Genomic DNA, 55,238 nt, shown 5'->3' with positions numbered 1-55,238 from the left:
GATCTCGGCACACCGCACGCCCGCGCGGGCGCGGCCGGCGGCCTGCTCCTGCTGGAGGACGTGGGTGAGCCCGCGTACCGCGTCGACCGCGCGCTGACCCAGTTGCTGCGCGCCGGATGGCTGTCCGGCGTCGCGGGCGTCGTCCTCGGCTCCTGGGCCCGCTGCGGCCCGTACGAGGAGATCCGCGCGGTGCTGCTGGACCGCCTCGGGCCCCTCGGCGTCCCGGTGGCGGAGGAGTTCGGCTTCGGGCACGGCGACTCGGCGCTCACCATGCCGCTGGGCGTACGGGCGGAACTGGACGCGACGGCCGGCACCCTCACGTACGACGTACCGGCGCTGCGCGAACGCTCCTGAGGCCACATCCACCCGGACGAGCGACACGGCCTTGCCGCCGCGTTCCCGGGGCCGACCCCGTACGGGTGGTCCGCCGGAGCCCGGCCCCGGCGTTCGTGCAGCCCAACGGGTGGTACGGGCGGAGCCTTTCGGATGGACCTGGCGTGGCTCGGGAGACAATCCCCGGTGCGAGCGTCGACACCTTTGTTACTCGTGTCACGACATGAGCCGGCCGTCACCGACCGCGTGGTGCGGCGTGCCTTTGTGGAGGTCTGCGTGCCCAGCGTGTCCAGAGCCCTGCCCCGTGCCGCGGCCCGGCCCGTCCGGCGCGCGGCGCGGTCCCGGCACGTCCGGCTGCCGGTCTCCGCCTCGGTGTGCCTCGCGGCGTGCGCGGCGCTCATCGGGCCGGTGAGCGCCGCCGGGGCGGCCGGCGCGGCGGGGAACCGGCACCCCGGATACTCCGTCACCGCCCTGAAGCTGCCGGTGCGGGCCGGCGGCCGGGACTGCGCGCTCGACGCCGACCTGTACCGCCCCACGGGAGTGGACGCCGCGCACCCGGCACCCGCCGTCCTGACCACCAACGGGTTCGGCGGCAGCAAGTCGGACGGCTCCACCGACGCCGTCGCCCGCGCCTTCGCCGCCCGCGGCTATGTCGCGCTGGCCTACTCCGGCCTCGGCTTCGGCCGTACCGGCTGCCCGATCTCCCTCGACGACCCGCGCATCGACGGGCGGGCGGCGAGTCAGCTCCTCGACTTCCTCGCCGGGCAGCGGACGGCGCGGGACGGGACGCGGATCGACTTCGTCACCAAGGACGGCCCCCGCGACCCGAGGGTGGGCATGTTCGGCGGCTCGTACGGCGGCGCCATCCAACTGGCCACCGCCTCCGTCGACGGGCGACTGGACGCCCTGGTCCCGCTGATCACCTGGCACGACCTCGGGTACGCCATGGCCCCGAACCACGCCGACCGCACCTCCGGCGTGACGGGCCCGGGGCCGGGCGCGTACAAGTACCAGTGGACCAACGGCTTCTACCTCATCGGCGAGGCGCAGGGACTGCTGCGGCCGCGCCTGGACCCCTCGCGCGGCGGCGGCTCGGGCTGCGTGCACTTCGTCGCGCAGGCGTGCGAGACCAAGAAGCTGCTGAACTCCGGCCGCTACCCGGCCGCCCGCACGGAAGCCGTGCTCCGCTACGCGCGCAGCGTCTCCCCGGCCTCTTACCTCGGCTCGGTCCGCACACCGACCCTGCTCGTGCAGGGGCAGGCGGACACCCTCTTCACTCTCAACGAGGCGGCCGCGACGTTCGAGACGCTGCGGGCACAGGGCACCGACACCGCGATGATCTGGCAGTCCTGGGGACACAGCGGCGGGATGGCCGACCCCGCGAAGGGTGAACTGGACCTGTCCAAGGGGAACTTCGAGAGCAGCTACGTCGGGCGGCGGGTCCTGGCGTGGTTCGGCCGTTATCTGCGGCACGAGTGGGACACCGACACGGGACCGGCTTTCGCGTACTACCGGGACTGGGTGCGTCACGGCCCGGTGTACGGCACCTCGGAGGTCTTCCCCGAGGGCGTCCCGCACCGGCTGTACCTCTCCGGCGACGGCAGGCTGGTGGGCAGCCGCGCCGACGTGGTGCCCGGCAGCCGCTCGTACCGTAACTGGCGGGTCTCCTCCAGCCACTCGGAGAGTTCGCTGGCCGAACTGCTGAGGCTGCCCAACCCCAAGCCGTACGACACCCGGGGCACCTACCTGGACTGGACGTCCGAGCCGGTCCGGGGGCGGCCCGTGGACGTGGTCGGCGCGCCGCGGGCCACCCTGCGGGTGCGGTCGCCCGAGGCCGAGCGGGTGCAGCACTCCGGCGACGCGGCCGACCGGCTGGTCCTGTTCGCCAAGCTCTACGACGTGGCGCCGAACGGCGCCAAGACCCTCGTCCACCGGCTGGTGGCGCCGGTCCGGGTGCCGGACGTGACCAAGGAGTTCACCGTCGGCCTGCCCGCGATCGTGCACCGCTTCGAGCCGGGGCACCGGCTGCGGTTCGTGGTGGCCGCCAGCGACAACGCGTACTTCGGCAACCGCGGCAGCAAGCAGGTGACCGTACGCAGTTCCCCCGAGCACACCGGCACGCTCGAACTGCCGGTGGTCATGGAGATGCCGGACGAGGGCGAGGAGCCGGCGGCGACGGGGGCGCTGAACGGCTGAGCGCGTGCGGCCCCGGGCCCCGGGCCCGGCGGAACCGGAGCGCCGCCGGGCCCGGACGCGGGGAGGCCGTCCGGTCAGGTCTCCGTGACGGAGATGGCCTGGACCGGGCAGGCGCGGGCGGCCTCCCGCACCAGCGGGTCGCCCGCGCCGTCCTCGCGGCCCGGCAGCAGGGCGCTGAACCCCTCGTCGTCCTGGGTGAACACCTCCGGCGCGGTCAGCGCGCACTGACCGGAGCCGATGCACACGGACGTATCGATGTCGATCTTCATGGCGGCTCTCTTCCGTTCGTCGGCGGGCACACGGGACACGGCCGGCCGCCCGCTCACCAGGTGACGGGCAGTTCGACCAGACCTTGCAGGGTGTGGCCGGGCTTGTGGGGGACCTCGGCGGCGGGCACCGCCAGCCGCAGGCCGGGGAGACGGGCGAAGAGCGTCCCGAAGGCGATCTCCATCTCCGCGCGGGCCAGATTCTGGCCCAGGCACTGGTGGACGCCGAAACCGAAGGCCACGTGGTGGCGGGCGGAGCGCTGCCAGTCCAGGGTGTCCGGCGCGGCGTAGGCGGCGTCGTCCCGGTTGACGACCGAGGTGGAGAAGATCACGCCGTCGTCCGCCCGGATCGTCTCGCCACCCACCTCGATGTCCTCGGTCGCCACCCGCACCATCCCGTCGGCGATCGACAGGAACCGCAGCAACTCCTCCACCGCGTCCGGGAGCAGCGACGGGTCGGCGCGCAGCGCGGCGTACTGCTCCGGGTGTTCCAGCAGCGTGAAGGTGCCCAGCGAGAGCATGTTGGAGGTGGTCTCGTGGCCGGCCACCAGCAGCAGCAAGGCCATGCGCACCAGCTCGCGGTGGCCCACCTCGCCGGTTTCCAGGCGCTCGGCGATCAGCTCGTCCAACAGTCCCTCGCCCGGCTGTTCGCGCTTGCGGGCCACCAGGCCGGTGAAGTAGTCCTCCAGCCGGTCGCGGGACTCGGTGATCTCCCGCGGGTCGACGCTCTGCAGGAGGGTGCGGGACAGCTCCTCGAAGAGTTCGTGGTCGGCGTACGGGACACCCAGCAGCGAGCAGATCACCATGGACGGCACGGGCAGCGCGAAGGCGGACACCAGCTCCGCCGGGGGCCCCTGCTCCTCCATGGCGTCCAGCAGCCGGTCGACGATCTGCTGGATGCGGGGGCGCAGCGCGGCGACGCGCTTGAGGCTGAAGCTCGGGATCAGCATCCGGCGCTGCGCGTTGTGCTCGGGGTCGTCGACTCCCAGCAGCGGGGTCCGCACGGCGCGCAGCGACTCGAAGCGGGGCGCGGGGGAGGGGAACGCCGGATTCTGCCGGTCGGCGGACAGGCGCGGGTCGGTGAGCAGCGCCCGGGTCTCGGCGTGGCCGGTCACCACCCAGGCGGTGCGGCCGTTGTAGAGCCGCACGCGGGACAGCGGCCGGGCGTCGCGCAACGGCTGGTAGCCGACCGGCGGCTGGTACGGACACGTGCGGTCCTGCGGGAAGGGCAGAGCCTCGGTCATGAGACCTCCTGGCAGAAGGCTGGGTGGGCGACGGGGTCGATGGGCTCCTGTGACAAGGCTGGCGGACGGCGGGTCGGGGGGAGATAAGGGCGGGAGACGGACCGGGCGGAGCCGGGGCGGAGGTGGTCCGGTCCGGACCACCCTCCACTCCATGCCCTATGCACGTAATACGTCCATGCGCAGACCGGCCAATTCCGGCCGCGCCGCGATGTGCCGCACGGCGCCGGACGGTCCCGGTGGCTGTCGGTGGCTGTCGGTGGCCACGGGCCGCTACCGGTCGTGTTCAGCGGCGCCCGGTCGCTCCCGGTCCTTCCCGGCAGAGCAGGGTGTCGATCACCGAGTCCAGGTAACGGTCGCGGTCCGCCTCGCCGGGCAGGCTCTCCGGGACGGCGTGCCCCAGTTGCGTGTTGCCGAGATACGCCGTGTACGCGAGCAGGCCCCGGAGGCGCGCCTCGGCCGCCGGGAAGCCCAGCGCGGCGAACAGGCCCGTGACATAGCCGATCCGGCGGTCCGTCACCCGGCGCAGGGCCGCCGCGACGCGCGGCTCCGCCGCCGTCGCCAGCAGGGAGACCTCCAGCGGGTCCGCGGCCGACGCGGCGGACGCGTGCGCGAACAGGACGCGCAGCCGCCGCTCCGGGTCGGGTTCCGCCTCCGCGGTGGCGATGACGGCTTCGGTGTGCAGCTGCTCCCAGCGCTCCAGCGCGGCGTCGACCAGGGCGTCCCGATTGGCGAAGTGCCAGTAGAAGCTGCCCTTCGTGGTGCCGAGGCGGGCGGCGATCGGTTCGACGGCCACCGCCGACAGGCCGCCTTCGCCGATGGCCGAGAGGGCGGCTTCGGCCCAGTCGTCGGCCGTCAGGCGGCGGCCGCCGCCGGCCTTCCCGTCGCGACGGGGTCCGTCCGAGGGGGTGCCGTGGGTGTCCCGGGGGTCGTCCGTGCTCCGTCGCGCCATGACCATACGCTACCGTACGGTCAAACATACGCCACCGTATGGAGGTGCCCGATGCGCTCGGTCCGCGATGTCCACACCCGCACCGTCCAGGCCCCCGCCGCCACGGTCGGAGCCCTGCTCGACCGGCTGGCCGGCGACGACGACGACCCGCTCTTCCCGGTGCCCGTCTGGCCCGCCATGCGCTTCGACCGCCCGCTGGGCGTCGGCGCGACCGGCGGCCACGGTTTCGTCCGCTACCGCGTCACCGCCTACGAGCCGGGCCGCCACATCCGGTTCGACTTCCCGGAAGGTGGCCACCACGCCGTCGAGGTGACCCCGCTCGGCGCCGGCAACTGCCGGGTGACCCACGTCCTGGAGGACCGGCTCAAGGGCGTGAAGCTGGTGGCGTGGCTGCTCGCGGTGCGCTGGATGCACGCCACCGTCGTCGAGGAGGTGCTCGACAACGTCGAACGCGCCGCCACCGGCACGGTCCGCTCCCCGGTCCGCCGCTCGCGGTGGGTACGGCTGCTGAACCGGCTCCTGTGGGAACGCCCCGCCGCCGTACCCGTTCCGCCCGCCGCCCGGCTGGCCCGTACCGCCTTCGCGCGTACGGACTTCCAGGACGCCTGGCAACTGCCGCTGCCGCCTGGTATGCCGCGCGACCCGGTGGCCTGGAAGGGCGTGCTGCGCGGCGCGTTCCCCGAGAAGGGCCGCGCCACGACCGCGGACGGCGGGGAGATTCTGCTCGGCCGGGACGCCCGGCACCTGGACTTCCGGGCGTCGCTCCTGGTCGAGAGCCCGGCCGCGGGGGCGGACGGGCGCACCGCGGGCCACGGCGGCCGGGTGACGCTCAGCACGGTCGTGCGCGCCCACCACACGGGCGGGCGGCTCTACTTCGCGGTCGTCCGGCGCGTGCATCCCGTCCTCGCGCGGGCGATGCTCCGCCGTACGCACCGCAGGCTGGCGCTGGCCGCACCGAGCGCGGGGGAGCGGGAGTCGGCGGCACGCGCCCCGCGCGCCGGGTACGGTCACCGGACACGGCCGTAACGGCTCCCGGCACCCGCACCGCGCCGGACCGCCCGCACGTGCCGCCGACGGACGGACGGACCGGATGACTCCGGGCGGCCGCGCAGGACGACGACGAGGGAGTGCGACCGATGACCACGGGCGACATCTGGGCCCCGAGTGAGGAGAGCGGTGCCGTGCGGCCCGCCCTGACCCCCGAGGTGTACGACGCGTCCGCGCTGCCGGGCCCGCTGCCGGCGGACGGCGCCCCGAAGGTGTCGCTGTGGCTGGTCCGCAGCGTGCCCGAGGCCGGGCTGCACGACACGGCGGTGCTGGACGCGGCCGAGCGCAAGAGGACCGCCGCGTTCGTCCGGCCCGGCGACCGCGACACCTACGCCACCTCGCACAGCGCGCTGCGCCGCCTGCTCGGTGCGTACCTGGACCGTGACCCGGCCGGCATACGGTTCGTGCGCGAGCCCTGCCCCTGCTGCGACGAGCCGCACGGCCGGCCGGCGCTGGCGGGGGCCGGGGCGCCGCTGCACTTCTCGCTCTCCCACACCGGTGACATGGCGCTGATCGGCTTCGCCCGTACGCCCGTCGGCGTGGACATCGAGAAGCCCGCCTCGCCACGGACCGTGGCGGAGGTGTCGGGCATGCTGCACCCGCGCGAGCGCGCGACGCTGGACGCCCTGCCCGAGGGCGGGCGGCCGGCCGCGTTCGCCCGCTGCTGGACCCGCAAGGAGGCGTACCTGAAGGGCACGGGCAGCGGTCTGGCGGGCGATCTGATGACCACGACGCTGGTCGGCGCCGGGCCGGAGCCGGTCACGGTACCGGGGTGGGAGATGGCGGACGTGGCGGTGCCGGAGGGGTACGCGGCGGCCTGCGCGATCCGCGCGGCGACAGTCCCGCACTGACGGGTTCCGGCCGGAGCGGCCCGGACCCGGACAGCGGAACCAGGGCTTCCGCCGGGCCGCCGGGGTGACAACTCGCGCACACGATCGATATACCTGGCGGTCCGGCCCGCCGCTTCGTACGATCGGACGATGGCTGACGATCACTACCTCGCCACCGGCTCGCGGGTCGGGCTCCGGCACTTCACGGCGGAGGACCGGGCGGAGTTCACGGCGCGGGCCCGGGAGAGCGTGCGGCTGCAGCGGCCGTGGCTCTCCTCGCCGACCACCGACGCGGCCTACGACCGGTACTTCGCCAAGCTCCAGGAGCCGTCGCGCGAAGGGTTCCTGATCTGTGAGCTGGACAGCGGCCGGATCGCCGGCTTCCTGACCGTCAACAACATCGTGCACGCCGCGTTCCGCTGCGGGGCGGTCGGGTACGGCGCCTTCGCGCACGCCGCCGGGCGGGGGCTGATGAGCGAGGGGCTGCGGCTCGCCATGGGACACGCCTTCGGCGAGCTGGGGCTGCACCGCCTGGAGATCAACATCCAGCCGGCCAACGAACGTTCGATCGCCCTGGTCAAGCGCGCGGGCTGCCGCCTGGAGGGCTACTCGCCCGACTTCCTGTTCATCGACGGCGCCTGGCGGGACCACGAACGCTGGGCCATCACCAGTGACATGTTCGAAAGGACCTGATGTCCGAGATCACCTTCCGGCACCCCGTTCCGGTGCTGCGCGTCTTCGACGTGGCCAAGGCGCACGCGTTCTACCTCGGCTACCTGGGCTGCGCCGTCGACTGGGAGCACCGCTTCGCCCCGGACCTGCCGCTCTACACCCAGGTGTCCCGCGGCGGACTGGTGCTGCACCTGTCCGAGCACCACGGGGACGGGACACCGGGATCGGTGGTGTACGCCGAGCTGAGCGGCGTACGGGCGCTGCACGCCGAACTGGCGGCGAAGGACTACCCGTTCCAGCGGCCCGGCCTGGAGGAGGACGGTGAGATCGGACTGACGCTGACCGTCACCGACCCGTTCGGCAACCAGCTGCGGTTCAACGAGCCGCCGGCGGAGTGAGGGACCGCCGGAAGGCCGCCCGGCCGGCGTCCGCCCGCCCTTCGTCCGGCCGGCCCGGGCCCGCCCGGCGCCCGGTTCAGCGTCCCTTGCGGTTGACCTTCATGGTGTCCATGTCGGTGGCGGACGAGCGCAGGTCCCGGTAGCCGTACCCGGCCGCCGTCAGCGCCGCCTCCGCCTTCTCCTCGGCGAGGGCGGCCGCCAGCTCCTCGCCGTCCGCCGCGTCCGAGACGATCACGTACCGGTACGTGAACGACCGCAGCGCCGTGTCGTAGGCGAGCGATCCCTCGGGCGTGAAACGCAGCCGTGCCAGGCCGTGGTCGTCCGCCTCGGCCAGCAGCCGCGCCCTGGCCTCGTCCGTCAACCCGTCCCACCGGCCCCGCACGATCACCCGGTAGGTGTGGTCCGTCGCCATCGCCTTCCCTCGTCTCCGTCGCCGGTACGGCGGCCCTCGCCGTACCGATGCGGTTGCAACGGTACGGCATGCCGGGCTGCGGCGCGGCAGCCGCCCGGCCCCTGTCGCGCACCACCGAAACCCGGTTGAAGTCCGCGGGCCGGTGCGGTGGGATGGCCGGATGCGCCGCATCGTGCTCCTCGACGCCCCCTCCAACCTCGGGCTGCGTCCCCCCGCGCCGGGCACCGTGCCCGGCTGCTACAAGCTGGCGGGCGCCCTGCGCGAACAGGGGCTGCTGCGGCGGCTGAGCGCCCTGGAGGGCGGCGTCGTGACACCGCCCCGCTACGACCTCGGCGGCTGGCGGGAAGGCGAGGGCGACTTCAACGCCGCCGCCATCGCGGACTGCACCCGCCGACTCGCCGCCCGTGTCGAAGCGCACGTGCGCGCGGGCGAGTTCCCGGTCCTGCTGGGCGGTGACTGCTCCATCCTGCTCGGTGCCGTCCTGGGCTTGCGCCGCGCCGGCCGGTACGGTGTCGCCTACCTCGACGGGCACGGCGACTTCCGGCACCCCGGCAACACCGACCGCACCGGCCCCGTCGGGGCGGCGGCCGGCGAGGGGGCCGCGCAGATCACCGGCCGCGGACAGGCCGACCTCACCGGCATCGACGGCCTGGGGCCGTACGTACGCGACAGTGACCTGCATGTTCTCGGCATCCGTGACGACGACGAGGACCGCGCCGAACTGACCTCGCTGGGCATCTCCCACCGCACGGCCGGGGAGATCCGGCGGCAGGGCCCGGAGGCCGTCGCCCGCGCGGCCCTGCGCGGCCTCCAGGACACGGCACCGGACGGCTTCTGGATCCATCTGGACGCGGACGTGCTCGACCCGTCCGTGATGCCCGCCGTCGACAGCCCCGACCCCGGCGGCCTGTCCATCGGGGAACTGCGCGAACTGCTCGCCCCGTTGGCGGCCTCACCGCGCTGTGCGGGGCTCGACCTCACCATCTACGACCCGGACCTCGATCCGGAAGGAACCGGGGCGGCTCTGCTCGCCGGTCTTCTGGAAAGCGCCCTCGCGCAGTCCTGACCGCCCCGAGTGTCTCCGGCTGCCTCCGACTGCCTCTGGCCGTCTCCGATCGATGTGCGGCCGGTAGCTGACGGCGAGAGCCGGAACACATGGCCTCAACAGGCCCTTTTCAGGCACGCGCGGACAGGGTTCCATGGTCAACAGGCGGCCACCGCTCCCGAGGTGGCCCGGTACAACCCTGCGAGGCAGCCGTGGCCACTGGCGTACGACGCACGACCCTGACCCTTCCCGCGGCACCCGTGGGCCCGGCCAGTCCGCTGCCCGCCGTCCGCGCACCGGGCGACGTGCACCGCGTCGAGCTGCCCGAGGGGCCGGACCTGCCGCCCGACATGGCCCGTCAGCTCCGCTACGCTCCACTGGACTCGCTGCTTCCCGTGGCCATCCACGACGATTACGGCCGCACGCGCGCCGAAACCACCCTCGACGCCCTCGTCATCGAGAACGACCGGCTGCGCGCCACCGTCCTGCCGGGCCTGGGCGGCCGCGTGCACTCCCTTTACCACAAGCCCACCGACCGCGAACTGCTCTACCGCAACCCCGTCCTGCAACCCGCCAACTTCGCCCTCAACGGCGCCTGGTGCTCCGGCGGCATCGAGTGGAACACCGGCGCCACCGGACACACCGCCCTGTCCTGCGCCCCGGTGCACGCCGCGACCGTACCGGCGCCCGACGGCGGCGAGATGCTGCGCCTGTGGGAGTGGGAGCGGCTGCGCGACCTGCCCTTCCAGGTGGACCTCTGGCTTCCGGAAGGCTCCGACTTCCTCCTCGTCGGCGTCCGCGTCCGTAACCCGCACCTGAACGCGGCGCCCGCCTACTGGTGGTCCAACATCGCCGTCCCCGAGGACGAACGCACCCGCGTCCTCGTCCCGGCGGACGAGGCGTGGCACTTCGGGTACGAGCACACGCTGCGCCGCGTCCCCGTACCGGAGTCCGGCGGCACCGACCGTACGTACCCGCTGCGCAGCGAGCACCCCGCCGACTACTTCTACGAGATCCCGGACGGCGGCCGCCGCTGGATCGCCTCGCTCGACGGCACCGGCCACGGCCTCGTCCACACCTCCACCGACACGCTGCGCGGCCGCAAGCTGTTCCTGTGGGGTGCCGGACGCGCCGGGCGCCGCTGGCAGCGGTGGCTCACCGAGCCCGGCACCGGCGGCTACGCGGAGATTCAGGCGGGACTGGCCCGCACCCAGTTGGAGCACGTACGCCTCGAAGGCGGCGCGGAGTTCGCCTGGCTGGAGGCGTACGGGCCGCTCGCCGCCGATCCGGCCGTGGTGCACGGCACCGACTGGGCCGCGGCCCGCCGCGCGACCGGTGACCGGCTCGAAGCGGTACTGCCGCGCGCACAGGTCGACGCGGCCTTCGCCGCCTGGCGGCCGTACGCCGACGCCGAACCCAAGGAGGCGCTGGCCACCGGCTCCGGCTGGGGAGCCCTGGAACGGGCCCGCACCGGCCACGACCTGCCCGGCACCCCCTTCGCCGAGTCGACCGTCGGCCCCGACCAGCAGCCCTGGCTGACGCTGCTGCACACCGGCGACTTCCCACGCGGCGGCGTGCCCGCGGCGCCCCTGGTCGCGGCGCCGTGGCGCGACCTGCTGGAGTCCGCCCCGCCCGGACCCGGCACCGACTACCACCTCGGCATCGCGCAGTGGCACGCGGGCGACCGGGCCCAGGCCGTCCGCAGTTGGGAACGGGCCCTGGCCCACGGTGCGGACTGCCGGCCGCTGTACTGCCTCGCTGTCGCCGAGGAGAGCGAAGGGGAGACGGCGCGTGCGGCGCAACGCTACGCGGAGGCGCTGGACTGCGTACCCGAAGACGAACCGGCGGACGGCACGGAACACATCGGGCCTCTCCTCCCCGCCCTGGTACGCGCCGCGGTCCCCGCACTGCTCGCCGCCGACCGCGCCGACGAAGCCGCGGCCGCCCTCGCCCGCCTGCCCGAGGCCACCCGTACCGACGGCCGTCTCGCCCTGCTGACCGCCCAGGTGGCCCTGGCGCAGGGGGACGCTGCCGCGGCCCGCGCCGTCTTCGACCGCGGCTTCGAAGTCCCCGACCTGCGGGAGGGCGACGAAACCCTCAGCGACACCTGGTACGCCGTCGCCGAAGCCCTGATCGCGGGGACCCGGCCCGTCACCCCCGACGTCCGGGCCCGGGCGCGCGCGGAACACCCCCTTCCGGACCGTTACGAATTCCGGATGCGGACGGTGTGAAGCGAACAAAACCAGCTGAAGGTGCATAGGGTGCGGACAGCGGTGTGCTGTGCGGTGTGCGCTGTTCGCGCACACCGCCCGGCCCCGGCCCCACCCCCCACCCGCCCCGCAGTGCCACCGCGCCGCCCCGAAAGAGCACCGCCATGCCGATCCGTGCCGACAGCCGACTCCACACCGTCTCTCTGCGGCACGTCCTCGGCGGGCTGCGCGAGGGCGGACCGCTGGCACTGATGGAACGCACCGGACGGCAGGCACAGGGCGCGCTGACCCGGCTCGACCTGGGCACCTTCCGGCCCTTCCTGGTCACCCACCCCGACCATCTGCGGCACGTACTGCGCGACCACGGCGGCAACTACCGCCGGGGCACGGCGATGTGGCAGGCGATGGGCCGGCTCACGGGACAGGGGATCACGGGCGAGGGGCCTCGATGGCGGGCCAGCCGGGACCTGTGGTGCAAGGGCCTGTCGGGCGGCGCGCCCGCGCACGCCGACGGCACGGCCGTCTCGGTCGAGGGCGCGGTGGCGGAGCTGGAGCGGCGCGTGGCGGGCGGGGCGACGGTGGACGCGCTGGCGGAGATGACCCGCGTCGTGCTCCGGGTCGTCAACCCGGCGTTCTTCGGTTCCCGTATCCCGCAGCACCGGTGCGACCGACTCGCCGCCGCGGTCGCCGTCGCGTTCGACTCGCTGCTGTGGCGGATGGCGCTGCCGTTTGTGCCGCTCGCGGTACCGGTGCCCGGCGACCGCGCCTTCGGGCGTGCCACCCGTACGGTCAACGAGATCCTGCTGCCGCTGATCCGGCGGGCGCGGCACGAGCGGCACACCGGCACCGACCTGATGAGCGTGCTGCTCGCGGGGGCGGACGCCGACGGCCGCGCGCTGAGCGACGAGCATGTCGCCCAGGACGTCGTGGCCCTGTTCGTGGCCGGCTCGGAGTCCAGCGCCCTGACGCTGACCTGGACCTGGGTCGCACTCGCGGCACATCCGCACCTCGCGGCGGAGGTACGCGCCGAGGCCGACGCCGTACTGTGCGGCGGCCCTGCCCGGCCGGAGCACGCCCGCCGACTGGTGTCCACCCGCCGGTTCCTGGCCGAGGTGTGCCGCCTGTACGCGATGGCGTGGGCGGTGCCGCGGACGGCCGTCACCGCGGACGTCATCGACGGGGTGACCGTCCCGGCGGGCGCCACGCTGGTGCTCTCCCCCTACCTGACGCACCGGCTGCCGCAGTTCTGGGAACAGCCGCTGCGCTTCGACCCCGGCCGTTTCGCCGCAGAGCGCGTCCGGGGCCGGCACCCGCTGGCGTACCTGCCCTTCGGCGACGGGCCGCACCAGTGCGTGGGCCAGGCGTTCTTCTTCCAGCAGGCGGTCCTCGTCGTGGCCTCGATGATCAGCCGGTTCGACTTCGCGGTGCCGGGCCGGGCCGAGCCCAGAGCCGCGGTGGCGCTCCGGCCGCGGGGCCGTGTCGACCTGGTGCTCGCCCCGCGCCGCTGACGCGCCTCGGGCGCACGGACCAGCCTCCGACCGCCTTCCGCTCCCATCGGCGCCGGGTCCTCAGAACCGGTCCCACCACCAGGCGATGGACGGAAGCGGCGGCGGTGCGTCGGCCCGTGGCGCGGTCCGGGTGAAGGAGCCGGTGGTGGTGACCGCGCCGGGATGCCGGCCGTCGGGGTTGGTGTACCGGCCGGCGCGCAGCCCCCATTCGATGTTCCCCCGGATCAGGTGGGAGAGGTGGTCGAGGTGCAGCCGCAGCGGCGCGCAGGCCGTGGGCAGCACACGGTCGCGCAGTTGGACGAAGCGCAGGGTCAGCCGGTCGCACAGGTCGACGGCGGCGGCCAGCGCCGCTTCGAGACCCAGGCCGTGTTCGGCGGCCAGGATGTCGACGAGGTTGAGCCGGCAGCGCGAGGCGTGCGGGCTGCGGGCGGCCAGCCAGCGTTCCTTGCCGTACGAGAACAGGTCGTCGTCGAACGCCGCGGTCGTGAAGGCCAGTTCGTTCAGCGCGCGCACCGCCGGTGAGTCCATCACCGCGCCGGGGACCTCCGTACCGTCGATGATCTCCGTCCAGCTCATGGTGGCCGTGCCCGCCGCGGTGTGCTGGCGCAGGTGGGCGTAGTCGTCGAGGGACGGCGTACAGTCGCGCAGCCGACAGCCGAACTCCCACAGGACCCCCAGGAACCAGGCCCGGTGCCCGTCCACCATGCGCCGGACCTGCACCGGCGTACCCGCGGCACGGCAGCGTGCGGCCAGGTCGTCCGCCGCCGCGAGGAAGGGGTCGGCGGCCCCGCCCCGTACGGTTCCCGGCGCTTCCAGTACGCGCAGCAGACGGGTGGCGAAGCCGGTGAAGTCCTCGGCGCGCAGGCTGGCCGGGCCCTCGTCGCAGTGCAGGTCGTCGAAGGTGAACATCAGCACGCACCAGTCCACCGCGAGCTGGAGCCGGCCGGCCGGCGCGGCGGGCATGATGCGGCCGTAGAAGCCTCCGCAGTCGTTGCCGGCCATCCGTACGCGCTGTGGGCCGTTCCGGCACAGCCCGTACCCCTGGATCCAGTCCGCCGCGAGCGCGTTCAGCCGGTCGGCCGCCGGGTGCTCCGCACTGGGCAGGGGGCAGTAGCGCGGCGGGATCGTGACGCGGATCGGGGCCGCGGCGGTGTCCTCACGCACCTCGGCGGCCACCGGAGCCAGTACGCCGTCCCTCATGGCAGGTCCCTCATGGCGTGTCCCCCCACGGCGTTACGGCAGCAGGGCACGGGAAAGCGCCTGCGCCGCCTCGGCCACGCTGCCGGAGGCCGTGGCGTCGAACACCGTGCCCCGGGCGGGCAGCGGGCTGGTGCCGAGAGCGTTCTTCAGCGCGTCGTACCCGCCGGCGCCCAGGCTCAGGGCCGCGGCACCCCGCCCGGTGCCCTTGGTGACGTCGACCCGGGTCTTGTCCATCGCGAAGGCGAAGGCGAACAGGTCCACCGACGCCGGCTGCCGCCTCCGGCGGGCCTCGGCGCCCTCGGCGGCGGCCGTCCCTTCGGCCTTGTGGGAGCCGAAGTCGAAGGACATGTCCGTGAAGGACACCGCCCCGCCCCCGGCCTTCCTGAAGGTCAGGCCGCCGTCGGCCGGAACGGTGCCCTTGCTGAGGTCCAGCGCGAACTCACCCCGCGTCATCGGCAGCCGCACACACCGGCGGCCGTCGACGTCGACCACCCGCCCCGGGCTCCGCGCCTCCAGCGACACCCCCTGGTCTGCCAGCGCCTTGGCGACGGCCGGTACCGGACACAGGTCCATCTCGGCCTTGCTCACCTTCACCTGGGGAGCGGGCAGCACGCTCGGGGTCACCCCGGCCGCCGCGCCGGCCCAGGACAGGACGCAGCCCCCGGCGGCCACCGCACCGACCGGCACGACGAGGCGGCACCAGCGTGGCAAAGACATGACGACTCCCGTCGACGGCACTCAGGGACCAGCGGCCGCTCCGCTGCACCGGCCCGCCGCCCCGTGCGGGTCGCCCACCCTCTACGCGAACACACCGTGCGCCCCCGGACGACCGCGCACGGGCCGCTCGGGTGACGGGTCGGGTGACGGGGAGGAGCGGCGGGACGGCGTCCCGGATCGCCGGCGGACGTCTTCCAAGCGGGTGATCCGGGGCCGAATCCGTGCGTGTGTGCGCCCTTGTCTGGTGTGCGAGGGGGAAAACGCGGGGACAGGCACCGCGCAGACCGGGCCACCCCCGTCGGCCGACCACCGGGAGACACGATCATGAAGGCAGTCATCGCCCACCGCTACGGCGACCCCGACCAGCTCGGCTGGACCGACCAGCCGGACCCCAAGGTGGGGCCGGACTCGGTGCTGGTGCGGGTGAAGGCGGTCGGGGTCAATCCCGTCGACTGGAAGGTCCTGGCCGGCTATCTCGATCCGCTGATGAACGTGCACTTCCCGCTGATCCCCGGCTGGGACGTGGCCGGGGTGGTCGAGCGGACCGGCCTGGACGCGACCGAGTTCGCCGTCGGTGACGAGGTCGTCGGCTATGTGCGCAAGGACGAGGTCCAGCACGGCACCTTCGCCGAACTGGTCGCCGCCCCGGTGCGGACCCTGGCGCGCAAGCCCGCCGCCCTGAGCTGGCAACAGGCCGCCGGGCTGCCGCTCGCCGGTCTCACCGCCCTCCAGGTGCTGGACCGGGTCGGCGTGACCAAGGGCGAGACGGTCCTGGTGCACGCCGCGTCGGGCGGCGTCGGGTCGCTCGGGGTGCAGATCGCGGCGGCCCGCGGCGCCCGCGTCATCGGTACGGCCAGCGAGCGCAACCACGACTTCCTGCGCTCCCTGGGCGCCGAGCCGGTGACGTACGGCGACGGCCTGGCCGGCCGGGTGCGTGCGCTGGCGCCCGACGGGGTGGACGCGGCCGTGGACTTCGTCGGCAACGGCGTCATCGACGTCTCGCAGGAACTGCTGCGCGACACCTCGCGGGTCGCCTCCGTCGCCGACAACGACGTGCTGGAGAAGGGCGGGCACATGGTGTGGGTGCGTCCGGACGGCGCGGGCCTGGCCGCGCTGGGCGACCTCGCCGACGCCGGGAAGCTCACCGTGCACGTCGACACGGTGCTGCCGCTGTCGCAGGCGGCCGAGGCGTTCCGCCGCAGCCAGGAGGGCCGCACGCGCGGCAAGATCGTGCTGGAGGTCTCCTGACGGGCGGACGGCGGGCGAAGCCCGGAGCGTGACGGCTGGTCAGGCTCCGCCCGGCCAGGCGGGGGAGCGGCCGAGGAGGGCCAGGACCCGGTCCAGGACGGGCACCGGGCCGGCGCCGGCGGCGGGAGCCTCCCGTACGGGCCCGAAGGCGGCGCCCGGCTCCTCCCGCGCCGCGCCGCCGGGCACGGCGCGGGCGATCTCCAGGGCGGGCGTCAGGACCTCCGCGGGGAAGGTGACCGTCGTCCCGAGGGACCTGGCCACGTCCCAGGCGTGCACGACGGTGTCCACGAAGTGGAAGCCGATGCCCCGATGCGCCCGGACCGTGACGCCCGGCCCCAGCTCGGGCAGCGCGAACCGGCGCTGCGGCACGCCGGGTTCGGCGAACGCGGCGACCACCTCGCGTGCCGAGGCCGCGAACGCGGCCCCGGGCGCGTCGCCCGCCGGACGGGGCGCGAAGTCGGCGGCCGAGGTGACCTGTCCGCGTGCGGCGGCGGCGAAACCGAGGTTCTGACCCGTCATGTGGGCGACCAGCCGGCCGAGGTCCCAGGCGGCGCACGGCGTGGGCAGCCCGAAGTGCTCGGGACGTACCCGCCACACCAGTTCGGTGGCGGTGTCCAGCACGGCGCGGTGCAGGGGGCGTAAGTCGGCCGCCGGTGCCGGGGCGCCGGACATCAGGCCGCTCTCCGGTCGACGTATTCGAAGACCGACCCGTCCGGGTGGCGGGCGACGAGGTTGCGGCCGATCGGCGTCGGCAGCGGGCCCGCGATGATCTGTGCGCCGACCGCCGTCAGGTCGGCCACCGCGTCGTCCACGTCCTGGACCGCGAGCGTCGCGGTGATCTTGCTGAGCACCGACAGCTGCGCCTCCGGGCCGCTCATCAGGAAGAAGCAGCCGACGGCGGCGACCGAGACGCCGCCGTGCTCGAAGCGCATCGCCTCGGCGCCGGTCAGCCGTTCGTAGACACCGATCGCCGCGTCGAGGTCGGCCACGCACACCCGCAAAGAGGTCCCCAGAATGTCCATGGAACGAGCGTAGTTGGGGTGCCCCGCCGTACGCGATCAGTTGGGTGATTCCGTGGGGAATCGGGGTGCGGCCCTGTCGGTCCGGTCGGTCCGGCCAGTCTGGTCGGTCCCGTCGATTCTGCCGGTCCTGTCGGCCCGCCGGACGGTCAACCGGTCATCGACAGGCCGTCGTCGGCGCCGCCGCGGGAGAGGACCACCTCGCGTACGGCGTCCCGGGCCCGCGCGTGCGCCGGTCCGCCGGGCGCGCCGCCGGTCAGCGGGACGACGCGGAACGCCTGTTCCACATCGGTGAGTTGCGGGGTGAACTCCGCCTTGGTCACCGTCCAGCGCCGGCCCGCCGCGTCCGGCGGCGCGAAGGTGAAGCGGGCCATCGAGCTCTGGTTGCCGCGGGGGTCGACCGCGCCCTGCGGGTTGTACATGTAGCCGGCGAGCTGGTCGCCCATGCCGTACACGACCCAGGTGCCGTTGACCTTCTCGTACGCCTGCGGGACGTGGGCGTGGGTGCCGAGGAGGAGATCGATGTCGGGGCGGCCGCCGGTGCGGGCGGCGGTGAGGGCGTGGGCGAGCGTCTGCTGCTGCTCGTCGGGTTCCTGCTGCCACTCGGTGCCCCAGTGGAGGCTGACCACGACCACGTCGGCGCCCGCGCGCCGGGCGGCCCGCGCGTCGGCGAGCATCCGGTCCCGGTCGATGAGGTTGACCGACCAGGGCTGTCCTTCGGGGACGGCGATGCCGTTGGTGCCGTACGTGTACGCGAGCTGGGCGACCTTCGCCCGCCCGGCCTCGAGGAGAGTGGGCCGGCCGGCCTCGTCGGCGGTACGGGCCGAGCCGGCGTGCCGTACCCCCGCCGCGTCCAGGGCGTCGAGGGTGCGGCGGATTCCGGCGGGGCCGTCGTCCAGGGTGTGGTTGGAGGCGGTGGAGCAGGAGTCGTAACCGGTGGCCTTGAGCGCGGCGGCGACCTGGGGCGGCGACTTGAACGCGGGGTAGCCGGTGAACGGGCCGCCGTCCTCGCCGTACACCGTCTCCATGTGGCAGATCGCGAGGTCGGCACCGGAGACCAGGGGCCGGACACCGGCGAGCATCGGGCCGAAGTCGTGGCCGCGGCCGTGTGCGTCCTTGCGGGCCTGCTCGATGATCTCGGTGTGCGGGAGCACGTCGCCGGTGGCCAGGAGGGTGAAACCGCCGGACGCCGCGGCCCGCGCGGGCTGCCCGGAGGTCGCGCCGTGGCGTCCCGCGGCGGGCTGCTGGGGACCGCAGCCCGCCGCCAGGAGTGCCAGTACGGCCAGGGCGGCCGGTCCGTGCGTTCTTGTCACGGATTCTTCATACCGGGGGGAACCGGGGAGTTCGCGCTGGTTGTGGCGGTCGGGTCACGCCCCGTACGGAGGCATGCCCGGCGGGCGCCTCACACCCGGCAGAGGATCTCGCCGTTCAGTACGCTGAACCAGGCGTCCTCCCGCGCGCCCCACTCCCGCCACGCGCCGGAGATCCGGTCCAGCGCGGCCTCCGTGGCGTGGCCGCCCTCCACTGCGCGCCGGGCGTACGCGGAGGCCACGGTCCGGTCCGCCCACAGGCCGCTCCACCAGGAGCGTTCCTCCGCTGTCGCATAGCACCACGCGCTCGCCGTCGAGGTGATCGCGGCGTCGGCGAAGCCGGCCTCCCGGGCCCAGGCGCGCAGGCGCCGCCCCGCGTCCGGCTCGCCGCCGTTGGCGCGGGCGACCCTGCGGTACAGGTCCAGCCAGTCGTCCATGCCCTCGGTCGCCGGATACCAGGTCATGGCCGCGTAGTCGGCGTCCCGTACGGCGACCACGCCGCCCGGCCTGGTGACGCGCCGCATCTCGCGCAGCGCCTGGACCGGGTCGCCCACGTGCTGGAGGACCTGGTGGGCGTGGGTGACGCAGAAGGAACCGTCCGGGAAGTCCAGGGCGTGGACGTCGCCGGTCACGAAGCGGACGTTGTCCAGGCCGCGTCCCTCGGCGGTGGCCCGCGCCTGCTCCAGTACGTCCGGTGCGTGCTCCAGCCCGGTGACCCGGCCGTCCGGCACCAGCGCGGCCAGGTCGGCCGTGATGGTGCCGGGGCCGCAGCCGATGTCCAGGATCTCCATGTGCGGCTCGATCGCGTCCAGCAGGTACGCCGCCGAGTTGGCGGCGGTGCGCCAGGTGTGCGAGCGCAGGACGGATTCGTGGTGCCCGTGGGTGTACACGGCGGTCTCGCGGTGGCCCGGGGGACGAGCGGCGGACCCGCGGGGCTCCTGGGTGTGGACGGCGGACTCGTGCGGCATGGCGGACGGCTCCTTCGCGCTCCCGGTCTGCAGGTGTGAGCACCGTACGCCGGGCAACCGCATGATGAGAACACCGTCTCGTCATTCGGGCAGCAGGCGGTAGACGGTCAGCGCCTCGTTCTCCTTGCAGATCGTCAACTCACGGGGGGCGGGCGCCACTTCACCGTCGTACGCCAGCACGCTGCCCTCCGTCAGGCCGCCCAGGCGGACCGACCGCATCCGGGACTCGCTGAGCACGGGGGAGTGGCGCAGCGCACCCGTCAGGGCCGCGGTCAGCAGCCGCGTACGGGCCAGCCGCCCGCCGTGCACCACCCGTACGTCCAGCACGCCGTCCGCCAGGTCGTGCCGGCGCACCGGCGCCAGCCCCAGCCCGCGGTACGCGCAGTTGCCCGCGAACAGCAGCCACAGCTCCCGCCGTTTCCCGTTCACCTCCACCGTCACCGGGTCGGCCGTCCGCAGCACCTTCCAGGCGGCCAGCACCCCGGCCGGCCAGGCGCCGATCCGGCTCGCCCACTCCTCCCGTACACGCACCAGCTCCGGGTACGCGCCGACGGAGAAGGTGTTGAGGAAATAGGTGGGGTCCTCGCCCGGCGCGGTGCGGAACCCGGCCAGGTCCACCGCGACCGCCTCACCGCTCTCCACCGCCCGGGCGGCATCCGTCAGCGTCTCGATGCCCAGGTCGTACGCGAAGTGGTTGCGGGTGCCGCCGGGCAGCACCGCCAGCGGCAGGCCGTGCCGCACGGCGACCGCCGCCGCGGCGCAGACGGTGCCGTCCCCGCCCAGCACGCCCAGCGCGCCGCCGGCCCGCGCGGCCTGTTCGGCGGCCTCCTCCAGCGCCTTGTCCATCGGCGGGGACTCCGGGTCGCCGCACAGCACCACCTCGGCCTCCGGCAGTACGCCCCGCACCTCCTGCACCCGGTCGGGCCGCTGCCCGGTGCGCTGCCCGGACGCGTGGTTGGCCACCACGAACAGCCCGCGGCCGCCCGGCAGCGAGGGCGCGTCGGCCGCCGGGCGCGCCGGGGGCGCCAGCTGCGCCCGGGTCGGCGCGAGCCCGCGCACCGCGAGGGCGGCACCCACACCGAGCGCGGTTCCCGCCAGGACGTCACCGGGATAGTGGACGCCCGTGTAGACGCGGGAGAACGCGACGGAGGCGGCGACCGGCGCCAGCGCCAGGCCCCACCACTTGTTCTCGAACGCGACGCCCGTGGCGAAGGCGGCGGCGGACGCCGCGTGGCCGGAGGGGAAGGAGGTGGTGAAGGGCTGCCGGTTCAGCTGCCGTATGACGGGTACCGCGTCCAGCAGCGGCCGGTGGCGCCGCACCGAGCGCTTGCCCAGGGTGTTGACCGTCGCCGACGCCGCGGCCAGCGAGGCCACCCCGCGCAGCGCGGCCCTGCGCATCGGCCGGCCGCCCAGGGCGGCCGCGCCCGCCGCGATCCCCATCCACAGCAGCCCGTGGTCGGCGGTGCGCGTCAGCCGTGGCAGCACGCGCTGCGCGCCCGGCCAGTGCCGTGACGCGACACTGTCGAAGATCTCGCGGTCCCAGGTACTCAGCAGCTTTCGCATGGGCCACCTGTACCCCGAAGAAGGGGGCACATACAGCAGCCCCACCGTTCCCCGCGTCGTCCGTTTCATCGGCAGCCGCTCCCGTCGGTCGGATCGGTGGTACTCGGGTGGGCCCCCGTGGGCCCTGGTCGGTTCCGGTGCGCTGTGGTCGGGCCCGGTCAGCTCCGGTGGGCCCTGGTCGGCTCCGGTGGGCCCGGTGGCCTGGGTGGCCTGGGTGGGCCCGGTGGCCGCGGTGGACTGTGAGCCCGGTGGCCGTGACGGGCCCGGCGGCCCCGGACGGCGGGGCCGTGACCGCGCGGCCCGGCTACGGCTCGGCCGGCTCAGCCCACCCAGCCAGGCCCGGCCCAGCCCGCCCGACCCGCCCGGCCCGGCCCGGCTCGCCGCCCGGTCTCAGGCGAGCCCCGGCCCTCCGTTCCCGGTGTCCGGCCAACTGTCCGGGGCGGCCCTGCTGATGTCCGCTAGCGCCGAGTCCGGGTCCTGGGCACGGGCCAGGTCGCCGATGCTGACCACCCCCACCGGCGTCCCGTTCTCGACCACCGGCAGCCGCCGCACCGCGTTGGTGCGCATCAGCGTGACCGCCTCGCTGATCCGGTCGTCGGGGCCGACGCAGACCGGCTCGGGGGTGCACACCGAGCGGCAGGACACGGCGAGCGGGTCGACCCCGTCGGCCACCGCGCGCAGCGTGATGTCCCGGTCGGTCACCACCCCCAGCAGCACGCCGTCCTGCGTCACCAGGACGTCCCCGATGTCCTGGGCGCGCATCAGCTGCGCCGCCTCGACGAGCGAGGCGTCCGGCAGGACCGCCGCGACGTCCGGGGTCATGACGTCCCTTACGAACTGTGCCATGGCTGTTCGCCTTCTCTCGGTCGGGCCGGCGGGCGGCAGGAGGGGCCGCGGCGGCCGGGGCGGGCCCGGGGTACGGGAGCGCCCCGGGAACCGTCACCCCGGGGCGTCGTGCGGGAGCACGCAGACGGCGCCGTACCCGCCGTGGCGGCGCCGGTCGCCGCGCCGGGCCGGAGCGGTCCTCGTACGATCGAAGGAGGCGACCGGACGGACCGGATGGTCCGAGGTACCGGAACGGCCCGCGGGGCCGGGGCCCGGCCTGGTAGTGAGTGGGGTGAGGAATCCGAGTTCCATGCCTGCCTCCGGGGCTCGCTCCGAGCCTGCCGCCGGACGTGTCCGGGTGGTTGTGCGAGCGGGTACCCGAAGGGACGCACCCGACACGGAGGGAGAAACCCCGATGCCGTCCCACGACATGCCCACGGACCCCCCGCGGCCCGCGGAGACGAAGGCTGCCGCACCGGGCACCGCGACCCTGGGAGTCCCGCCCGCCCGGCTCGACGAACAGCAGCTGCTGCGCGAGCTGGAGACCATCCACCGCACCCGCCACGACACTCTCCTGCACGGTTCCACCGACGCCCTGACCACCCACAACGCGCGCATGGCGGAGCTGGAGGGCGAGTACCTGCGCCGCCATCCGCGCCGCTGGGTCGCCTCCGGCCGCACCCGTTCCGGTGCCCGTGCCCGTACCGGCTGACCACCCCGTGACACCGCCCCTCGGCCCCGTCCGGTGACATCGGGACGTTTGACCGGGGCACCGGGCAGGTACCCGGTCACCGGCCGAGCGGCCACGGAGAAGGCCCCGGGAGCCAGGGCGACGGGGCAGTGGGAAAGAGCGCCCGGGTGCGGAATGTGGGGTTCCGTGCCCGGGCCTCTTTCGTGCTCCGTGCACCGGACCCCACCCCGTCCGGCCGGTTCGCCGCCATGCCGTGGTCCAATGCGGTGACCGGCCGCCGGCCGGCGGCTGTCAGGGAGGGACACATGGCGGACATCTGGCACACCACGGCAGGCGCCACGCCACAGGAACCGGGCGCGCCCGCACGGTTCAAGGACCTGGCTCTGGACGCCCGCGACCACCACGCTCTCGCCGACTGGTGGTGCGCGGCCATGGGCTACGTCCGCCGCCCGCCCGCGACGGACGAGGAGCAGCCGCGCGCCTGGCCGGTCCCGATCGTCGATCCCGCCGGCACCGGCCCGCTGATCTGGATCAACCCGGTCACCGAGCCCAAGTCCGTCAAGAACCGGATGCACCTGGACGTCTGGGGCGACACCGACCGCCTGCTGCGGCTGGGCGCGACCCTGGTACGCAAACGTGACGAGGACATCGCCTGGGACATCCTCGCCGACCCGGAGGGCAACGAGTTCTGCGTCTTCGCGCCTCCGGAGGCCACCAGCGGGCCCGCCGACGGGAGTTGACGGACGGACATCGGCGCGTCCGCCCGGGCACCCGCCCGCCCCTCACAGCACCCGGTACGGCGTAGCTTCCTCGTGGCGGAACTGGAGGCCGTGGCCCGGCAGTTGTTTCGTGCCGGGGCGGACTGTGCCGCCGGACGGGTCGAGGACGCCGTCGAAGAACATCGACTCGATGCGTACGTGGTCGTGGAACCACTCGATGTGCCGCAGGTTGGGTACGCAGGCGGCCGGGTGGGCGTGGACGTGTGGTGCGCAGTGGGCGGAGACCTCCAGGCCGTGGGCCTCGGCGAGGGCCGCGGCGCGCAGCCAGACCGTCAGGCCGCCGCACCGGGTTGCGTCGATCTGGAGGCAGTCCACGACCGGGGCCAGGCGCGCGAAGTACGGCAGGTCGTAGCCGTACTCGCCGGCTGTCACGTCGCACACGACCAGGTCACGGACGACCCGCAGGCCCTCCAGGTCGTCGGAGGAGACCGGTTCCTCGAACCAGCCGACGCCCTGGTCGGCGAGTGCCCGGCCGACCCGTACGGCCTGCTTGCGGGTGTACGCGCCGTTGGCGTCCACGTACAGCTCGGCGCGCGGTCCGATGGCCGTACGGGCGTTGCGTACGCGGGACAGATCGCGCTCGACGGCGCGGCCCCACTCCTCACCGATCTTGATTTTGACCCGTTCGATGCCCTGCCCGTGCACCCATCCGTTCAACTGCGTCGCCAGGTGGGTGTCGTGGTACGTGGTGAACCCGCCCGACCCGTAGACCGGCACCGCACTGCGTACGGCGCCGATCAGATGCAGCAGCGGCAGTTCCAGCAGCCGCGCCTTGAGGTCCCACAGGGCGATGTCCACCGCGGACAGCGCGCAGGCGACCAGCCCGGGCCGGCCGGCGTTGCGCACCGTCCGGCTCATGGCCTCGTAGGTGCCCTGGACGTCCAGCACGCAGCGGCCGAGGACCGGACGGGTGAGCAGGTCGCGGACGACCGAGCCGGTGTCGGCGGCGGCGTAGGTCCAGCCCAGCCCGGTGGTCGTCCCGGAGCGGGCCTCGACGACGATGACGGTGGTGGTGTCCCAGGCGAGGGTGCCGTCGGCTTCCGGCGCGTCGGTGGGGACGGTGTAGGCGGTGACGTCCAGCCGCTCGACTTTCATTGACGGAGGGCTCCTCTTCGGTCTCGGTGCGGGCCCGGGACCGGCCCTCGTTCCTGCCGCTCCGGCCGCTCGCAGGGGGTTCCGCCGGTACGCGTACACCGTCGGCCGGCCCGGCCGCCCGGCCGGTGACCGGGGGCAGCAGGCCGTCCCGCACGGGTTACCTGACCCGCGGGCCGGAAACCTCCCGTGCCGGTGTGTGCCGCGGCCGATTCGGCCCGCGAGGCGTTTACCGGCACCGGCTCCGGGCACGCGATCCGTGTGCTTCGGACCGGAGGCACGCCCGTGGGAGCGAACCTGCTCTCCGAGCGTGCACTCCGGCTGCGCTCCCGCGGAGGACCCCAGTCCACCGATCAGGGAGCCGGGACCATGCCCTCTGTACGCACACATCATCTCGCGAGTACCCAGCGCGGCCGGCCCACCGACCGCCCGCCGGGCCCGCGCCGCACCCAGAAGAAGCACCCGCACGACGACGCGCCGGACACCGGCGCCGACTTCCGCAAGCTGACGGCGCTGCCCGACGGGCCGGAGCGGGACGCGCTGCGCCAGAGCATCGTCTGTGCCTGGCTGCCGATGGCCGAACGTCTCGCGCGGCAGTTCCGCAACCGCGGCGAGACCACCGAGGACCTGACCCAGGTCGCCTCGCTCGGCCTGGTCAAGGCCGTGGACCGGTACGACCCGGACCGCGGCTGCGCGTTCGAGAGCTTCGCCGTGCCGACCATCGTCGGCGAGGTCAAGCGGCACTTCCGCGACCACATGTGGGGCCTGCACGTGCCCCGGCGTGTCCAGGAACTGCGCAACCGCGTCCGTACGGCCACGCTGGAGCTCACCCACGCGCCCGACGACCACCGCCCCGCCGCCGGGGACATCGCCCGTCACACCGGTATGACGCTGGAGGAGGTACTGCTCGGCATGGAGGCGCTGGAGAGCTACTCGACGCTCTCGCTGGACGCCGAACTGCCCGGCGCGGACGACGGGTACGCCATCGTGGACACCCTCGGCGGCCCGGAGCCCGGCTTCGACCTCGTCGTGGACCGCGAGGCGGTCAGGCCCAAGCTGCAGATGCTCCCCGAGCGCGAGCGGCAGATCCTCTACCTGCGCTTCTTCTGCGACATGACGCAGAGCCGGATCGCCGACCGACTCGGCATCTCGCAGATGCACGTCTCCCGCCTCATCAACCGCACCTGCACCCGGCTGTGCGACCAGGTGGGCGAACGGGAAGCGGCCTGAGGCCAGGGCCCGGGGCTCATCGACAGCCCAGGGTTCAGGGGTGCAGCGCGCGCCCCAGGTGGCGGGCCAGCCGGTCGACGGCGCCCGCCTCCGCCAGGCTGAACGCCCGCCGTCCGCCCGTGCGCAACAGGGTCAGGACACCGCGCACCGGCCCCGTCCTCGCCCGCAGCGGCACGCACAGCAGCGAGGTCACCTCGGCGCGGGCCAGGATCGGCGCCCCCGCGGGGTCGTGACCGAACGCCCCGAGATCCTCCGGACGCACCTGGAGGGTGGCGTTGCCCGCGCGGGCCGCCTCGACCACGACCGGGCAGTCCCCGGGGAGCTGCGCGGCCAGGACGGCCGCGAGGTCGTCCGGGGAATGCGGACCGCCGGTGCCGCGCGGGCCCGTCGCGCCGTCCGCCGCCGGGCCGTACGCCTCGTCCCCGGCGTACGGCCCGGGTCTCTCCGGCCCGTGCGCCGCCACCCGCACCAACGGCCCCCCGCCGCGGGTCACCAGATCGGCCGTCACCCAGTCGGCGAAGCGCCCGCGCAGCACCCGGCAGGCCCGGTCGAGCACGGCGGTGGGCTCCCGCGGCGCATCCAGGAGGGCCGTGGTCATGTCGTCGAGGAGGTCCATCAGTTCGGTGTTGCGGGTCACCTCGGACAGGCCGGGCCGCGACGTTCCCGTGCGGCCTGCTTCCCCCGTACGGCCTGCTTCCGTCGCGTGGTCCGGGTTCCCCGTGCGGTCCTCTTCCGTCGCGTGGTCCGGGTCCCCGGTACGTCCCGTTTCCGCCGTGCGGTCCGGGTCCCCCGTACGCTCCGCCTCCGCCGCGCGGTCCGGGGCCTCCGTACGCTCCGCGGTTCCGGGCCGCTCCGCCGCCACCGGCTCCGGGCCGGTGAGGAAGACGGTGAGGACGGACGTGCCCGGCTCGCCCTGGGGCCGCAGCGCCGTCATGGTGGCCCGCAACGACTCGTCCGCGCGCCGGACACCGTCCGGCGGCGGCAGCAGCCGTACGACCAGGCTGCGGTCGCCCTCGTTGCGGGCGACCGCAGCCACCTGGGAGCGGAAGGCGGCCCGTTCCTCGGGGACGAGCGAGGCGGTCAGCGGGCGGCCCGCGGCATAGCCGGCGCGCATGCCGAACAGCCGGGTGCCGGCGAAGTTCAGCCGCCGTATCACCGCGTCCGGGTCCAGCAGCACCACCGCGAACGGCATCCGCTGGAACAGCGCGCGCAGCAACTGCTGTTCCTCGGCGGCCCGCCGGGCGCCGTTGTCCCGGTCCGCCGGCAGGCTCCGTTCGAGGCGGGGCAGCATCACGTCGACGACGTGCTGGAGTTCGAAGAGAGCGGCGTCCAGGACGGACAGCCGCTCGGTGGAAGGCAAGGCGCGTGCGGCGCGCAGCTCTTCGACCCGTCTGCGGAAGTCCGCGAGTTCCGCAGCGACGCGCTCGACCTCGGCCATGCCCTCAACCTAACCGGTGCGCCACCGGACCGTACCCCGCCGGCGCCAAGCCGACCGGGGACCGGGCCCGGATACCCGAACTCGACGGGAAACAGGTGTTTTTGTCCGCCCGCACCGGGCAGCCGATCCAGTGCGGGGTCCATGACTTCCCGTCTACGGACCCGAAAGGACTGACCACACAGTGGACGCGACAACGCCGACCCGTACCCGCTTCGAGACCGGGACGCCGGACCTCGCCGAGGGGCCCTCCGCCCGCAGTCTCGCCCACCTCGCCGAGCAGGCCGCCCTGTGCACCCCGGACAGCTGCGGCGCCGCCGCGACGGTGAGTTCCGCCGACGGCACCGCCGAAGGGCCGACCGCGGTGACCCACCCCGACCTGTCCGCCCTGGTCAGTGTGCAGTGGGAGTCCGGTGAGGGGCCCATCCCCGCGGCGCTGGACACCGGCCGGGCCACCGGCACCGACGACCTGCTGCACGAGAGCCGCTGGCCCGAGTACCGCACCAAGGCACTGGAGGCCGGAGTACGCTCCAGCGCCACCCTCCCGTACCGCCGGGACGGCATCACCCTCACCCTCACCGTCTACGGCTTCCGGCCGGGCCTGAAGGTCGAGAAGGGCTGTACGGCGACGGACGTGCTGGGTGAGCTGGCCGCGACCGGACTGGCGCGGGAACGCCGCTACCGTGAGGCGCTCGTCGAGGTGGACCAGCTCGACACCGCCCTGCGCACCCGGCCGGTGGTCGACCAGGCATGCGGCATCCTCATGTACGTGCTGGGGTGCGACGTGGACACGGCCTTCGACACGCTGCGCCGACTGTCCCAGCGGACCAACCGCAAGCTGTCCGACCTCGCCGGCGCCCTGGTCCGTACCCGAGGACACGGGCTGGAGGCCGAGCTGCGGTGCCTCGGCGAGAAGGGCCGGCACCTCCACCGCGCGGCCGCCCGGGGCAAGCGCGCGGACTCCGCCGACACCGAAGCGCCGGACGACGGCCCCACACCGTAGCGGCGGCCGGAACCGCTGTCTCCGAAGGCCCCGCGCCCGGCCACCTCGGACGGAACCGCTGCCACGCGTGCCCGCCTCCCGCCGCGCCCGGACACCGGCACTCGGCCGACCGGTGACGTGTCGCCCCGCCTCCCTGCCCCCGCGATCTGCAAAGGTGGTCGGGGCCCGCACTCATGTGATGGGCCCACGATCGACCTGCCGTGGAGTGTGGAGGTACGGATGCAGCGGACGGCCCTGGATCCGGATCCGGCCCCGGAGCCGGATCCGCCGGCGGGGCTGCCGGTCCTCCCGGAACTCGCCGCACACCTCGCCGCCGCCGCGGACCGCACGGAACCCGAGCCGCCCGGCGGCTCCCGGCCCCTGCGCGCCGCCGCCTGTGACTACTGGGCGCGCCGCGGCCTGGAGACCGCGACGGAACGGGTGCTCGCCGCGCCGGGCGCGCCCGCCCTGCTCCTCGCGCTGCTCGCGGCCGCGGGCGGCGACGTGCTGCTGCCACGGCCCTGCGCCCAGTGGTACGCGCCGGCCGCCGGACTGCTCGGCCGGACGGTGCACCGCGTCCCCGTACCGGCCGAATCCGGTGGCGTACCGGACGCGTTCGCCCTGCTGGAAGCCGTACGCCGGGCCCGGCTGACCGGAGCGGGGCCACGGGTCCTGCTCGTCTCCGTGGCCGACGACCCCAGCGGCACCTGCCCACCGCCCGAGCTGGTGCACGAGGTGTGCGAGGCGGCAGCGGCGGACGGACTGTGGGTCGTCAGCGACGAGACCGGCCGCGACCTGCTGCACGATCCCCACGACACGGTGGTGCTGAGCCCGGCCGAGATGCTGCCGGACGACGTCGTCGTCCTGGCCGACCTGCGGGCCACCCTGGTACCGGCCTCCTGGCCCGCCGCACTGGCCCGCTTCCCGGACACCGGTCGCGGCGCCGCACTGCGCGCCGCGACCCTGGAACGGCTGGAAGCGCTGCGTACCCCGACGGCCGGGCCGGTCGCCGCCGCCGTCACCCACGCACTCACCGAACCGGAGCCCGTACGGGTCCGCACCGCCGCCGCTGCCCGGGTGCACGGCACGCTCGCCGGAACGCTGCACCGCATCCTCACGGAGGCGGGCGCCGTCTGCCGCCCGCCGCACGCGGGCAGTCACCTGTACGCCGACTTCGACCCGTTGCGCCCGGCCCTCGCCGCCCGGGGCATCACCGGTCCGGCCCCTCTGGAAGGCGCTCTCGCGCCCTGGGCGGCGCGCGGCGGGCACCGCTTCGGCGACGATCCGCGCGCGCTGCGTGTACGGCTGAGCACCGAAGTGCTGCTCGGGCCCGACGCCGACCACCGGCGCCGGGTCCTCGAAGCCCCCGACCCCTTGAGTCTTCCCCATGTAGCCGAGGCGCTGAGCGCTCTGTCCGCCACTCTTGCCGCGCTCGTGGACACCGGCTCCTCGTAGCCCGCCGGTCGTGCCGCCGCCGCGCGCCCTTCCGGCCCTCGTCCCCCCCGCCCCTCCTTCCCTCCGGTTCTCGCCCCTCCGGCCTTCGTCCCCTCCGGTACTCCTCCCCTCCGGCCTTCGTCCCCGGCCTCCGCCCGTACCCCGGTGGCCGTCCCGACCGGCAGCACGGCCGGTCATGCCCCACCGAATGGAGCCCCTCGATGACCGAACAGACCGAACGTTCCCTCACCGAGCCTCTCCCGCCGCCCGCCGGCCCGCACCCGGCCGGCGCCGCGCCCGCGCCGGTCCGCCCGCCGGGCGAGGTCCGCACCTGGCCCCGTGACTTCACCGACCGGCTCACCGCGCCGCTGCCCGGCGTACGCGCCCTGGCCCGCATCGCCCGCGAGGGCAAGCTGCGGCCGTCCGCCCAGGCCCTCCTGGACATCCCCGACCTGCCCTTCGAGCCCGGTCCGCTGCCGGAGCCCGGCCCCCGGGACATCGCCGTCACCTGGGCGGGCCACGCAAGCTGGGTGCTGCGCATCGGCGGCCTGACGGTGCTGACCGACCCCGTGTGGTCCCGCAAGATCCTGGGCACCCCGCCCCGCGTCACCCCGGTCGGCGTCCGCTGGCAGGACCTGCCGCCCGTCGACGCCGTCGTGATCAGCCACAACCACTACGACCACCTCGACGCCCCCACCCTCAAACGGCTTCCGCCCGACACCCCGCTCCTGGTGCCCGCCGGACTCGCCCGCTGGGCCCGCCGGCGCCGCTTCACCCACGTCACCGACCTGGACTGGTGGGAGGCGGTCGAACTGCCGGGCCCCGCCGGGCCGGTCCGCTTCGACTTCGTCCCGGCCCACCACTGGAGCAAGCGCACCCTGACCGACACCTGCCGCTCGCTGTGGGGCGGCTGGGTCATGACGGCGCCGGACGGGCGGCGGGTGTACTTCGCCGGTGACACCGGGTACGGCCACTGGTTCGAGGAGATCGGCGGCCGGTACCGGGGCATCGACCTGGCGCTGCTGCCGATCGGCGCGTACGACCCGCGCTGGATGCTGCGTCCGGTGCACACCGACCCCGAGGAGGCGGTCCGCGCCTGCCAGGACGTGGGCGCCCGGGCGATGGCCCCGATGCACTGGTCGACGTTCCTGCTGTCCGCCGAGGCGCCCCTGGAGCCGCTGCACCGTGTACGCGCCGCCTGGGAGGCCGCCGGGCGCCCGCGCGCGGACCTGTGGGACCTGGCGGTGGGCGGCTCGCGCGTTCTGGAGGGCGGGGCGGGGGAGGGGGCGGTGGCCGGGTGATCCGGGGCCGCGTGCGGTGAGGTGCCGACGGCCGGGTGGGCGGGGGCGGCCGGGTGAGGCGGGGACGGCCGGTGGCTGGGTGTGGCAGGGCGGCCGCTCAGCGCGGGGGCGGCCGGTGGCCGGACGAGGCGGGGGCGGCCGGTGGCCGGGGAGGCGCGTGCGGCCGCTCAGCCGCCCCTTTCGTGGCGCAGCCTCCGCCACACCGCGGGTGCCCCGCTGACCACCAGCGTCAGACCGACCGCCGCCGCCACGCCCTGCCACGGCTCGCCGAACAGGGAGCCGCCCAGCAGGCCGATGAGCTGGTACGTCACCGCCCAGGCCAGACAGGCCGGCAGGTCACCGCGGGCGAAGCGCCGCAGCGGCATCCGGGACAGCAGGCACGCCAGCATCACCGGAATCCGCCCGGCCGGCACCAGCCGTGACAGGACGAGCACCAGCACCCCGTGCTCACGCAGCTTGGTCTGCGCCCGCGCCAGCCGTTCCGGCGCCGCGCGGTCGCGCAGCCGCTCCAGCCAGCGCGACCCGTTGCGGGACCGTACGCCGCGCTGCCCGAGCCAGTACAACCCCAGGTCACCGAGGAAGGCGGCGAGCGCGGCCAGCCCGAAGACGATCAGCAGGGCCCACGGCGACCGCTGGTGGAAGGCCACCACCGCGGCGGAACTGACCACCGCGCCGGTCGGCACCACCGGCACCAAGGACCCCAGCACCACCAGCAGGAACAGCGACGGGTAGCCCACCACCTGCTGGGTCGTCTCGGGGGGCACGCCGCCCGCCAGCCCGCCCGTCACCGCGCCGCCGCCAGCCGTACGGACTCGCCGTGCGCGAGCCGGTGCACCGCCACCCGGGGCGCCAGCAGCCCGGCCTGCCGGGCGAACTCGTCACCGGGGGAGTGGAACTCGTGCGGGCGCACCGCGTCCAGGCCGATCGGCCAGTACGTGCCGTAGTGCACCGGCACCGCGCTGACCGGTGCCAGCCGGGCCGCCGCCTCGGCCGCGCGCCGCGCGTCCAGGTGGCCGTGCCCGAGGAACGGCCCCCAGCCGCCCACCGGCAGCAGCGCCACGTCGACGGCGCCGACCTCCTCGGCCATGGTGTCGAAGAGCCCGGTGTCGCCCGCGAAGTACGTCGTCGCCGCGCCGTGCACCACATAGCCGAGCGCCGGTACCCGGTGCGGGCCGTAGGGCAGCCGCCGCCCGTCGTGTGCCGCGTGCACCGCGCGGACGGTCACCTCACCGGACCCGTACCTGTACCCGTACCCGTCCGCGTCCGGATGCGCGGCGCGGACCGTGACCGTCTCGCCGGGCCGCAGCTCCGTGACCCGCAGCCCCCGCGCCGCAGCCACCCGCCGCAGCCCCGGTACCGCGGCGACGGCGCCGCACGGCACCACCACCCGGGTGCCCGGCCCGAGGCGGGCGAGGGAGGCGGGGTGCAGATGGTCGGCGTGCAGGTGGGAGACGAGTACGGCGTCGGCGCGGGCCGCGCCCGGCGGCGGCAGCTCGCCCCGGCGGCGCCGCAGGTGCGCCAGCCGCCGCGTGAACAGCGGGTCGGTCAGTAGCCGTACGCCCGAATCGGCGACCGTGACGGTGGCGTGTCCCCACCAGGTGACCTCCACCGCCACGATGACCTCCCGACCGGAAACGGAAACGGCGTGCCGCGCGCGGCGCACCCCCCCGCCCGCCCTACACCGCACCCTCCGATCCTGCCTCATCGCGCTCCGGCGCCGGCCAGGCCGGGCTGTGACCGGCGGCCGCCCCGCTCGCCGGCCCGCCGCCCGTGACGCTCACTTCCCCCTGGTTCCTGCCGATCCTGCCTGCGGCGACAGCCGACAACATGTCGGCGGCGGCGGACACGACGTGCCCGTCGGCACCGCGGGCGGGCAGCGCGCCGCCGCCCTCGGCTACCCACCCCAGATCGCCCGCGCCGCCGAACAACTGGCCTTCGAGGGCGCGCTCACCCCCACCGGTGTCAGCGGCACGCGCCGGGCCGGCCGCTGGTGCCGCCGTCCCACCGCGCTGTCAGTGGGCTGTGACACGCTGTATGCGTGATGCCCGGTGAGGGTGTCGGAGCGTGACGAGCGGCGGGAGCGAGGTGAGCGCGCCATGTGGCGGCCCCGGTGGCGGACGGCGGGCGGAGCCCTGCTGCGGGTGACGGCGGTCTGGGTGGTGTCGTCGCTGACGCTCCTGGTGCTCGCCGCCCTGCTGCCCGACTTCCGCCTCCAGTCCGCGAGCGGTGACAGTCTCACCCGTACGTTCCTCACCGCCGCGCTCGGCGCCGGAGCCTTCGGCCTGCTCAGCGCCCTGGTCTGGCCCCTGCTCGTACGGGCCCTGCTGCTGGTGCCCGCCCTCGTCCTCGGGCTGCTGGTCTTCTTCCTGAACGGCTCGCTGCTGCTGGTCGCCCTCGGACTGATTCCCGAGGGACGCGGCCAGGCCGCGCCCGAGACGGCCGTGATCGTCGCCGCCGTGATGTCCGCGACCTCGTCCGCCACCTCCACCTTCCTCGCGGTGCGGGACGACGACGCGTACCGCCGCCGCCTGGTGCGGCTGGCCGGCCGCCGGCACGGCCGCCGCCGCGGCGCCCCCGGCGACCCCGGGCCCATAGCGCCCGGCACGGTCTTCCTCCAGCTCGACGGCCTCGGCCACGACCTGCTGCGGGAGGCGACCAGCGGCGAGCGGCCCCTGATGGGGACGGTCGCGGACCTGATCGGCGGCACCCACCGGCTGACCCCGTGGCGTACGGACTGGTCCAGCCAGACCGGCGCCAGCCAGCTCGGCATCCTGCACGGCACCAACCACGACCTGCCCGCCTTCCGGTGGTACGAGAAGGAGACCCGCCGGCTGATCGTCAGCAACCGGCCCAGCGGCGCGGTCGAGCTCCAGAAGCGCGCCGAGGCCCGCACGGGCGACGCAGGCCTGCTCGGTTTCGACGGCGCGAGCCGCGGCAACCTCTTCAGCGGCGGCGCCGACCAGCTCGCCCTGGTGATGTCGGTGGCCGCCCGGCGCGGCCGGCACAACCGCTCCCGCGCCGGCTATTTCGCGTACTTCTCCGACCCGGCCAACGCGACCCGTACGGCGGTGTCCTTCCTCGCCGAGGTCTTCCGCGAGATCGGACAGTCCGTGCGGTCCCGGCTCCGCCGGGAGACGCCGCGCGTCAGACGCGGCGGTCTCTACCCGTTCGTCCGGGCCTTCGCGACCGTCGTCGAGCGCGACGTGGTGGTCGCCGCCGTCATCGGCGACCTGCTGGCCGGCCGTACGGCCGTCTATGCCGACCTGGTCGCCTACGACGAGGTGGCGCACCACTCCGGCCCCCGGCACCGCGACACCCACCAGGTGCTGCGCCGCCTGGACCGCGCCGTCGGGCTGATCGCCGACGCCGCGCAGTACGCCCCCCGCCGCTACCGCGTCGTCCTGCTCTCCGACCACGGCCAGAGCCCCGGCACGACCTTCCTGGACAGCTACGGACTCGGCCTGGAGGACCTGGTGCGGGCCGGCTGCGGCCTGCCCGTCTCCCGGCGCGCCGGGCGGACCGCGAGCGGCGCCGAGGCGCGCGAGGCGGCCCGCGCCGCGCTGCACCGCCCGGAGGGCGCGGAGGGCTGCGGCCCGTCCGACCCCGTCGTCCTGGCCTCCGGCAATCTGGGCCTGGTGTCCTTCCCCGACCTTCCCGGCCGGGTCACCCGCGAGGAGATCGAGCGCCGCCACCCGGCGCTGCTGGCCACCCTCGCCAACCACCCCGGCATCGGCTTCCTGCTGGTCCGTTCCGCCACGGACGGCGCCGTGGTGCTGGGGCCCGGCGGCGCCGAACACCACCTCGACACCGGCCGGATCGTGGGCCACGACCCCCTGGCCGGCTTCGGCGCGGGCGCCGCGGACGCCGTACGGCGCACGGACGGCTTCCCGCACACGGCGGACATCATGGTCAATTCCTCCTGCGACCCGGCCACCGGCGCGGTGCACGCCTTCGAGGACCAGATCGGCTCGCACGGGGGGCTGGGCGGCGAGCAGAGCAGCCCCTTCCTGCTGTGGCCCGCGGAGCTGTCCCCGCCCACCACCGACGGCACGGAACCGACCGGTGCCGAGCAGATCCACGCCATCCTGCGGCGCTGGCTGCGTGAGGTGGACGGGCCGCAGATACCCCTCGGGGGTCCGGCGGACGAACTGCGGCCGGGAGGGCCCGCGCCCGAAGTATTTTCACCGGCCGACGGTGCCGTGCGGGACAAAACCCGCTGATTTTGTGCAACGTTGCAGGTCGAAGACGATGAGCAGTCGCCCGGCACCTCCGGGCCCGCACAGCACGACGAGAGGCTCACCCCAGCCATGCACGACCGGCACACCCGCCGCTTCGGTCTAGGGACCGCCATCTGTCTGGTGATGGGAAACATCATCGGCGGCGGCATCTTCCTCCTGCCGGCCTCGGTAGCCCCCTTCGGCACCGTGAGCCTGGTCGCCTTCGGCGTCCTGACCGTCGGCGCCATCGCGCTGGCCCTGGTCTTCGGACGGCTGGCCGCCCGCCATCCGGACACCGGCGGCCCCTACGTCTACGCCCGTGAGGCGTTCGGCGACTTCGCCGGATTCCTGTCCGCCTGGTCCTACTGGACCATGACGTGGGTGAGCAACGCGGCCCTCGCGGTCGCCGCGGTCGGCTACGTCCACGTGCTCTTCCCCGGGCACGACTCCAAGGGCATGGACCTGCTGGTGGCGCTGGTCGCGCTCTGGCTCCCGGCGCTCTCCAACTTCGCCGGCACCCGCTACGTCGGCGCGGTCCAGCTCGTCTCCACCGTCCTGAAGTTCGTCCCGCTGCTCTTCATCGCGATCGTCGGGCTGTTCTTCTTCGACCCGGACAACCTGGGCTCCTTCAACGAGGGCGGCGGCAGCGCGATCGGCGGCATGTCGGCCGCCGCGGCCATCCTGCTCTACAGCTACGTGGGCGTGGAGTCCGCGGCGATGAGCGCGGGCGAAGTGCGCGACCCCGAGCGCAACGTGGGCCGCGCCACCGTCCTCGGCACGATCGGCGCCGCCGTCGTCTACCTCCTCGGCACGGTCTCGGTCTTCGGCACGGTCGCGCACGACAAGCTGGTGGACTCCAAGGCGCCGTTCTCCGACGCGGTCAACGCCATGTTCGGCGGCCAGTGGGGTGGCACGGTCATCGCGATCGCGGCAGTCGTCTCCATCGTCGGCGCGCTCAACGGCTGGACGCTGATGAGCGCCCAGTCGCCGTACGCCGCCGCCAAGGACGGCCTGTTCCCCGCCGCCTTCCTGAAGAAGCAGCGCGGCGTGCCGACCTTCGGCGTGCTGGCCGCCTCGGTGCTGGCCACCGCCCTGACCGTGCTCAACTACCTGATCGGCGCGGGCGGCGTCTTCGAGATCCTCGTCCTGATCACGACGTTCTCGGCGACCGTGCCCTACCTGCTCGCCGCGGGCGCCCAGATCTACTTCCTGCTGACCGGTGAGCGCGACAAGGTCCGCCCGGCCCGCTTCGTGCGGGACCTGGTGCTCGCGCTGGTCGCCTTCGGCTTCACCTTCTGGCTGGTGGCCGGCGCCGGATACGCCGCGATCTACCAGGGCGTGCTGTTCCTGTTCGCCGGCATTCTCGTCTACGCCTGGATGGCGGCCCGCCGCACGGGCCGCCGCCGTCGCGCGGAGGAAGCGGCGGCCGGGGTGCCCGCAGCGGCCGAGGTGCTCACCGCCGCCGGAGGACCGGTAGCGGCCGAGAAGCCCGCGGCCGTCGAGCAGCCCACAGCTGGAGGGGCGGCAGAGGCCGGGCGCTGACGGCGCGCCGTCAGCGGCCCAGCGCCTGCGTCACGTTCCGGTCCAGTTCCGCACGGAGCTGTGTGCACTCCCGTACCGGGTCGTCCTTCGGGCAGGTCAGCAGGTGGGCGAGGCGCTGCTGCGCGGCCTGGAGGTCCGCCACACGGTCCTCGATGAGCTGGATCGCACCGGTCAGCACCGCCCGCCCAGGAGGCCGCCGCACCCCGTCCGGCCCGCGTTCGCCGAGTGCGGCGGCGGTGTCCGCGAGGCTCAGCATCCCGCCGTGGTGCAGATGCTGGATCAGCGCGAGCCGTCGCAGCTCGCGGCGGCCGTAGTGCCGTACGTTCCCGCGGCGCCCGGCGGGCGGCAGCAGTCCCAGCTCGTCGTAGTACCGCAGCGTGGCCACCGACAGGCCGAAGCAGCGGGCCACTTCACTGATCGCATGCAGTTCGTCGTCCTCGTCGCGGGGCGGCACGGCCCCATCTTGCGCTCAAGTCGGCTTGAGCGTCCAGGCTGGGCGGACCGGGCCCGGCGACGGACCGGGCCGGGGGACCAAGGACGGTGTGCTGTGCGTCTACGCGACACGAAGACGGAAGCGGAGCCTGCGGCGGCGGGCCCGGAGGTGGCAGCGGGGGAGCGGCCGACGGCGGGGCGGCCGCTCCCCGCGACCGTTCCGGTGCTGGTGGTCGGTGCCGGGCCGGTCGGACTGACCACGGCGATGTTCCTGGCCCAGCGGGGCGTGCCCGCCCTCGTGGTGGACAAGCGGAACCCCTTCACGGGCCCGCCGCGGGCGATGAGCAGCATCCGCACACTGGAACTGCTCCGGGCGGCGGGCCTCCAGGACACCGTCGAACGGACCGGCTGGTACGGCCCCGAGCCGTTCCAGGCCGTCTTCGCGGACAGCGCGCTGGGCGGCGAGCGGCAGCACGTGGCGCCTCCCGAGCCGTACGTACGGTGGCTGCGGAACTGCAGTCCGGTCGACAGCCGGCTGGTGCTCAATCACCTCCAGATACAGCGGCTGGCGTCGGACGAGCTGCTGCGGTGCGGCGGCGACGTGCGGTCCGGCATCGCCGTGACCGGTCTCGAACAGGACGCGGACGCAAACGCGTATCCGGAATCGGACTCGGACTCGGACGGTGTACGGGTACGGCTCGCCGACACCACGACCGGCGAGGAGTACGGCATCACCGCGCGGTACGTGATCGGCGCCGACGGCGCGCACAGCACCGTACGGCGCCTCCTGGGCATCACCGTGCCCGACCGCGAGGTGGTCGCCCGGCTGCACACCGCCTTCTACCGTGCCGACCTGCCGACCGGGACGCCGGCCGGACTGCGCGAAACCGCGTGCTTCGTACGGAACGCGGACGTCTACGCGACGGTCTTCTGCGCGAACGGCCGCGACCGGTGGGTCTCCCACCTCATGGACTATCCGGACCGGCCGGACGACACGGACGGCATCGCGCCGCTCCCGACGGACCGCGCCCTGGCCCTGCTGCGGTCCGCCATCGGCGACCCCGGCCTGCCCGTCGACCTGACGGCGCTGAACGCCTGGGAGGCGGCCGTCGGCACGGCCTCGGCCTTCCGGCGCGGCCGGGTCTTCCTCGCGGGGGACTCCGCGCACGTACAGAGTTCGGCCGGCGGCCTCGGGATGAACACCGGCGTCCAGGACGGCCACAACCTCGCCTGGAAACTCGCCGCCGTGCTCCGCGGACAGGCCGCCGCACGGCTGCTGGACACCTACGAGCCGGAACGCCGCGCCGCGGTACGGGCCTCCCTCGCGCTCTCCCGCATCATGCACCAGGGCTACCGGTCCCTCGGCGGCGGCGACCCGAACGCGCTGTACGAGCTGGCCGTACGGGACTACATCCGGGCGATGATGCGCTACGCGTACCCCTCGGGTGCGGTGGTCCCGCCCGACGCCGCGCCCGCTCCCGACCTCCTCTCCGACCATGTGCACCCGGGCCACCGCCTGCCGCACCGCTCCCTTGAGACTCCTGAGACCCTTGAGTCCTTCAAGGCCCTTGAGACCCTTGAGAACGGCCGGACCTCCACCCTCGACCTCGTCGGCGCCGACTGGGCCCTGTTCGCCGGGCCGCACGGCGCGCCCTGGCTGCCCGCCGCCACGGAGGCGGCCGCCGCCCTCGGCATCACCCTGAGCGCGCACCGCGTCCCCGACGGCACCCTTCCCGGACTGGCGCCCGACGGAGCCGTACTCGTCCGCCCCGACCACTTCGTGGCCTGGCGCGCGGACCGCCTCGCCGCCGACCCGGGCACCGCCGTCGAACGGACGCTGGCCGCGCTGCTCGGCCAGGGGGACGAGCCGGACGCCCCCGGCGACCGACGGATCTCCCACGGACGTCCGACGGGCCTTTGACCATGGCAAACCGCCCCCAGGCCCGGCCCATTACCTGCCGGGTAATCGACCCTCCCGCCGCGTCCCGGCATCTTTGAGGCACCGGTTCACGGGCCGGCGCACTCCGGCCCGCGAACCGGCCCACCAGGAGCCGTGGCAGACCGCGGACCCGTATCAACGACGAGACACGAGGAGTCGGCCATGACGCAGACGGACACCCGGCAGGCGGGCACGGAGCGCTACGAGAACGCGGTCGAGCGGTACCTGGCGGCGTGGAACTCGGCCGGCCAGGACGCCGACGGCGCCGTCGAGGCCGTCACCACGGCCTTCACCGAGGACGCCACCTACACCGACCCGCTCGCCGACGCCGTGGGGCACGACCAGCTCGCCGCCGTCATCGCCGGGGTCCACGCCCGGTTCCCCGGGTTCGCGTTCCGGCGGCTGGGGACGCCGGACGGGCACCACGACCTGGTCCGCTTCGGCTGGGAACTGGTGGCACCGGACGGTTCGGCGCCGGTCGCCGGATTCGACGTCGCCACGCTCGCGGCGGACGGCCGGATCCGTACCGTCTCCGGCTTTCTGGACCGCGTGCCCGCCATGTGAGCCGGAGCAGCGGCCGCCCGCCGCGGGGGAGCGGGCGTCACGGCAGCCACGTCCGCAGGTGTCCGGCCGTCTCCGGGTCCGCCGGGAGGAAGGTCTCCAGGGCGAGTTCGGAGACGGTCACGTCCATCGGGGTGTTGAAGGTGGCGATCGTGGAGATGAAGGACAGCACCCGCCCGTCGTGTTCGACGACCATGGGCAGCGCGTACGGCGCGTGCCCGCCGTCCGCGGCCGTCTCCCGCCCGCCCTCGGGCAGCGGGTAGGCGCTGACCTCCTCGTAGACCGCACGGAGCGGCGCGGAGCGCATGACCGCCAACTGCCGCTGCATCTGCGTCAGCAGGTGCTCCCGCCACTCCAGGAAGTTGCGGATGCGCGGGGCGAGCCCGTCGGGGTGCAGGGTGACGCGCATGGCGTTCAGCGGCGGCTCCAGCAGCTTCGCGTCGACGCCCGCCATCATCGCCCGGATGCCCCGGTTCGCGGCGACGACGTGGTACGTGGCGTCCACGACCAGGGCCGGGAACGGCTCGTATCCCGTCAGCAGCCGCTCCATACCGGTGCGCAGCGCGTCCATCGACGGATCGTCCAAGGGGGTCTCCGGGAAGCCGGGGGCGTAACCGGCCGCGAGCAGCAGCGCGTTGCGTTCCCGTACGGGTACGTCGAGGTGTTCGGCCAGCCGGAGCACCATCTCCTGGCTGGGCCGGGCGCGGCCGGTCTCGATGAAGCTGATGTGCCGGGCGGAGGAGTCGGCGCGCAGGGCCAGGTCGAGCTGGCTGACGCGGCGCCGCACCCGCCACTCGCGCAGCAGCGCGCCCACCCCCGTCATGTCGGACGCCGTCTTCGAGGGGACCGCAGCAGTCGTCATGGGCCGAACCGTAACCGATCCCGTACGCCTGTACGGGGCGCGTCGGTACGGGCAGCGCGCGAGTCCGCCAAGGGCATGGCGGGGCACTGCCGGAAAGAATTCCCGAAAAAGGTCCGGCGGTCGTGTCGATCCGGCGGTCTCCCGTTCGACGCGGGGGTGAGAGGCGGGGAACGGCCCCGCCCGCACGACCGAGGAGTCACCGTGCCGCGCTTCCTGACGCTGATCCGCATCGACGAGAACAACGCCCCCGAGGGCGGCCCGAGCCCCGAACTCCAGGAGCGCATGGGCGCGCTGATGGAGGAGATGACCAAGGCCGGGGTCATGCTGGACAACGCCGGGCTCACCCCCACTTCCCAGGGCACCCGGGTCACCTGGTCCGGCGGGCAGCTTAGCTCCACCGACGGGCCCTTCACCGAGACCAAGGAGGTCGTCGGCGGTTACCTGCTCATCCAGGCCAAGGACAAGGCCGAGGCGCTGGAGTGGGCCCACCGGTTCCTGCGCGTCCACGAGGACCACTGGACCGTCACCACCGAGATCCGCGAGATCGCCGAGAACTGCTGACCGGGCCGCGCTTGTCGCTCCCGCGCACGGCTGATCTGATGAGGCCGTGACGGCAGCAAGCACGACCGACGCGGTCGAGACGGTGTTCAGGATGGAATCCGCGCGGATCATCGCCGGTGTCACCCGCATCGTGCGGGACGTGGGCATCGCCGAGGAACTCGCGCAGGACGCGCTGGTCGCCGCGTTGGAACAGTGGCCGGAGTCAGGCGTTCCGGACCGGCCGGGCGCCTGGCTCATGGCCACCGCCAAGCACCGCGCCATCGACCTCGTCCGCCGCAAGGAGACGTACGCGCGCAAACTGGCCGAGGTAGGGCGGGCGCTGGAGGACGTGCCCCCGCCCGAACCGGCGGACGCGGAGGACATCGACGACGACCTGCTGCGGCTGATCTTCACCGCCTGCCACCCGGTGCTGCCCGCCCCGGCCCGCATCGCGCTCACCCTGCGGCTGCTGGGCGGGCTCACCACACCGGAGATCGCCCGCGCCTTCCTCGTCGCGGAGTCCACGGTGGCGCAGCGTGTGGTGCGCGCCAAACGGGCGCTCGCCGAGGCCCGGGTGCCCTTCGAAGTCCCGTACGGCACCGAGCGGTCGGCCCGGCTCTCCTCCGTCCTGGAGGTCATCTATCTCGTCTTCAACGAGGGGTACTCCGCGACGGCCGGCGACGACCTGGTGCGCCCGGCCCTGTGCGAGGACGCGCTCCGTCTCGTCCGGGTCCTGGCGCACCTGATGCCGGACGAGCCCGAAGTGCACGGCCTGGCAGCGCTGCTGGAGTTCCAGGCGTCGCGCATCCCCGCCCGTACGGGGCCGGACGGCGAGCCGGTGCTGCTCGCCGACCAGAACCGCGCCAAGTGGAACCGGATGCTCGTCCGCCGCGGCGTCGACGCCCTGCACCGCGCCGGGCACGGCCCGTACTCGCTCCAGGCCGCGATCGCCGCGCACCACGCGGTGGCCCTGCGGTACGAGGACACGGACTGGGCCGCCATCGCCACCCTCTACGACCGGCTCCTCGCCCAGTCGCCGTCCCCGGTGGTCGAGTTGAACCGGGCGGTCGCCGTCTCGATGGCCGAAGGCCCGGCCGCCGCGCTGAAACTGGTGGACGCCCTGGCCGCAGACCCCGCCCTGAAGGGTTACCACCTGCTGCCGAGTGTCCGCGGTGACCTGCTGGAACGCCTGGGGCGGGCGCCCGAGGCGCGCGGAGAGTTCGAACGGGCGGCGGCCCTGACCCGCAACGCGCGGGAGCGGGAACTCCTGCTGGCCAGGGCGGCCCGCTCCGGCGCCCGTACGGACTGACGTGTACGGCCGGGACGCCCGGCACCCGCACGGCCCGCACACCTGGTCCCGGTACCGGTCCGCCGCACGGCCCGCACCCCGGCGGCGCCCCGGCATCACCCCAGGTCGAAGACGTTGCGCAGCCCGAGCCGGTGCCGCGTCTCGTCTTGTCTTCTGAGCGGCGCGAACTCCGGCGCGCGGTACAGTGGAATGACGGCGCACCGTTCGGCGGCGGAACCGGACGCCTCCAGCAGCGCGTTCACGGCCTGCCGCGCCGACGCGTTGGCGCCCTCCATCGTCGCCAGGTCGATGTCGACCGCCACGTAGTCCCCGGCGAGGAAGAGGTTGGGGATCGCCGTACGGGACGTGGGCCGGTTCAGCCAGGAGCCGGTGGGGTGGATGAGCAACTGCTCGTCGTTGGCGGGGTGCGGGGTGCCGAGCCCGGACACCGCCGGGTCCAGGAACCAGGAGTGCAGTGTCGCGTCGCGCAGCACGACAGCTCCGGTGTCGTTGAGGCCGGCCTTCATCTGCGCCCAGACCTCCCGCGCGACCTCCTCGCGCGTGCACTGCTTGGCCGTCTTCCCGTACAGGATGCCCGGCTGGTCCCACTCCGAGATGTCCACCGACAGGCAGTCGGCGGCCTGCCCGTCGCCGTAGTCGGCCGGGAAGTCCCGGTTCTTCCAGTACTGGGCCTGGCCGACCGCGGTCAGGGACCAGGGCGAGTCGATGTGGTTGACGTGCCCGTGGATGACCGGCGTCGGCTCGGTCAGATAGAACTGGATGCCCGTCATCCAGTCGGTGGCCAGCTTGTCGCAGCGCGCCAGTTGCGGGTCGGCGGCCCGTACGGCGGCGTTCCAGGTGGTACGGGCGTGCTCGACCGGCATCGCCTGCACGAAGTGGTCGGCGACGACCGTCTGCCGTACGCCCTGCGGGTCGGTGACCACCGCCTCCGTGATCCGGCCGCCCGCCAGCCGCAGGTCCCGTACGGTCCAGCCGACCTCGAACTCCACCCCGAGCGACCGCAGGTACGCCACCCACGGGTCGATCCACGCCTCGTTGGTGGGCAGGTTCAGCACCCGGTCCGGCTGTCCGTCCGCGCCCCGCCCCAGCAGGTTGAAGACGAACGCCTCGGCGCAGGTCGCGACGGTCCGGGTGGAGGCGATCTCCGCCTTGGTCGCGACGATGTTGCGGGTCAGGCCGATGGCCAGCAGGCGCTGGTAGTCGGCGGACATCGACGCGGCCCGCAGGAATCGCCACCACGGCGTGTGCTCCCACACGTCCAGCCGGCGCCGGTCGCAGCTGGTGAGGAAGACCAGCAGCCGGTTGGCGAAGTACGCGATCTCGTGGGCGGGCAGGCGGGTGGCGGTGTCCAGCAGGCCGGTCAGCATGCGCAGGAACGCGTCGGGGGTGAGGACCGGCGGGGGAGTGCCGACGGTGGAGAACGGGATACGGATGTCCTCCCGGCCGCCGGTGCGGGCGAACATCACCTCGGTGGAGGCCACCAGGTTGTCGTGGCAGCCGTTGGGGTTGCCGGGGAACGGGATGCGGCGCAGGGTGTCCGGGAGGTTGTGGTAGATGCCCGGGATGAAGCGGAAGCCGTGCTCGCCGGGCAGCGGCTTGCGGCCGCCGCGCGCGCTGTCCGGCACGTCCATGCTGCGGGCCTTGCCGCCGAGGCCCTGGGGCTTGCGCTCGTACACGGTGACCCGGAAGCCGCGTTCGGCCAGTTCGTGCGCGGCGGTCAGCCCGGCCACGCCGCCGCCGAGGACGGCCACGGTCCGGCCCGCGGCACGGCGCCGGGCGGCGGCGGGCGCGGCGGCCGCCGTACCGCCGGTTCCCAGGGCGAGCGCGCCGCCCATCGCCGCCGCCCCGCCCAGGAACGTCCGCCGGGGCTGTCCGCCGCCGGTTCCGCGTGTGTGCTCCGTACGGCCTTCGGTGTCCACGGCTGCTCCCTACTACCCCCGGTAACGGACGGCCCGTCAGGCGCAGGAGCATAGAAGCGGCCCCTCGGCCCCGGAAGCCCGCGGCGTGGCCGTCCGTACATTGGCGGGAAAGCGTCCTCGGCGTGCCACGCTGGAGCTGCTGCAATCGACAGTGCGCGGACGGTCCGGTGGTACGGGCGGTACGCGCGGCCATGCGCTGTGACGGAGAGGCGGAGCGAGATGGACGCTCAGGTGGACCTGCTGACGGACAAGGAGATCGAGGACCGCCTCGCGGAGTTGCCCGGCTGGTCGGTGACGGACGGCAGTCTGACCCGCACCTACACCTTCGAGCGGCACCTTCCGGCGGCCGCGATGGTGATCCACGTCGCCCAGATCCAGGAGGAGCTGAACCACCACTCCGAACTGACTCTCGGCTACAACACCCTGACCGTCGCCGTGAACACCCACAGCGCCGGCCACGCCGTCACCGCCCTCGACTTCACCCTGGCCCACCGGGTCGAGGAGATCGCCACCGGCCACGGGGCGAGCTGAGGGACGGGCGGCGGTCCGGCCGGGAGAGCCGAGCGGGCGCGCTCAGTTCTTCGCCTCCGTGCTGCCGCCGGACCCATCGGAAGGTGTGCCCTCGGACTCATCGGAACGTGCGCCCTCGGACGCACCGGAGCCCGCACTCTCGGACGCACCGGAGCCCGCACTCTCGGACGCATCGGTGTCCGCACTCTCCATATGGGCCAGCTCGGCGTTGAACTGAGCGCCGCTCAGCAGGGACAGATGGGAGAACCACAGCCATATCAGGAACACGACGGGCCCGGCGAGCGACCCGTACAGCCGGTTGAACGTGCCCACGTACGAGGCGTAGAACGTGAACCCCGCCGAGGACACCAGCCACATCAGCACCGCCACCACCCCGCCGGGCACCGCGCGCCACCCGCGCGTCCGGGACGGGCCCGTACGGAAGAGGACCATCACCAGCACGACGGCCAGCAGCAACAGCAGCGGCCACTGCAACAGGTTCCACGTCTCCTCGCCCGCCTCGCCGAGCCCCAGCCCCCGCCCGGCCGCGCTCGCTATCGGCCCGCTGGCCAGGAGCACGACCGCGCTGCTGATCAGCAGCGCCAACAGCAGCAGCGCCGTCGCCAGAATGCGCGGCGCCTTGCGCCACGGCGGCCGGTCGTCCTTGACGCGGTACATCGCGTGCAGGGCCCGCCGGAACACCGCCAGGTAGCTGCACGACGACCACAGGGCGCTGACCAGCGCACCCCCGACCAGCATCCATACGGCGGTCCGCTGCTGCGCCATGGTGACCAGGGCCCGGCGGACGGTACCGCCCGACCCGGCCGGGGCCAGGGCGCTGATGTGGTTGATCAGCTCCTCGGTGGACGCGGGGTTGGCCAGGCCGACGAGCGAGATGGTGACGATCACCGAGGGCAGCAGGGCCAGCACCGAGTAGTACGTCAGGCTGGCCGCCCAGTCCGACACGTCGTCGTTCCAGATCGAGACCGGGGTACGGCGGGCCGCGGTGCGGATCCGGGGCCAGCCGGGCAGCGCGGCGCGGCGTGCGCGTGGCCTGCCGACTCCGGCCGCGAGCTGCGGTGGATGCAGTCCACGGTCCGTACCGCTACCGCCCATGGGTACCCGTCCTCTCCTCGTGCCGTACGCGCTGCGCGCCCGGTCCGTCTGCCCGTTTGCGCAGCGTACAAGCGTGTGTGCCGGGCTCCGTCCGGAGGTGCGCCGTGGTAGGCGTCTTCCCTGCGGCCGGATCGGGGGGACGGACGGGAAACGCCGGTGACTCCCGTATCGCGCCAAAGCGGGGCATCGTGCCCGTCTCCGGTGAAGATGGTCAGGGAAGGAAGGAGCCGGTGAGTGCCCGAACCCAGCGACGCCCTACTGGCCGTACGTGCCGCGGAAGGGGACGAGGGTGCCTTCGAGGTGCTCGTACGCCGGCACAGCGCACAGCTCCTGCGCCTGGCGACCCGGCTGCTCGGCAGCCGCACCGACGCGGAGGACGCCGTACAGGACGCCTTCGTGAGCGCCTGGCGCCGCATCCCGGAGTTCCGCGGCGACGCCGCGTTCGCGACCTGGATGTACCGCATCGTCACCAACCGGTGCATGAACCTGCTGCGGGCCCGCAGACCCACCCAGGATCTCGGCTCGGTGCCCGAGCCGAGCGCGCCCGAGCACGCGTCGTCACCGGTGCGGGCCGCCGAGTCGACCGCCGCCGTCGAGGCGCTGATGCGGGCGATGGACGGGCTCACCCCGGAGCAGCGCGCCTGCTGGGTGCTGCGCGAGCTGCACGCCCTGCCGTACGAGGAGATCGCCGCGGTGGTGGGCATCAGCCACCAGGCGGTCCGTGGCAGGGTCTTCCGAGCACGCCGCTATCTGACGGAGGCGATGGGCGCATGGCGCTAGGTGAGCACGACGACCCGATCCTGCCCTGCGGCCGCGCGCTGTCGTCCGTGTGGGAGGAGAACGAGGCGGAGTGCGCGGGCGGTCCGGCCGGAGACGGCGGTCCGGCCGGAAACGACGCCCCGGACGCCGGTCCGCACGCCGCCCGGTGTCCGTACTGCCAGGAGGCGCTGGCGGGCCTCGGCGTCCTCGACAGCTACGTACGCGAAGCCCGGCAGGCCGCGGGGGCAGCGGGCCGCGACGAGGAGGAGCGGAGCACCGAACGCTTCACGGCCCGGGTGATGGACCTGGTCAGAACCGAACTCCGGCCCGGCAGGACACTGCCGCTGGGCGACCCGGAGGACGACGCCTGGATCACGGAGGCCGCGGCGGCCAAGTCCTTCCGCGCGGCCGCCGAGACCCTGCCTGACGTCCAGGCGGGCAGTTGCCGGGTCACCCTGCTCGCGCCGCGGGGGCCCATGAAGGTGGCGATCGAACTGGCGGCGGGGTACGCGTGGCCGCTGCCCGCGCTGGCCGACCGGGTACGCGAACGGGTGTGCGCGGCGGCGCGGGACGGCATCGGCCTGGAGGTCGAGGAGGTCGACGTCACCGTCGTGGACCTCGTCGAGAACCTTGTCGAGGACCTCGGCGAGGGGGAGACGGGGGGCTCCGGCAGGAACCCGGAAGCCCGCGAGGAGGGCAGGCCGTGAGTCAGGTCATGAGCGGCGACGCGCAGGTGCACGCCGCGGTCCTCCGTGCCGCCGCCGGGGCCGCCAAGGACACCCCCGGTGTCGCCTTCCTCCGGCCCGGCCTGGGCGAACTGCTCCGGGGCGCGGTGGCGCGAACCCCCGGCTCCGGCCCAGCCTCCCGGGCCGCCTCCGGTCCCGGCTCCCCCTCCCCGTCCGGGCTGACCGGCCGTGTACCCGGCGTACGGGCCGACCACGGCCCCGGCCCCGGACCGTGGCGCGTCCGCGTCCATCTGGCGGTCCGGCGGGGTCACCGGGCCCTGGACGTGGTCCGCGCGGTGCGGCCACGCGTCACGGCGGCGGTCCAGGAGGCGCTGCGGACAGCGGGCGAAGCCGCGCCCGAGGTCGCCGTGACGGTGACTGTCACGGACATCACCTGAAGGACCCCCACCCCGTGCCGCGTCAGGCGAAGGGCAGATTCGCCCACGGCGAGGCCGGGTCCTGGCCGAGCACCCGGTGCAGGTGCACCGTTTCCTGGTACGCCGTGCCGAACCAGCCGTTGTCGAAGGCCAGCGCCCGGCCCAGCGCGTACCCCGCCGAGAACTCCTGCCAGGAGCCGTACGCCGCGCGCGCCAGCTCACCGGCGCGCAGCACGGCCTGCTCGGCCTCCGGCGGCGCGCAGTAGCGGGCCCCGAGCCCCCAGCGGACGAGGGCGACGGCATGCGCGTAATCCAGGGCGACGATCGACTTGACCCGTCCGTCCGCGGGCAGCAGCCCTTCCGTACGGAAGCGCTCCTCGTACTGCTCCACCAGCTCCGGCACACCGCCGGACCCGGCGTCGTCCCCGGCGTCGCGGGCACGCAGCGCGGCCTCGGTCCCCGCCGGTACGAAACCGGCGTCGAGGAGCTGGCCGAGGCGCTGCTGCCAGGACGCCGGGTCGGTGACCGACCACTGCTCGTGCAGCAACTGGGCGTCGGCCGCGTAGTCGAGGAAGGCGGTGCCCAGCTCGTTCCACGGCACGCTGTGGTGCACGGCGATCGGGGCGCCGCAAGCCAGTCCCTGGGCGAGCGGACCGTGCAGCGGACCGCCGAGGTGGGTGGTGAGCAGCCCGCCGGGCCGGACTCCGTACTGGGCACGGATGCGCGTCCACGTGCCGCGGTGCGCGGCGGTGGCCGGCAGGTACGCGGCACACGGCGTACCCGGGTTGACCGCCAGCTTCCACCGGTCGTTCGGCCAGTCCTGCGCCAGTTCCTCCACCGAGACCCGGTCGAAGAGCTGCTGAGGGTGCCACGGCGGCAGCATGCCGCGGGTCGTCACGGGGATGCACGTACCGCCGCCGGCCGGGTCCTCGTACACCGGCAGCGGGTCCTGGCCCTGCTGGGGCACCACCAGATACAGGTCCTCGCCGGCCACGGCCGCGACCTGGCCTTCCCAGTCGCCCCGCGCACCGGCCTCACACAACCGCCGTTCCGTCTCGGTCGGCGGTATCCATCCTGGAATTCCCACGGAGCAGAACCTTACGGTGGGCGGTCCGGCGGCCCCGGAGGCGGGGTGCTTTGCCGGACCGGCAAGGATGTTTGCCTTATGGCGCGCCCTGCCGGACGCTCGCACCATGACGGACCACCACCACGACACCACCGCCCCGGCAACCGAGCCCGGCCACGACCACGGTCACGGCCACGACCACGGTCAGGGCCCCGGCCATCACCACGACACCACGCACATGGACTGGGACGCGCTCGCCGCCTACCTCGAAGGCGAGGCCGAGTTCCAGACCCCGCTCCTGGAACAGGCCACCGCCTGGCTCCGGGACCTGCTGACGCAGCCGTCCGGCCCCGGGCCCGACGAGGTCCGCCGGGTGCTGGACGTCGGCAGCGGCCCCGGTGTCACCAGTTGCCTGCTCGCCCAGGCGTTCCCGCGGGCCGAGATCGTGGCGGTGGACCCGACCGAGGCGCTGCTCGAACGCGCCCGGGACCGTGCCGACCGCCTCGGCCTCGGCGACCGGTTCCGTACCCAGGTGGCCGAACTGCCCGACCGCGTCGACGCCATCGGGGACGCGGACCTCATCTGGTCCAGCAAGGCCCTGCACCACGTCGGCGACCAGGCGGCCGCCGTGGCCGCGCTGGCCCGGCGGCTCCGTCCGGGCGGGCTGCTCGTCGTGTCCGAAGGCGGCCTCGCCCCCCGGTTCCTGCCCCGTGACTTCGGCATCGGCCGCCCCGGCTTCCAGACCCGTCTCGACGCGGTGCAGGACGAGTGGTTCGCCCAGATGCGCGCCGCACTGCCCGGCAGCCGGGCCGTGGTCGAGGACTGGCCCGCCATCCTGACCGCCGCGGGTCTGCGGTCCCCGCTGAGCCGCAGCTTCCTGCTCGATCTGCCCGCCCCGCTGGACCCCGCCCAGCGCGCCCAGATCACCCGGCAGCTCTCCCGCTTCGCCGAGAAGACCGGCGACGATCTGGACGAGGCGGACCGCGCCACCCTCGCCCACCTCCTCGACCCGGACGATCCGGCGGGCATCGCCCGCCGCCCTGACCTCTTCTGGCTCTCCGCCCAGACCTTCCACACGGCACGGGCGGTCTGACCGCTCAGCTCCATGCGGCATGCGTCCGCCGCCGAGCCGGCGGCGTACGCACGTACGTCCCGCCCTGGGAGCAGGCGGGACGCGACGGCACCGCCCGGCCGCCGCCCCCCGTAGAGCCACGTCCATGCCCCACCGCGCACGCCCCCGTCGGTGTGCTCGTGCGCGGTGGGCAGGACGTGGCCGAACGGCGGCCGGCCGGTGCCGGGCGGGGTGGTGGCCCTCCCGGGCCGGGAAGACCCTCCACCACCCCGCCGTGTGATCAGCTCGCCGGCCCGTGGCGAGGGCGGGTGGCCGGGCCGGCGGGCCGAGCCTCAGCAGTTCAGGTAGGCGCGGTGGATCCACACCCCGGTGCGGCCGCCCCACAGGTCACCCATGACCCAGGAGCCTTCGGTGCCGCGCGCGTTCATCTTCTGACCCCGGTTCACCTGACCCAGGACCGGATAGCCGGTGCCCGGGCCGCCGCGGTAGTTGACGCCGTTGTCGTTGACGGTGCAGACGACGGCCTGGACCGCGGGAGAGGCGGTCTGGCGGGCGGGGGCCGAACCGGCGGCGGTGGCCATGGTGCCGCCGCCGAGGGCGAAGACGGCCGCGGTGGCCGCGAGAGCGGCGGCGGCGCGAGGAATGCGGATCATCTGAATCTCCTCCGTTGGGTGATCCTCGGTGCGCCGGGGCCGTCGGCTGCCCGGTCCCGGCACCTTGACCTTCGTCCCGCGCCGGGCGCCGGGCCAAGGGGTTTCCCGTCCCCCGCGGGGCGTGGGAAACCGGGAAACCGGGCGTGAGCTGGGAGGGACGCGAGGAGGAGAAGACAGAAGAGGGGAGGAGAGGACGGGGTGGAACGACGGCGCCGCCGTCCCGGGTGGGGCGGCGGCGCCGGGGGGTGCTGCACCGGACCGGGGTCCGGGAGGTGTCTCAGCCGTTCATGGTGTCCGGGTCCGGGCCCAGGCGGGTGCCCAAGTCCAGGGCCGCGAGGGCGGACAGGTCGGCGTCGTCCAGCTCGAAGCCGAAGACGTCGATGTTCTCCTCGATCCGGGACGGGGTCACGGACTTCGGGATGACGACGTTGCCGAGCTGGAGGTGCCAGCGGAGCACGATCTGCGCGGGGGTGCGGCCGTACTTCTCGGCGAGCCCGGTGACGGTCGTGTTCTTGAGGAGGTCCTTGCCCTGGCCCAGCGGCGACCACGCCTCGGTCGCGATGCCGTGCCGGGCGTGGAAGGCGCGCAGCTCGGACTGCTGGAGCTGCGGGTGCAGCTCGACCTGGTTGACCGCGGGCACGACGGACGTCTCGCCCAGCAGCCGCTCCAGGTGGGCGGGCTGGAAGTTCGAGACGCCGATGGCCTTGGCGCGGCCCTCTTCGTAGATCTTCTCGAACGCCCGGTACGTGTCCACGAACGTGTCCTTGGCGGGCATCGGCCAGTGGATCAGGTACAGATCCACGTACTCCAGGCCCAACTTGCCGAGGGAGGTGTCGAAGGCGCGCAGGGTCGAGTCGTAGCCCTGCTCGTCGTTCCACAGCTTCGTCGTCACGAAGAGCTCGTCACGAGCGATGCCGGAGGCGGCGAGCGCCTTCCCCGTGCCCTCCTCGTTGCCGTAGATCGCGGCGGTGTCGATGCTGCGGTACCCGGCTTCCAGGGCGGTGCCGACGGCCGTGGCGGCCTCGTCGTCCGGCACCTGCCAGACGCCGTAGCCGAGCTGCGGCATGGCGACACCGTTGTTGAGGGTGATGTGGGGGACCTTGCTCACGACGGATTCGATCCTTAGGTCGTCGTACATGTTCTCCAACGTCAACGATCATCCGGTACGGAGCATTCCCGCGCACCTTCAGTACGTGCCGACAGCCTTCGGCGCGGGCGCGGACGAGGGCACGGGACGGGCCGTCTCGGCGGCCAGGGTGAGGGTGCCGAGGCAGAGCACGACCAGCCCGGCGACCAGCTCCAGGGCGCCCGCCAGGCCGGGCAGGCCACCGGTGGAGGCCGAGCCGCCGCCGGTCAGGGCGTCGGCCACGGTCCACGAGAGCCACATCGTTCCGCCCCACGCGAACACCGTCGCGGAACCCAGCCAGGCCAGCGCGAGCGGCACCCGCGTACGCAGCCGCCGCAGGCGCCCCCGGTGGGGAAAGAGGAGGGCGGCCAGCCCGGCCGCGCCGGCCAGCGCCAGCAGCCCCTGGACCACGCCGGACGTGGCCGTGACGACGCTGCGCGCGGGCAGGGCCGCCCCTCCGGGGCCCGTCGGCATCCCGAGGCCCCACAGCACGTCGAGGGCGCCGAGTACGGCGAGGAGCACGGCCGCCGGCACGCCGAGCAGCCGCCGTGCCGCCCGTACGCCGGGGGCGGGAGCGGGTACGGACTCCAGCCGCCGGCGCAGCAGCGCGCCCCAGCGCCGGTGCGCGTGGAACCAGAAGGCGCTCAGCAGGGTGAGGCCCTCGACGATGAAGGCGTCGTAGACCAGGACGTAGACCCAGGGTTCGAGGAAGTCGCCGGACGCCATCGGGTTCGCCGCGCCGGTCAGGGCGGCGACGGCGGAACCGGTGGGCACGCTGATCATCAGGGGCGTGAGCAGCCCGGACGCCATCCACAGGGGCAGCGCGAGCAGCCAGGCGGGGGCCCGCAGACCGGACGGGCGGGTGAGTGCGTACGCGATGGCGGCGGCGACGGCGTCCATGAGGAAGGTGACGACGTTGGCCGCGATCCAGGTGCCCCGGCCGGCCCTGCCCACGTCCACGATGCCGATGTCATGGCCCAGGACCCACAGCAGTTTGAGGAGGAGGTACGGGGCGCAGGCCGCGACGGCCACGCGCCCCAGGAGGACCTGGCGGCGGCCCATGAGCTGATCGGTGGTCATGACACGAGCCTCCCGGCGGCGTGCGGACGGCACCTCCGGCCGGGGGATGAACCGGCTCCGCCGCGCGGGGGAGAGGCGGGTGCGACCCGTACGGCGCCGCGCGCCGCCCGCTCACGCCCGGTACAGCGCCTCCACCTCCGTCGCGTACGCCGCCTCGATGGCCTTGCGCTTCAGCTTGAGCGACGGCGTCAGCAGGCCGTGCTCCTCGCTGAACTGGTGCGCCAGTATCCGGAACGTACGGATCGACTCGGCCTGCGAGACCAGCGTGTTGGCGGCGACGACGGCCCGCCGGATCTCGGTCTCCAGGTCGGGGTCGTGCACCAGGTCGGTCGGCGGCAGCTCCGGCTTGCCGCGCATCCTCAGCCAGTGCCCGACCGCCTCCGCGTCCAGCGTCACCAGCGCGGCCACGTACGGGCGGTCGTTGCCGACGACGATGCACTGGGCGACCAGCGGGTGCGCCCGTACCCGCTCCTCCAGGACGACCGGGGAGAGGGTCTTGCCGCCGGAGGTGACGAGGATCTCTTTCTTCCGGCCGGTGATCGTCAGGTAGCCGTCCTCGTCCAGCGCGCCGAGGTCGCCGGTGGCCAGCCAGCCGTCGCGCAGGACGGCGTCGGTGGCCCGGGCGTCGTTCAGGTAGCCCTGGAAGACCTGGCCGCCGTGCAGCCAGATCTCCCCGTCCTCGGCGATGTGCACGGTCGTCCCGGGGACGGGGGAGCCGACCGTGCCGAAGCGGGTGCGCTCGGGCGGGTTGGCGGTGGCGGCGGCGGTGGACTCCGTCAGGCCGTACCCCTCGTAGATGGTCACTCCGGCGCCGGCGAAGAACAACCCGAGCCGGCGCTCCATCGCCGAACCGCCCGACATGGCGTGCCGCACCCGGCCGCCCAGCGCCTCCCGCACCTTGCTGTAGACCAGTTTGTCGAAGAGCTGGTGCTGCATGCGCAGCGGCGCGCCGGGCCCGGACGCGGTACCGAACGCCTTGTGCTCCAGCGCCTCGGCGTGCCGGACCGCCACGTCGACGGCCTTCTCGAACGGGCCGAGCCGCCCCTCCGCCTCGGCCCTGCGCCGGGCCGCCGCGAAGACCTTCTCGAAGATGTACGGCACGGCGAGGATGAAGCTGGGCCGGAACGACTGGAGGTCCGGGAGCAGCGCGGCGGCCGACAGGTCGGGCTGGTGGCCGAGCTTGACCCGGCCGCGTACCGCCGCGACCTGCACCATCCGTCCGAAGACGTGGGCGAGCGGCAGGAACAGCAGGGTGGACGCCTCGTCGCCGGGCTTGGAGTGGAACACCGTCTCGTAACGCTGGACGACGTTGTCGGCCTCGGCCATGAAGTTCGCATGGCTGATCACGCAGCCCTTCGGGCGGCCGGTGGTGCCGGAGGTGTAGATGACCGTCGCGGTCGCGTCCGGGGTGACCGCCATCCGGTGGCGGTGCACCACGTCGTCCTCCAGGTGCGCGCCCGCCGCCGTCAGTTCGGCGACCGGGTCGGCGTCCAGTTGCCACAGGCGGCGCAACTGCGGCAGCCGGTCGATGACCGAGCCGACGGTCATCGCGTGGTCCTCGTGCTCCACCATGCAGGCCGACACCCCCGCGTCGTGCAGCATCCAGAAGACCTGCTCGGCGGACGAGGTGGGGTACAGCGGTACGGACTGGGCGCCCACGGACCACAGGGCGAAGTCGAACAGCGTCCACTCGTAGCGGGTACGGGACATGATCCCGACCCGGTCACCGAAGCGGACGCCCTGCGCGAGCAGCCCCTTGGCCAGCGCCAGCACCTCGTCGCGGAACTGCGCCGAGGTCACGTCCCGCCACGCACCGGCGTCGTCCTTGCGCGCCAGCGCGGCCCGGCCGGGATCCGAGCCGGCATGATCGAACACAGCGTCCGCCAACCCGCCGACGCGGGGCGCCGTCGCCAAAGGTGGGACGGTGAACTCGCGCAATGACCCAGCTCCTCGACGTGCTTCTCACCGGGCCGAGACCGTACCCCAACACCGCGGCCCGCGGGAGGGGCGTCCAGCCGGCCGGACCGGTGGCATAGTCGCTGGTCATGAGGCGAAAACGGGCTACTCTGGAGAAGCCCGGACATCGTCGGGGGCGCCGCGCCCCCGACGATCACGACGCCGGGACCGGATCTGCACCAAATCTTTCCCTGGTACTCGGCGTCTCCCGGCATCGCTCCGGGGAGGGCCGGGCGCGTCGCTAAGGCAACTGCAAGCGGTCGCCACCCGCCAGTATCGCGTCGGCCAGCGCGTCCGCCGGGCCCCTGGCCGCACCGTCCCGCTCCCCGTACAGCAGGACGAAGTCCACCCCGCCGAGGTCCGGCAGACCGGCCCGGGACGGCACCCGCACCAGACCGGGCGGGATCATGCCCAGGCTGTGCGCCATCACGCCCAGGCCCGCCCGGGTGGCCGCGATCAGACCGTTGAGGCTGCCGCTCGTACAGGCGATGCGCCAGTCGCGGCCCTGCCGCTCCAGCGCCTCCAGCGCGCGGGCCCGGGTCACCGCCGGCGGTGGGAACACCACCAGCGGGA

54 protein-coding genes (2 of these 54 running past the window's edge) are annotated in these 55,238 nt (G+C 74.2%); 28 read left to right on the top strand and 26 right to left on the bottom strand.

The features are described from left to right. Both ACZ4QV_RS17735 and ACZ4QV_RS17730 read left to right on the top strand, forming a co-directional pair. Positions 1-354 carry the 3' end of a S66 peptidase family protein gene (locus ACZ4QV_RS17735; RefSeq protein ID WP_361581860.1) on the top strand. Its footprint begins 615 nt before the window's first position, so the window shows 354 of its 969 coding nt (coding positions 616-969); the start codon falls outside the window, past its left edge; it ends in the stop codon at positions 352-354. A 255-nt stretch (positions 355-609) separates the two neighbouring features. Then, complete coding sequence (locus ACZ4QV_RS17730; protein WP_467763111.1) at positions 610-2,529, top strand: CocE/NonD family hydrolase; 1,920 nt, start codon at positions 610-612, stop codon at positions 2,527-2,529. A 74-nt stretch (positions 2,530-2,603) separates the two neighbouring features. Here ACZ4QV_RS17730 and ACZ4QV_RS17725 read toward each other — a convergent pair whose 3' ends face one another. From ACZ4QV_RS17725 to ACZ4QV_RS17715, 3 genes are all read right to left on the bottom strand, one after another. Next, on the bottom strand, positions 2,604-2,798 hold the full coding sequence (locus tag ACZ4QV_RS17725) for a ferredoxin (protein WP_361148635.1): 195 nt from the start codon (positions 2,796-2,798) through the stop codon (positions 2,604-2,606). A gap of 53 nt (positions 2,799-2,851) precedes the next feature. Continuing rightward, entirely contained in the window at positions 2,852-4,039 is a 1,188-nt protein-coding gene (locus ACZ4QV_RS17720; RefSeq protein WP_361148633.1) for a cytochrome P450, read from the bottom strand. A 283-nt stretch (positions 4,040-4,322) separates the two neighbouring features. Then, positions 4,323-4,988 (bottom strand): TetR/AcrR family transcriptional regulator, encoded by a 666-nt coding sequence (locus ACZ4QV_RS17715; protein WP_467763093.1) that lies wholly within the window; start codon positions 4,986-4,988, stop codon positions 4,323-4,325. Between the two features lie 51 nt (positions 4,989-5,039). Between ACZ4QV_RS17715 and ACZ4QV_RS17710 the strand changes: the two genes are divergently transcribed. From ACZ4QV_RS17710 to ACZ4QV_RS17695, 4 genes are all read left to right on the top strand, one after another. Then, positions 5,040-6,014 (top strand): DUF2867 domain-containing protein, encoded by a 975-nt coding sequence (locus ACZ4QV_RS17710; protein WP_467763092.1) that lies wholly within the window; start codon positions 5,040-5,042, stop codon positions 6,012-6,014. Positions 6,015-6,124: 110 nt separating this feature from the next. Then, a complete protein-coding gene (locus ACZ4QV_RS17705; RefSeq protein ID WP_361148627.1) occupies positions 6,125-6,886 on the top strand; it encodes a 4'-phosphopantetheinyl transferase family protein in 762 nt (253 codons plus the stop codon). A 129-nt stretch (positions 6,887-7,015) separates the two neighbouring features. After that, the gene (locus ACZ4QV_RS17700) at positions 7,016-7,558 is read left to right on the top strand and encodes a GNAT family N-acetyltransferase (protein ID WP_361148625.1); all 543 of its coding nucleotides are present in this window, start codon (positions 7,016-7,018) and stop codon (positions 7,556-7,558) included. Next, the gene (locus ACZ4QV_RS17695; protein WP_361148623.1) at positions 7,558-7,935 is read left to right on the top strand and encodes a glyoxalase superfamily protein; all 378 of its coding nucleotides are present in this window, start codon (positions 7,558-7,560) and stop codon (positions 7,933-7,935) included. Before ACZ4QV_RS17700 ends, ACZ4QV_RS17695 begins: the two co-directional genes overlap by 1 nt. A gap of 76 nt (positions 7,936-8,011) precedes the next feature. Here the strand turns inward: ACZ4QV_RS17695 and ACZ4QV_RS17690 are convergent, their stop codons facing one another. After that, complete coding sequence (locus ACZ4QV_RS17690; RefSeq protein ID WP_361148621.1) at positions 8,012-8,347, bottom strand: DUF6204 family protein; 336 nt, start codon at positions 8,345-8,347, stop codon at positions 8,012-8,014. A 160-nt stretch (positions 8,348-8,507) separates the two neighbouring features. On the opposite strand from ACZ4QV_RS17690, the gene ACZ4QV_RS17685 reads away from it, so the two are divergent. The 3 genes from ACZ4QV_RS17685 to ACZ4QV_RS17675 all read left to right on the top strand — a co-directional run bounded on the left by ACZ4QV_RS17685 (position 8,508) and on the right by ACZ4QV_RS17675 (position 13,110). Beyond that, on the top strand, positions 8,508-9,413 hold the full coding sequence (locus ACZ4QV_RS17685; protein WP_467763091.1) for an arginase family protein: 906 nt from the start codon (positions 8,508-8,510) through the stop codon (positions 9,411-9,413). Positions 9,414-9,604: 191 nt separating this feature from the next. Next, on the top strand, positions 9,605-11,623 hold the full coding sequence (locus tag ACZ4QV_RS17680; protein WP_467763090.1) for a DUF5107 domain-containing protein: 2,019 nt from the start codon (positions 9,605-9,607) through the stop codon (positions 11,621-11,623). Between the two features lie 143 nt (positions 11,624-11,766). Continuing rightward, entirely contained in the window at positions 11,767-13,110 is a 1,344-nt protein-coding gene (locus ACZ4QV_RS17675; protein ID WP_467763089.1) for a cytochrome P450, read from the top strand. A 60-nt stretch (positions 13,111-13,170) separates the two neighbouring features. On the opposite strand, the gene ACZ4QV_RS17670 is transcribed toward ACZ4QV_RS17675, so the two are convergent. Further along, positions 13,171-14,310, bottom strand: coding sequence for a terpene synthase family protein (locus ACZ4QV_RS17670; RefSeq protein WP_467763088.1), 1,140 nt, complete (start codon positions 14,308-14,310; stop codon positions 13,171-13,173). A gap of 33 nt (positions 14,311-14,343) precedes the next feature. After that, positions 14,344-15,027 (bottom strand): hypothetical protein, encoded by a 684-nt coding sequence (locus tag ACZ4QV_RS17665; protein WP_361615486.1) that lies wholly within the window; start codon positions 15,025-15,027, stop codon positions 14,344-14,346. Between the two features lie 324 nt (positions 15,028-15,351). Between ACZ4QV_RS17665 and ACZ4QV_RS17660 the strand changes: the two genes are divergently transcribed. After that, positions 15,352-16,275 (top strand): NADP-dependent oxidoreductase, encoded by a 924-nt coding sequence (locus ACZ4QV_RS17660; RefSeq protein WP_361148609.1) that lies wholly within the window; start codon positions 15,352-15,354, stop codon positions 16,273-16,275. 39 nt (positions 16,276-16,314) lie between these two features. Here ACZ4QV_RS17660 and ACZ4QV_RS17655 read toward each other — a convergent pair whose 3' ends face one another. The 6 genes from ACZ4QV_RS17655 to ACZ4QV_RS17630 all read right to left on the bottom strand — a co-directional run bounded on the left by ACZ4QV_RS17655 (position 16,315) and on the right by ACZ4QV_RS17630 (position 21,981). Beyond that, positions 16,315-16,947, bottom strand: coding sequence for a TIGR03086 family metal-binding protein (locus tag ACZ4QV_RS17655; RefSeq protein WP_361148607.1), 633 nt, complete (start codon positions 16,945-16,947; stop codon positions 16,315-16,317). Continuing rightward, positions 16,947-17,297, bottom strand: coding sequence for a VOC family protein (locus ACZ4QV_RS17650; RefSeq protein WP_361148605.1), 351 nt, complete (start codon positions 17,295-17,297; stop codon positions 16,947-16,949). The genes ACZ4QV_RS17655 and ACZ4QV_RS17650 overlap by 1 nt, the downstream gene beginning before the upstream one ends. 146 nt (positions 17,298-17,443) lie before the next feature. Then, entirely contained in the window at positions 17,444-18,607 is a 1,164-nt protein-coding gene (locus ACZ4QV_RS17645; RefSeq protein ID WP_361639085.1) for a CapA family protein, read from the bottom strand. An 89-nt stretch (positions 18,608-18,696) separates the two neighbouring features. Further along, a complete protein-coding gene (locus ACZ4QV_RS17640) occupies positions 18,697-19,572 on the bottom strand; it encodes a methyltransferase domain-containing protein (protein WP_361148601.1) in 876 nt (291 codons plus the stop codon). Positions 19,573-19,653: 81 nt separating this feature from the next. Then, positions 19,654-21,135: a bifunctional phosphatase PAP2/diacylglycerol kinase family protein gene (locus tag ACZ4QV_RS17635; protein WP_361581831.1), complete on the bottom strand. Its 1,482-nt coding sequence runs from the start codon at positions 21,133-21,135 to the stop codon at positions 19,654-19,656. A 390-nt stretch (positions 21,136-21,525) separates the two neighbouring features. Further along, positions 21,526-21,981 (bottom strand): CBS domain-containing protein, encoded by a 456-nt coding sequence (locus ACZ4QV_RS17630; RefSeq protein WP_361148597.1) that lies wholly within the window; start codon positions 21,979-21,981, stop codon positions 21,526-21,528. 409 nt (positions 21,982-22,390) lie between these two features. Between ACZ4QV_RS17630 and ACZ4QV_RS17625 the strand changes: the two genes are divergently transcribed. Together ACZ4QV_RS17625 and ACZ4QV_RS17620 are read left to right on the top strand one after the other, a co-directional pair. Then, positions 22,391-22,672 carry a DUF6158 family protein gene (locus ACZ4QV_RS17625; protein ID WP_467763110.1) on the top strand — a complete coding sequence of 94 codons (282 nt, stop codon included), beginning with the start codon at positions 22,391-22,393 and terminating at the stop codon, positions 22,670-22,672. Between the two features lie 284 nt (positions 22,673-22,956). Continuing rightward, positions 22,957-23,391: a VOC family protein gene (locus ACZ4QV_RS17620; protein WP_361581826.1), complete on the top strand. Its 435-nt coding sequence runs from the start codon at positions 22,957-22,959 to the stop codon at positions 23,389-23,391. Between the two features lie 42 nt (positions 23,392-23,433). On the opposite strand, the gene ACZ4QV_RS17615 is transcribed toward ACZ4QV_RS17620, so the two are convergent. Beyond that, positions 23,434-24,525, bottom strand: a complete 1,092-nt coding sequence (locus ACZ4QV_RS17615) for an enolase C-terminal domain-like protein (RefSeq protein ID WP_361148592.1) — start codon at positions 24,523-24,525, stop codon at positions 23,434-23,436. A gap of 366 nt (positions 24,526-24,891) precedes the next feature. Here ACZ4QV_RS17615 and ACZ4QV_RS17610 point away from each other — a divergent pair, with 366 nt between their 5' ends. After that, positions 24,892-25,752, top strand: coding sequence for a SigB/SigF/SigG family RNA polymerase sigma factor (locus tag ACZ4QV_RS17610; protein WP_361581821.1), 861 nt, complete (start codon positions 24,892-24,894; stop codon positions 25,750-25,752). 34 nt (positions 25,753-25,786) lie between these two features. Here the strand turns inward: ACZ4QV_RS17610 and ACZ4QV_RS17605 are convergent, their stop codons facing one another. Further along, a complete protein-coding gene (locus tag ACZ4QV_RS17605) occupies positions 25,787-27,190 on the bottom strand; it encodes a PAS domain-containing protein (RefSeq protein WP_361581818.1) in 1,404 nt (467 codons plus the stop codon). A gap of 181 nt (positions 27,191-27,371) precedes the next feature. Between ACZ4QV_RS17605 and ACZ4QV_RS17600 the strand changes: the two genes are divergently transcribed. The 3 genes from ACZ4QV_RS17600 (at position 27,372) to ACZ4QV_RS17590 (ending at position 30,904) form a co-directional block, all read left to right on the top strand. Further along, positions 27,372-28,190, top strand: a complete 819-nt coding sequence (locus ACZ4QV_RS17600; RefSeq protein WP_361581815.1) for an ANTAR domain-containing response regulator — start codon at positions 27,372-27,374, stop codon at positions 28,188-28,190. Positions 28,191-28,409: 219 nt separating this feature from the next. Then, positions 28,410-29,624: an aminotransferase class I/II-fold pyridoxal phosphate-dependent enzyme gene (locus tag ACZ4QV_RS17595; RefSeq protein WP_361581812.1), complete on the top strand. Its 1,215-nt coding sequence runs from the start codon at positions 28,410-28,412 to the stop codon at positions 29,622-29,624. A 200-nt stretch (positions 29,625-29,824) separates the two neighbouring features. Further along, positions 29,825-30,904: an MBL fold metallo-hydrolase gene (locus ACZ4QV_RS17590; protein WP_361148582.1), complete on the top strand. Its 1,080-nt coding sequence runs from the start codon at positions 29,825-29,827 to the stop codon at positions 30,902-30,904. Between the two features lie 167 nt (positions 30,905-31,071). Here ACZ4QV_RS17590 and ACZ4QV_RS17585 read toward each other — a convergent pair whose 3' ends face one another. Together ACZ4QV_RS17585 and ACZ4QV_RS17580 are read right to left on the bottom strand one after the other, a co-directional pair. Further along, positions 31,072-31,692, bottom strand: a complete 621-nt coding sequence (locus ACZ4QV_RS17585) for a DedA family protein (protein ID WP_361148580.1) — start codon at positions 31,690-31,692, stop codon at positions 31,072-31,074. Then, positions 31,689-32,519 (bottom strand): MBL fold metallo-hydrolase, encoded by an 831-nt coding sequence (locus tag ACZ4QV_RS17580; RefSeq protein ID WP_467763087.1) that lies wholly within the window; start codon positions 32,517-32,519, stop codon positions 31,689-31,691. The genes ACZ4QV_RS17585 and ACZ4QV_RS17580 overlap by 4 nt, the downstream gene beginning before the upstream one ends. Before the next feature lie 235 nt (positions 32,520-32,754). Here ACZ4QV_RS17580 and ACZ4QV_RS17575 point away from each other — a divergent pair, with 235 nt between their 5' ends. The 3 genes from ACZ4QV_RS17575 (at position 32,755) to ACZ4QV_RS17565 (ending at position 36,663) form a co-directional block, all read left to right on the top strand. Continuing rightward, on the top strand, positions 32,755-32,946 hold the full coding sequence (locus tag ACZ4QV_RS17575; protein WP_467763086.1) for a hypothetical protein: 192 nt from the start codon (positions 32,755-32,757) through the stop codon (positions 32,944-32,946). A 54-nt stretch (positions 32,947-33,000) separates the two neighbouring features. Continuing rightward, on the top strand, positions 33,001-35,124 hold the full coding sequence (locus ACZ4QV_RS17570; RefSeq protein WP_361581806.1) for a phage holin family protein: 2,124 nt from the start codon (positions 33,001-33,003) through the stop codon (positions 35,122-35,124). 87 nt (positions 35,125-35,211) lie between these two features. Beyond that, a complete protein-coding gene (locus tag ACZ4QV_RS17565; protein ID WP_361582018.1) occupies positions 35,212-36,663 on the top strand; it encodes an amino acid permease in 1,452 nt (483 codons plus the stop codon). A 10-nt stretch (positions 36,664-36,673) separates the two neighbouring features. Here the strand turns inward: ACZ4QV_RS17565 and ACZ4QV_RS17560 are convergent, their stop codons facing one another. Continuing rightward, positions 36,674-37,117 (bottom strand): helix-turn-helix domain-containing protein, encoded by a 444-nt coding sequence (locus ACZ4QV_RS17560; RefSeq protein WP_361148574.1) that lies wholly within the window; start codon positions 37,115-37,117, stop codon positions 36,674-36,676. A 93-nt stretch (positions 37,118-37,210) separates the two neighbouring features. On the opposite strand from ACZ4QV_RS17560, the gene ACZ4QV_RS17555 reads away from it, so the two are divergent. Continuing rightward, the gene (locus ACZ4QV_RS17555) at positions 37,211-39,016 is read left to right on the top strand and encodes an FAD-dependent monooxygenase (RefSeq protein ID WP_361581803.1); all 1,806 of its coding nucleotides are present in this window, start codon (positions 37,211-37,213) and stop codon (positions 39,014-39,016) included. 180 nt (positions 39,017-39,196) lie between these two features. After that, positions 39,197-39,598 carry a nuclear transport factor 2 family protein gene (locus ACZ4QV_RS17550; RefSeq protein WP_361148526.1) on the top strand — a complete coding sequence of 134 codons (402 nt, stop codon included), beginning with the start codon at positions 39,197-39,199 and terminating at the stop codon, positions 39,596-39,598. Positions 39,599-39,635: 37 nt separating this feature from the next. On the opposite strand, the gene ACZ4QV_RS17545 is transcribed toward ACZ4QV_RS17550, so the two are convergent. Next, positions 39,636-40,457, bottom strand: a complete 822-nt coding sequence (locus ACZ4QV_RS17545; RefSeq protein ID WP_361581721.1) for a helix-turn-helix domain-containing protein — start codon at positions 40,455-40,457, stop codon at positions 39,636-39,638. A 201-nt stretch (positions 40,458-40,658) separates the two neighbouring features. On the opposite strand from ACZ4QV_RS17545, the gene ACZ4QV_RS17540 reads away from it, so the two are divergent. Beyond that, positions 40,659-41,018: a YciI family protein gene (locus ACZ4QV_RS17540; RefSeq protein WP_361148522.1), complete on the top strand. Its 360-nt coding sequence runs from the start codon at positions 40,659-40,661 to the stop codon at positions 41,016-41,018. Between the two features lie 46 nt (positions 41,019-41,064). Continuing rightward, positions 41,065-42,306 carry an RNA polymerase sigma factor gene (locus ACZ4QV_RS17535; protein ID WP_467763085.1) on the top strand — a complete coding sequence of 414 codons (1,242 nt, stop codon included), beginning with the start codon at positions 41,065-41,067 and terminating at the stop codon, positions 42,304-42,306. Between the two features lie 95 nt (positions 42,307-42,401). Here ACZ4QV_RS17535 and ACZ4QV_RS17530 read toward each other — a convergent pair whose 3' ends face one another. Further along, complete coding sequence (locus ACZ4QV_RS17530) at positions 42,402-44,141, bottom strand: hydroxysqualene dehydroxylase (RefSeq protein WP_467763109.1); 1,740 nt, start codon at positions 44,139-44,141, stop codon at positions 42,402-42,404. 303 nt (positions 44,142-44,444) lie between these two features. Here ACZ4QV_RS17530 and ACZ4QV_RS17525 point away from each other — a divergent pair, with 303 nt between their 5' ends. Continuing rightward, the gene (locus ACZ4QV_RS17525; protein ID WP_031010939.1) at positions 44,445-44,756 is read left to right on the top strand and encodes a 4a-hydroxytetrahydrobiopterin dehydratase; all 312 of its coding nucleotides are present in this window, start codon (positions 44,445-44,447) and stop codon (positions 44,754-44,756) included. 42 nt (positions 44,757-44,798) lie between these two features. Here ACZ4QV_RS17525 and ACZ4QV_RS17520 read toward each other — a convergent pair whose 3' ends face one another. After that, positions 44,799-45,851 carry a YihY/virulence factor BrkB family protein gene (locus tag ACZ4QV_RS17520; RefSeq protein ID WP_361148518.1) on the bottom strand — a complete coding sequence of 351 codons (1,053 nt, stop codon included), beginning with the start codon at positions 45,849-45,851 and terminating at the stop codon, positions 44,799-44,801. Between the two features lie 234 nt (positions 45,852-46,085). Here ACZ4QV_RS17520 and ACZ4QV_RS17515 point away from each other — a divergent pair, with 234 nt between their 5' ends. The 3 genes from ACZ4QV_RS17515 to ACZ4QV_RS17505 are packed head-to-tail and all read left to right on the top strand — an operon-like array spanning position 46,086 to position 47,733. Next, entirely contained in the window at positions 46,086-46,631 is a 546-nt protein-coding gene (locus tag ACZ4QV_RS17515; protein ID WP_361148516.1) for an RNA polymerase sigma factor, read from the top strand. Continuing rightward, positions 46,622-47,317 (top strand): Asp23/Gls24 family envelope stress response protein, encoded by a 696-nt coding sequence (locus tag ACZ4QV_RS17510; RefSeq protein WP_361581713.1) that lies wholly within the window; start codon positions 46,622-46,624, stop codon positions 47,315-47,317. Before ACZ4QV_RS17515 ends, ACZ4QV_RS17510 begins: the two co-directional genes overlap by 10 nt. Continuing rightward, positions 47,314-47,733 carry an Asp23/Gls24 family envelope stress response protein gene (locus ACZ4QV_RS17505; RefSeq protein WP_361581710.1) on the top strand — a complete coding sequence of 140 codons (420 nt, stop codon included), beginning with the start codon at positions 47,314-47,316 and terminating at the stop codon, positions 47,731-47,733. Before ACZ4QV_RS17510 ends, ACZ4QV_RS17505 begins: the two co-directional genes overlap by 4 nt. Positions 47,734-47,755: 22 nt before the next feature. Here the strand turns inward: ACZ4QV_RS17505 and ACZ4QV_RS17500 are convergent, their stop codons facing one another. Then, positions 47,756-48,799, bottom strand: coding sequence for a DUF1266 domain-containing protein (locus ACZ4QV_RS17500; RefSeq protein ID WP_361148510.1), 1,044 nt, complete (start codon positions 48,797-48,799; stop codon positions 47,756-47,758). Between the two features lie 106 nt (positions 48,800-48,905). Between ACZ4QV_RS17500 and ACZ4QV_RS17495 the strand changes: the two genes are divergently transcribed. Then, positions 48,906-49,871: a methyltransferase domain-containing protein gene (locus ACZ4QV_RS17495; RefSeq protein ID WP_361148508.1), complete on the top strand. Its 966-nt coding sequence runs from the start codon at positions 48,906-48,908 to the stop codon at positions 49,869-49,871. A gap of 311 nt (positions 49,872-50,182) precedes the next feature. On the opposite strand, the gene ACZ4QV_RS17490 is transcribed toward ACZ4QV_RS17495, so the two are convergent. From ACZ4QV_RS17490 to ACZ4QV_RS17470, 5 genes are all read right to left on the bottom strand, one after another. After that, positions 50,183-50,503 carry an SH3 domain-containing protein gene (locus tag ACZ4QV_RS17490; protein ID WP_030020491.1) on the bottom strand — a complete coding sequence of 107 codons (321 nt, stop codon included), beginning with the start codon at positions 50,501-50,503 and terminating at the stop codon, positions 50,183-50,185. Positions 50,504-50,780: 277 nt separating this feature from the next. Beyond that, complete coding sequence (locus ACZ4QV_RS17485; protein WP_467763084.1) at positions 50,781-51,611, bottom strand: aldo/keto reductase; 831 nt, start codon at positions 51,609-51,611, stop codon at positions 50,781-50,783. Positions 51,612-51,689: 78 nt separating this feature from the next. Continuing rightward, positions 51,690-52,709, bottom strand: a complete 1,020-nt coding sequence (locus ACZ4QV_RS17480) for a hypothetical protein (RefSeq protein ID WP_361615464.1) — start codon at positions 52,707-52,709, stop codon at positions 51,690-51,692. Between the two features lie 111 nt (positions 52,710-52,820). Beyond that, positions 52,821-54,623: an AMP-dependent synthetase/ligase gene (locus ACZ4QV_RS17475; RefSeq protein WP_361636536.1), complete on the bottom strand. Its 1,803-nt coding sequence runs from the start codon at positions 54,621-54,623 to the stop codon at positions 52,821-52,823. 283 nt (positions 54,624-54,906) lie between these two features. Further along, positions 54,907-55,238: the end of a LysR family transcriptional regulator gene (locus tag ACZ4QV_RS17470; protein ID WP_467763108.1), read on the bottom strand. 553 nt of this gene lie beyond the right edge of the window; only the last 332 of its 885 coding nucleotides appear in the window; the start codon falls outside the window, past its right edge; it ends in the stop codon at positions 54,907-54,909.

It is taken from the genome of Streptomyces sp. NPDC026394 (assembly GCF_055567735.1).
Note: the sequence above shows the minus strand (reverse complement) of the source record. Positions and strands in the feature narration are given on the sequence as shown.

Bases quoted from the DNA above. Each gene is read 5' to 3' on its own strand.
- ACZ4QV_RS17595 (WP_361581812.1), top strand. From the start codon at position 28,410: ATGCAGCGGACGGCCCTGGATCCGGATCCGGCCCCGGAGCCGGATCCG.
- ACZ4QV_RS17495 (WP_361148508.1), top strand. From the start codon at position 48,906: ATGACGGACCACCACCACGACACCACCGCCCCGGCAACCGAGCCCGGC.
- ACZ4QV_RS17660 (WP_361148609.1), top strand. From the start codon at position 15,352: ATGAAGGCAGTCATCGCCCACCGCTACGGCGACCCCGACCAGCTCGGC.
- ACZ4QV_RS17635 (WP_361581831.1), bottom strand. From the start codon at position 21,135: ATGCGAAAGCTGCTGAGTACCTGGGACCGCGAGATCTTCGACAGTGTC.
- ACZ4QV_RS17610 (WP_361581821.1), top strand. From the start codon at position 24,892: ATGCCCTCTGTACGCACACATCATCTCGCGAGTACCCAGCGCGGCCGG.
- ACZ4QV_RS17675 (WP_467763089.1), top strand. From the start codon at position 11,767: ATGCCGATCCGTGCCGACAGCCGACTCCACACCGTCTCTCTGCGGCAC.
- ACZ4QV_RS17530 (WP_467763109.1), bottom strand. From the start codon at position 44,141: ATGGGCGGCGCGCTCGCCCTGGGAACCGGCGGTACGGCGGCCGCCGCG.
- ACZ4QV_RS17570 (WP_361581806.1), top strand. From the start codon at position 33,001: ATGTGGCGGCCCCGGTGGCGGACGGCGGGCGGAGCCCTGCTGCGGGTG.
- ACZ4QV_RS17590 (WP_361148582.1), top strand. From the start codon at position 29,825: ATGACCGAACAGACCGAACGTTCCCTCACCGAGCCTCTCCCGCCGCCC.
- ACZ4QV_RS17565 (WP_361582018.1), top strand. From the start codon at position 35,212: ATGCACGACCGGCACACCCGCCGCTTCGGTCTAGGGACCGCCATCTGT.
- ACZ4QV_RS17525 (WP_031010939.1), top strand. From the start codon at position 44,445: ATGGACGCTCAGGTGGACCTGCTGACGGACAAGGAGATCGAGGACCGC.
- ACZ4QV_RS17710 (WP_467763092.1), top strand. From the start codon at position 5,040: ATGCGCTCGGTCCGCGATGTCCACACCCGCACCGTCCAGGCCCCCGCC.
- ACZ4QV_RS17480 (WP_361615464.1), bottom strand. From the start codon at position 52,709: ATGACCACCGATCAGCTCATGGGCCGCCGCCAGGTCCTCCTGGGGCGC.
- ACZ4QV_RS17490 (WP_030020491.1), bottom strand. From the start codon at position 50,503: ATGATCCGCATTCCTCGCGCCGCCGCCGCTCTCGCGGCCACCGCGGCC.
- ACZ4QV_RS17630 (WP_361148597.1), bottom strand. From the start codon at position 21,981: ATGGCACAGTTCGTAAGGGACGTCATGACCCCGGACGTCGCGGCGGTC.
- ACZ4QV_RS17550 (WP_361148526.1), top strand. From the start codon at position 39,197: ATGACGCAGACGGACACCCGGCAGGCGGGCACGGAGCGCTACGAGAAC.
- ACZ4QV_RS17510 (WP_361581713.1), top strand. From the start codon at position 46,622: ATGGCGCTAGGTGAGCACGACGACCCGATCCTGCCCTGCGGCCGCGCG.
- ACZ4QV_RS17655 (WP_361148607.1), bottom strand. From the start codon at position 16,947: ATGTCCGGCGCCCCGGCACCGGCGGCCGACTTACGCCCCCTGCACCGC.
- ACZ4QV_RS17700 (WP_361148625.1), top strand. From the start codon at position 7,016: ATGGCTGACGATCACTACCTCGCCACCGGCTCGCGGGTCGGGCTCCGG.
- ACZ4QV_RS17615 (WP_361148592.1), bottom strand. From the start codon at position 24,525: ATGAAAGTCGAGCGGCTGGACGTCACCGCCTACACCGTCCCCACCGAC.
- ACZ4QV_RS17520 (WP_361148518.1), bottom strand. From the start codon at position 45,851: ATGGGCGGTAGCGGTACGGACCGTGGACTGCATCCACCGCAGCTCGCG.
- ACZ4QV_RS17650 (WP_361148605.1), bottom strand. From the start codon at position 17,297: ATGGACATTCTGGGGACCTCTTTGCGGGTGTGCGTGGCCGACCTCGAC.
- ACZ4QV_RS17670 (WP_467763088.1), bottom strand. From the start codon at position 14,310: ATGAGGGACGGCGTACTGGCTCCGGTGGCCGCCGAGGTGCGTGAGGAC.
- ACZ4QV_RS17720 (WP_361148633.1), bottom strand. From the start codon at position 4,039: ATGACCGAGGCTCTGCCCTTCCCGCAGGACCGCACGTGTCCGTACCAG.
- ACZ4QV_RS17715 (WP_467763093.1), bottom strand. From the start codon at position 4,988: ATGGCGCGACGGAGCACGGACGACCCCCGGGACACCCACGGCACCCCC.
- ACZ4QV_RS17685 (WP_467763091.1), top strand. From the start codon at position 8,508: ATGCGCCGCATCGTGCTCCTCGACGCCCCCTCCAACCTCGGGCTGCGT.
- ACZ4QV_RS17605 (WP_361581818.1), bottom strand. From the start codon at position 27,190: ATGGCCGAGGTCGAGCGCGTCGCTGCGGAACTCGCGGACTTCCGCAGA.
- ACZ4QV_RS17545 (WP_361581721.1), bottom strand. From the start codon at position 40,457: ATGACGACTGCTGCGGTCCCCTCGAAGACGGCGTCCGACATGACGGGG.
- ACZ4QV_RS17725 (WP_361148635.1), bottom strand. From the start codon at position 2,798: ATGAAGATCGACATCGATACGTCCGTGTGCATCGGCTCCGGTCAGTGC.
- ACZ4QV_RS17625 (WP_467763110.1), top strand. From the start codon at position 22,391: ATGCCCACGGACCCCCCGCGGCCCGCGGAGACGAAGGCTGCCGCACCG.
- ACZ4QV_RS17620 (WP_361581826.1), top strand. From the start codon at position 22,957: ATGGCGGACATCTGGCACACCACGGCAGGCGCCACGCCACAGGAACCG.
- ACZ4QV_RS17690 (WP_361148621.1), bottom strand. From the start codon at position 8,347: ATGGCGACGGACCACACCTACCGGGTGATCGTGCGGGGCCGGTGGGAC.
- ACZ4QV_RS17665 (WP_361615486.1), bottom strand. From the start codon at position 15,027: ATGTCTTTGCCACGCTGGTGCCGCCTCGTCGTGCCGGTCGGTGCGGTG.
- ACZ4QV_RS17705 (WP_361148627.1), top strand. From the start codon at position 6,125: ATGACCACGGGCGACATCTGGGCCCCGAGTGAGGAGAGCGGTGCCGTG.
- ACZ4QV_RS17640 (WP_361148601.1), bottom strand. From the start codon at position 19,572: ATGCCGCACGAGTCCGCCGTCCACACCCAGGAGCCCCGCGGGTCCGCC.
- ACZ4QV_RS17695 (WP_361148623.1), top strand. From the start codon at position 7,558: ATGTCCGAGATCACCTTCCGGCACCCCGTTCCGGTGCTGCGCGTCTTC.